This window comes from Lunatibacter salilacus, from assembly GCF_009797935.1.
GTDB classification, from domain to species: Bacteria; Bacteroidota; Bacteroidia; order Cytophagales; family Cyclobacteriaceae; genus Lunatibacter; species Lunatibacter salilacus.
The window spans coordinates 1-57,671 of the sequence record NZ_VOLC01000024.1; the positions used below are offsets into that span (position 1 = coordinate 1).

The 57,671-nt window shown below is 42.5% G+C and carries 55 protein-coding genes (1 of these 55 running past the window's edge); 28 read left to right on the forward strand and 27 right to left on the reverse strand.

Annotated elements, in window-relative coordinates; all coding sequences use genetic code 11:
- From FQ608_RS27650 to FQ608_RS23890, 4 genes are all read left to right on the forward strand, one after another.
- Positions 1-245, forward strand: a 245-nt coding sequence (locus FQ608_RS27650) for a hypothetical protein (RefSeq protein ID WP_234364364.1), incomplete at its 5' end; no start/stop codon positions are given.
- A 190-nt stretch (positions 246-435) separates the two neighbouring features.
- The gene (locus FQ608_RS23880; RefSeq protein WP_234364374.1) at positions 436-1,275 is read left to right on the forward strand and encodes an ATP-binding protein; all 840 of its coding nucleotides are present in this window, start codon (positions 436-438) and stop codon (positions 1,273-1,275) included.
- A gap of 275 nt (positions 1,276-1,550) precedes the next feature.
- Positions 1,551-1,763, forward strand: a complete 213-nt coding sequence (locus tag FQ608_RS23885; RefSeq protein WP_158861018.1) for a DUF2683 family protein — start codon at positions 1,551-1,553, stop codon at positions 1,761-1,763.
- Complete coding sequence (locus FQ608_RS23890) at positions 1,754-2,011, forward strand: Txe/YoeB family addiction module toxin (RefSeq protein WP_158861019.1); 258 nt, start codon at positions 1,754-1,756, stop codon at positions 2,009-2,011. Before FQ608_RS23885 ends, FQ608_RS23890 begins: the two co-directional genes overlap by 10 nt.
- A 304-nt stretch (positions 2,012-2,315) precedes the next feature.
- Here FQ608_RS23890 and FQ608_RS23895 read toward each other — a convergent pair whose 3' ends face one another.
- From FQ608_RS23895 to FQ608_RS23910, 4 genes are all read right to left on the reverse strand, one after another.
- Positions 2,316-5,111: a tetratricopeptide repeat protein gene (locus FQ608_RS23895; protein ID WP_158861020.1), complete on the reverse strand. Its 2,796-nt coding sequence runs from the start codon at positions 5,109-5,111 to the stop codon at positions 2,316-2,318.
- Positions 5,112-5,122: 11 nt separating this feature from the next.
- The gene (gatC, locus tag FQ608_RS23900) at positions 5,123-5,410 is read right to left on the reverse strand and encodes an Asp-tRNA(Asn)/Glu-tRNA(Gln) amidotransferase subunit GatC (protein ID WP_158861021.1); all 288 of its coding nucleotides are present in this window, start codon (positions 5,408-5,410) and stop codon (positions 5,123-5,125) included.
- Positions 5,411-5,455: 45 nt separating this feature from the next.
- Positions 5,456-6,097: a lysophospholipid acyltransferase family protein gene (locus FQ608_RS23905; RefSeq protein WP_317168956.1), complete on the reverse strand. Its 642-nt coding sequence runs from the start codon at positions 6,095-6,097 to the stop codon at positions 5,456-5,458.
- A gap of 225 nt (positions 6,098-6,322) precedes the next feature.
- A complete protein-coding gene (locus FQ608_RS23910) occupies positions 6,323-7,684 on the reverse strand; it encodes an NfeD family protein (RefSeq protein ID WP_158861023.1) in 1,362 nt (453 codons plus the stop codon).
- A gap of 136 nt (positions 7,685-7,820) precedes the next feature.
- On the opposite strand from FQ608_RS23910, the gene FQ608_RS23915 reads away from it, so the two are divergent.
- From FQ608_RS23915 to FQ608_RS23925, 3 genes are all read left to right on the forward strand, one after another.
- Positions 7,821-9,035, forward strand: a complete 1,215-nt coding sequence (locus FQ608_RS23915) for a LysM peptidoglycan-binding domain-containing protein (protein ID WP_158861024.1) — start codon at positions 7,821-7,823, stop codon at positions 9,033-9,035.
- Positions 9,036-9,148: 113 nt separating this feature from the next.
- Positions 9,149-9,709, forward strand: a complete 561-nt coding sequence (locus tag FQ608_RS23920; protein WP_158861025.1) for a hypothetical protein — start codon at positions 9,149-9,151, stop codon at positions 9,707-9,709.
- Positions 9,709-10,479, forward strand: coding sequence for a TIGR02757 family protein (locus FQ608_RS23925; protein WP_158861026.1), 771 nt, complete (start codon positions 9,709-9,711; stop codon positions 10,477-10,479). Before FQ608_RS23920 ends, FQ608_RS23925 begins: the two co-directional genes overlap by 1 nt.
- 28 nt (positions 10,480-10,507) lie before the next feature.
- Here the strand turns inward: FQ608_RS23925 and pyrE are convergent, their stop codons facing one another.
- A complete protein-coding gene (gene pyrE / locus FQ608_RS23930; protein WP_158861027.1) occupies positions 10,508-11,152 on the reverse strand; it encodes an orotate phosphoribosyltransferase in 645 nt (214 codons plus the stop codon).
- A gap of 81 nt (positions 11,153-11,233) precedes the next feature.
- Here pyrE and FQ608_RS23935 point away from each other — a divergent pair, with 81 nt between their 5' ends.
- Positions 11,234-11,923: an NUDIX hydrolase gene (locus FQ608_RS23935; RefSeq protein ID WP_158861028.1), complete on the forward strand. Its 690-nt coding sequence runs from the start codon at positions 11,234-11,236 to the stop codon at positions 11,921-11,923.
- Here the strand turns inward: FQ608_RS23935 and coaD are convergent.
- The 4 genes from coaD to FQ608_RS23955 form a co-directional block, all read right to left on the reverse strand.
- Positions 11,911-12,366: a pantetheine-phosphate adenylyltransferase gene (gene coaD, locus FQ608_RS23940; protein WP_158861029.1), complete on the reverse strand. Its 456-nt coding sequence runs from the start codon at positions 12,364-12,366 to the stop codon at positions 11,911-11,913. The two genes, FQ608_RS23935 and coaD, sit on opposite strands and share 13 nt — an antisense overlap.
- 6 nt (positions 12,367-12,372) lie before the next feature.
- On the reverse strand, positions 12,373-13,212 hold the full coding sequence (locus FQ608_RS23945; RefSeq protein WP_158861030.1) for a DUF3822 family protein: 840 nt from the start codon (positions 13,210-13,212) through the stop codon (positions 12,373-12,375).
- Positions 13,213-13,214: 2 nt separating this feature from the next.
- On the reverse strand, positions 13,215-13,796 hold the full coding sequence (locus FQ608_RS23950) for a hypothetical protein (RefSeq protein ID WP_158861031.1): 582 nt from the start codon (positions 13,794-13,796) through the stop codon (positions 13,215-13,217).
- A 61-nt stretch (positions 13,797-13,857) separates the two neighbouring features.
- A complete protein-coding gene (locus FQ608_RS23955) occupies positions 13,858-14,361 on the reverse strand; it encodes an NUDIX domain-containing protein (protein ID WP_158861032.1) in 504 nt (167 codons plus the stop codon).
- 34 nt (positions 14,362-14,395) lie between these two features.
- On the opposite strand from FQ608_RS23955, the gene FQ608_RS23960 reads away from it, so the two are divergent.
- A complete protein-coding gene (locus tag FQ608_RS23960; RefSeq protein WP_199856461.1) occupies positions 14,396-15,811 on the forward strand; it encodes an ATP-dependent DNA helicase in 1,416 nt (471 codons plus the stop codon).
- A 26-nt stretch (positions 15,812-15,837) separates the two neighbouring features.
- A complete protein-coding gene (locus FQ608_RS23965; protein WP_158861033.1) occupies positions 15,838-16,239 on the forward strand; it encodes a DUF1573 domain-containing protein in 402 nt (133 codons plus the stop codon).
- Positions 16,240-16,276: 37 nt separating this feature from the next.
- Here FQ608_RS23965 and FQ608_RS23970 read toward each other — a convergent pair whose 3' ends face one another.
- The 5 genes from FQ608_RS23970 to FQ608_RS23990 form a co-directional block, all read right to left on the reverse strand.
- Positions 16,277-16,948: an SGNH/GDSL hydrolase family protein gene (locus tag FQ608_RS23970; protein ID WP_234364365.1), complete on the reverse strand. Its 672-nt coding sequence runs from the start codon at positions 16,946-16,948 to the stop codon at positions 16,277-16,279.
- Positions 16,949-17,151: 203 nt separating this feature from the next.
- Positions 17,152-18,192 carry a S66 peptidase family protein gene (locus FQ608_RS23975; protein ID WP_158861035.1) on the reverse strand — a complete coding sequence of 347 codons (1,041 nt, stop codon included), beginning with the start codon at positions 18,190-18,192 and terminating at the stop codon, positions 17,152-17,154.
- Positions 18,193-18,258: 66 nt separating this feature from the next.
- Complete coding sequence (locus tag FQ608_RS23980) at positions 18,259-19,548, reverse strand: D-alanyl-D-alanine carboxypeptidase/D-alanyl-D-alanine-endopeptidase (RefSeq protein WP_158861036.1); 1,290 nt, start codon at positions 19,546-19,548, stop codon at positions 18,259-18,261.
- Between the two features lie 22 nt (positions 19,549-19,570).
- A complete protein-coding gene (locus FQ608_RS23985; RefSeq protein WP_158861037.1) occupies positions 19,571-19,960 on the reverse strand; it encodes a DUF423 domain-containing protein in 390 nt (129 codons plus the stop codon).
- 3 nt (positions 19,961-19,963) lie between these two features.
- Positions 19,964-20,638 (reverse strand): YggS family pyridoxal phosphate-dependent enzyme, encoded by a 675-nt coding sequence (locus tag FQ608_RS23990; protein ID WP_158861038.1) that lies wholly within the window; start codon positions 20,636-20,638, stop codon positions 19,964-19,966.
- Between the two features lie 70 nt (positions 20,639-20,708).
- Between FQ608_RS23990 and FQ608_RS23995 the strand changes: the two genes are divergently transcribed.
- From FQ608_RS23995 to FQ608_RS24015, 5 genes are all read left to right on the forward strand, one after another.
- Positions 20,709-22,259 (forward strand): GH3 family domain-containing protein, encoded by a 1,551-nt coding sequence (locus tag FQ608_RS23995; protein ID WP_158861039.1) that lies wholly within the window; start codon positions 20,709-20,711, stop codon positions 22,257-22,259.
- 2 nt (positions 22,260-22,261) lie between these two features.
- The gene (locus FQ608_RS24000; protein ID WP_158861040.1) at positions 22,262-22,888 is read left to right on the forward strand and encodes a LysE family translocator; all 627 of its coding nucleotides are present in this window, start codon (positions 22,262-22,264) and stop codon (positions 22,886-22,888) included.
- Positions 22,885-23,496: a DUF6992 family protein gene (locus FQ608_RS24005; protein WP_234364366.1), complete on the forward strand. Its 612-nt coding sequence runs from the start codon at positions 22,885-22,887 to the stop codon at positions 23,494-23,496. The genes FQ608_RS24000 and FQ608_RS24005 overlap by 4 nt, the downstream gene beginning before the upstream one ends.
- A 563-nt stretch (positions 23,497-24,059) precedes the next feature.
- Entirely contained in the window at positions 24,060-27,284 is a 3,225-nt protein-coding gene (locus tag FQ608_RS24010) for a SusC/RagA family TonB-linked outer membrane protein (protein WP_158861041.1), read from the forward strand.
- A gap of 18 nt (positions 27,285-27,302) precedes the next feature.
- Positions 27,303-28,907 (forward strand): SusD/RagB family nutrient-binding outer membrane lipoprotein, encoded by a 1,605-nt coding sequence (locus FQ608_RS24015; protein ID WP_158861042.1) that lies wholly within the window; start codon positions 27,303-27,305, stop codon positions 28,905-28,907.
- Between the two features lie 61 nt (positions 28,908-28,968).
- On the opposite strand, the gene FQ608_RS24020 is transcribed toward FQ608_RS24015, so the two are convergent.
- Positions 28,969-30,492, reverse strand: a complete 1,524-nt coding sequence (locus FQ608_RS24020) for an FG-GAP repeat domain-containing protein (protein WP_234364367.1) — start codon at positions 30,490-30,492, stop codon at positions 28,969-28,971.
- A gap of 330 nt (positions 30,493-30,822) precedes the next feature.
- Here FQ608_RS24020 and FQ608_RS24025 point away from each other — a divergent pair, with 330 nt between their 5' ends.
- From FQ608_RS24025 to FQ608_RS24040, 4 genes are all read left to right on the forward strand, one after another.
- The gene (locus FQ608_RS24025; protein ID WP_158861043.1) at positions 30,823-34,161 is read left to right on the forward strand and encodes a VCBS repeat-containing protein; all 3,339 of its coding nucleotides are present in this window, start codon (positions 30,823-30,825) and stop codon (positions 34,159-34,161) included.
- Positions 34,162-34,176: 15 nt separating this feature from the next.
- The gene (locus FQ608_RS24030) at positions 34,177-35,544 is read left to right on the forward strand and encodes a TrpB-like pyridoxal phosphate-dependent enzyme (protein ID WP_158861044.1); all 1,368 of its coding nucleotides are present in this window, start codon (positions 34,177-34,179) and stop codon (positions 35,542-35,544) included.
- Positions 35,545-35,596: 52 nt separating this feature from the next.
- The gene (locus tag FQ608_RS24035; protein ID WP_158861045.1) at positions 35,597-36,523 is read left to right on the forward strand and encodes an amidohydrolase family protein; all 927 of its coding nucleotides are present in this window, start codon (positions 35,597-35,599) and stop codon (positions 36,521-36,523) included.
- Positions 36,524-36,615: 92 nt separating this feature from the next.
- Positions 36,616-38,034, forward strand: a complete 1,419-nt coding sequence (locus tag FQ608_RS24040; RefSeq protein ID WP_158861046.1) for a Gfo/Idh/MocA family protein — start codon at positions 36,616-36,618, stop codon at positions 38,032-38,034.
- Between the two features lie 423 nt (positions 38,035-38,457).
- Here the strand turns inward: FQ608_RS24040 and FQ608_RS24045 are convergent, their stop codons facing one another.
- Complete coding sequence (locus FQ608_RS24045; RefSeq protein WP_158861047.1) at positions 38,458-38,865, reverse strand: response regulator; 408 nt, start codon at positions 38,863-38,865, stop codon at positions 38,458-38,460.
- Between the two features lie 542 nt (positions 38,866-39,407).
- On the opposite strand from FQ608_RS24045, the gene FQ608_RS24050 reads away from it, so the two are divergent.
- Positions 39,408-39,848 carry a bactofilin family protein gene (locus FQ608_RS24050; RefSeq protein ID WP_158861048.1) on the forward strand — a complete coding sequence of 147 codons (441 nt, stop codon included), beginning with the start codon at positions 39,408-39,410 and terminating at the stop codon, positions 39,846-39,848.
- Positions 39,849-40,079: 231 nt separating this feature from the next.
- Here FQ608_RS24050 and FQ608_RS24055 read toward each other — a convergent pair whose 3' ends face one another.
- From FQ608_RS24055 to FQ608_RS24065, 3 genes are read right to left on the reverse strand one after another with little or no spacing between them, the layout of a single operon-like run.
- Positions 40,080-41,120, reverse strand: coding sequence for a vWA domain-containing protein (locus FQ608_RS24055; protein WP_158861049.1), 1,041 nt, complete (start codon positions 41,118-41,120; stop codon positions 40,080-40,082).
- Positions 41,113-42,012, reverse strand: a complete 900-nt coding sequence (locus FQ608_RS24060) for a hypothetical protein (RefSeq protein ID WP_234364368.1) — start codon at positions 42,010-42,012, stop codon at positions 41,113-41,115. Before FQ608_RS24060 ends, FQ608_RS24055 begins: the two co-directional genes overlap by 8 nt.
- Positions 42,005-42,883: a DUF58 domain-containing protein gene (locus tag FQ608_RS24065; protein ID WP_158861050.1), complete on the reverse strand. Its 879-nt coding sequence runs from the start codon at positions 42,881-42,883 to the stop codon at positions 42,005-42,007. Before FQ608_RS24065 ends, FQ608_RS24060 begins: the two co-directional genes overlap by 8 nt.
- Before the next feature lie 106 nt (positions 42,884-42,989).
- Here FQ608_RS24065 and FQ608_RS24070 point away from each other — a divergent pair, with 106 nt between their 5' ends.
- Complete coding sequence (locus FQ608_RS24070; RefSeq protein WP_158861051.1) at positions 42,990-43,328, forward strand: DUF4296 domain-containing protein; 339 nt, start codon at positions 42,990-42,992, stop codon at positions 43,326-43,328.
- Complete coding sequence (locus FQ608_RS24075) at positions 43,329-45,725, forward strand: endonuclease MutS2 (RefSeq protein WP_158861052.1); 2,397 nt, start codon at positions 43,329-43,331, stop codon at positions 45,723-45,725.
- 9 nt (positions 45,726-45,734) lie between these two features.
- On the opposite strand, the gene FQ608_RS24080 is transcribed toward FQ608_RS24075, so the two are convergent.
- The 7 genes from FQ608_RS24080 to FQ608_RS24110 are packed head-to-tail and all read right to left on the reverse strand — an operon-like array spanning position 45,735 to position 51,851.
- Complete coding sequence (locus FQ608_RS24080; protein ID WP_158861053.1) at positions 45,735-46,169, reverse strand: nuclear transport factor 2 family protein; 435 nt, start codon at positions 46,167-46,169, stop codon at positions 45,735-45,737.
- A gap of 8 nt (positions 46,170-46,177) precedes the next feature.
- Positions 46,178-46,681, reverse strand: a complete 504-nt coding sequence (locus tag FQ608_RS24085; protein WP_158861054.1) for a hypothetical protein — start codon at positions 46,679-46,681, stop codon at positions 46,178-46,180.
- Positions 46,682-46,728: 47 nt separating this feature from the next.
- Entirely contained in the window at positions 46,729-47,364 is a 636-nt protein-coding gene (locus FQ608_RS24090; protein ID WP_158861055.1) for an ABC transporter ATP-binding protein, read from the reverse strand.
- A 2-nt stretch (positions 47,365-47,366) separates the two neighbouring features.
- On the reverse strand, positions 47,367-48,146 hold the full coding sequence (gene lpxA, locus FQ608_RS24095; RefSeq protein ID WP_158861056.1) for an acyl-ACP--UDP-N-acetylglucosamine O-acyltransferase: 780 nt from the start codon (positions 48,144-48,146) through the stop codon (positions 47,367-47,369).
- Positions 48,143-49,537: a bifunctional UDP-3-O-[3-hydroxymyristoyl] N-acetylglucosamine deacetylase/3-hydroxyacyl-ACP dehydratase gene (locus FQ608_RS24100; RefSeq protein WP_158861057.1), complete on the reverse strand. Its 1,395-nt coding sequence runs from the start codon at positions 49,535-49,537 to the stop codon at positions 48,143-48,145. Before FQ608_RS24100 ends, lpxA begins: the two co-directional genes overlap by 4 nt.
- A gap of 45 nt (positions 49,538-49,582) precedes the next feature.
- Positions 49,583-50,605, reverse strand: coding sequence for a UDP-3-O-(3-hydroxymyristoyl)glucosamine N-acyltransferase (gene lpxD, locus FQ608_RS24105; RefSeq protein WP_158861058.1), 1,023 nt, complete (start codon positions 50,603-50,605; stop codon positions 49,583-49,585).
- 16 nt (positions 50,606-50,621) lie between these two features.
- On the reverse strand, positions 50,622-51,851 hold the full coding sequence (locus FQ608_RS24110; protein WP_158861059.1) for an HD domain-containing protein: 1,230 nt from the start codon (positions 51,849-51,851) through the stop codon (positions 50,622-50,624).
- Between the two features lie 68 nt (positions 51,852-51,919).
- Here FQ608_RS24110 and porX point away from each other — a divergent pair, with 68 nt between their 5' ends.
- The 3 genes from porX to FQ608_RS24125 are packed head-to-tail and all read left to right on the forward strand — an operon-like array spanning position 51,920 to position 55,125.
- Complete coding sequence (gene porX, locus FQ608_RS24115; protein WP_158861060.1) at positions 51,920-53,476, forward strand: T9SS response regulator signal transducer PorX; 1,557 nt, start codon at positions 51,920-51,922, stop codon at positions 53,474-53,476.
- 4 nt (positions 53,477-53,480) lie between these two features.
- Positions 53,481-53,921, forward strand: coding sequence for a tRNA (adenosine(37)-N6)-threonylcarbamoyltransferase complex ATPase subunit type 1 TsaE (gene tsaE, locus FQ608_RS24120; RefSeq protein WP_158861061.1), 441 nt, complete (start codon positions 53,481-53,483; stop codon positions 53,919-53,921).
- The gene (locus FQ608_RS24125) at positions 53,905-55,125 is read left to right on the forward strand and encodes an alanine dehydrogenase (protein WP_158861062.1); all 1,221 of its coding nucleotides are present in this window, start codon (positions 53,905-53,907) and stop codon (positions 55,123-55,125) included. Before tsaE ends, FQ608_RS24125 begins: the two co-directional genes overlap by 17 nt.
- 18 nt (positions 55,126-55,143) lie before the next feature.
- On the opposite strand, the gene FQ608_RS24130 is transcribed toward FQ608_RS24125, so the two are convergent.
- Complete coding sequence (locus tag FQ608_RS24130) at positions 55,144-55,608, reverse strand: response regulator (RefSeq protein ID WP_158861063.1); 465 nt, start codon at positions 55,606-55,608, stop codon at positions 55,144-55,146.
- 254 nt (positions 55,609-55,862) lie between these two features.
- Here FQ608_RS24130 and FQ608_RS24135 point away from each other — a divergent pair, with 254 nt between their 5' ends.
- The 3 genes in view from FQ608_RS24135 to FQ608_RS24145 are tightly spaced (each overlapping or abutting the next) and all read left to right on the forward strand, a layout consistent with a single transcriptional unit that may run on beyond the window.
- Positions 55,863-56,972 carry a ThiF family adenylyltransferase gene (locus FQ608_RS24135; protein WP_158861064.1) on the forward strand — a complete coding sequence of 370 codons (1,110 nt, stop codon included), beginning with the start codon at positions 55,863-55,865 and terminating at the stop codon, positions 56,970-56,972.
- Positions 56,962-57,663, forward strand: a complete 702-nt coding sequence (locus tag FQ608_RS24140) for a hypothetical protein (protein ID WP_158861065.1) — start codon at positions 56,962-56,964, stop codon at positions 57,661-57,663. The genes FQ608_RS24135 and FQ608_RS24140 overlap by 11 nt, the downstream gene beginning before the upstream one ends.
- A protein-coding gene (locus FQ608_RS24145) for a 7TM diverse intracellular signaling domain-containing protein (RefSeq protein WP_158861066.1) crosses the window boundary here: on the forward strand, positions 57,660-57,671 show its 5' end (the start). 2,121 nt of this gene lie beyond the right edge of the window; only the first 12 of its 2,133 coding nucleotides appear in the window; its start codon is at positions 57,660-57,662; its stop codon lies off the right edge, out of view. Before FQ608_RS24140 ends, FQ608_RS24145 begins: the two co-directional genes overlap by 4 nt.

Below are 57,671 nucleotides of genomic sequence, written 5' to 3' on the forward strand. Positions count from 1 at the left end.
GCGGCGGGCGCAACGGTTTTCACGCGGCGGGCGCAGCGATTTGTTTCACGCGGCGATCGCAACGGTTTGTTTCACGCAGCGGGCGCAACGGTTTTCACGCGGCGGGCGCAGCGATTTGTTTCACGCGGCGGGCGCAACGGTTTTCACGCGGCGGGCGCAACGATTTGTTTCACGCGGCGATCGCAACGGTTTTCACGCGGCGGGCGCAAAGGTTTTTAGGCAGCGACCGCAGTGTTTATTTTTGAAACGGTAGGTCATTCATGTCAAATTTATTAAACTTTTAATTATGCTTTCTTTAAAAACTATTCTACAACAAAGCTTTTTATAAAAACCATTTTATGAAATGGCTGATTCGGAAATCTGAGCGTAAAGCACAGTCCGTCAAAGAAAAGAAGGTACCTCTATGAGCGAATTAATTGGGAGCAAAAGCTAATAATTGTTCTCGGCTACAGGGGTTCAGGCAAAACTACCCTACTTTTACAGCATCTTTCCGCTATCCAGCGAATGGGAATTTATGTAAGCCTTGACGATTTTTATTTCGAAACCCACCGATTAGTAGAATCTGTGGAATCCCTCTATGAGCTGGGCTATCGTGTTTTTCTATTGGATGAAGTTCACCGATATGGGTGGTGGTCAAAAGATCTCAAGCAGCTTTATGATGATTATGAAGATATTCAAATAATTGCGACAGGATCTTCCATTCTTGATATTTCCAAGGGAAATGCGGACCTATCCAGAAGAGCATCGGTCTATCATCTACACGGCTTGTCTTTCAGGGAATACCTTAATTTTCAGAAGAATATTAACCTGCCAAAACTGAGTTTGGAAGAGATTTTAAACAAGCATCAAATATTGGCCTCTGAAATTTTGGACACCTTCAATTTTGATTCAGATTTCCAGAATTATATGAGATTTGGCTATTTCCCTTACTTTTTGGAATCAAAAAATGCTTACCATCAAGGGATAAGTTACCTTCAGAAGCCTGAGAAGATTTATCTTCAAAACCCCAACTTTATTTATGTCTTTTCGCCGGAAATGGCCAATATTGGCAGTGTCCGTGAAACTTTTTTCCTCAATCAACTGAGTGCTGTTCATTCGGTGACGGCTCCTAAGTTTGGTGACTTTATGGTCGATGATACCTATGTATTTGAGGTAGGCGGAGCTTCCAAAACCACCGATCAGCTCCGGGGAATCCCCCATTCATACCTGGCACTTGATATAGAAGGGGGGAGTAATCGGAGAGTACCTCTTTGGTTATTTGGTATGTTGTATTAGGAGAAAACCACAAAATCCTGGATCTCCTTTTTCAGATTTTAGGGAAGGGAAATTTTGTTAAATTATATTGAATCGTTCACAGCTGCAATTTGACAAATTTATTGAAAAGTCGGTGCAGTTTATTTTGTTTTACTGGTAATTGATTAATATACCAAACTTCTTTTTTTATGCCCCTTTTTACTGTATTTTTGAGTTTATTGGTGTGTCTTTGATGGTCCTTACTCTTTCCTTTGTAAGGAATGCTTAAAGACCTAAGTTTGTTAATTTGATTAGGTATGAGCAGTACCATAATTATCCATACTGAAAACAGGGAACAGGAAAACGCACTTAAAGCATTCGCCAAAGCACTTAATATCAAATTTGAAGTAGCTAGAGAAAATCCTTACGCTCCGGAGTTTGTAGACAAAGTTCTAAAAGGGGATAAAGATTTTGCTGACGGAAAAGGTGTTAAAATATCTTTGGAAGAGTTTAAGGATTTATGCAAATAGAGCTTACCCCGGAGGCCAAATCAGATTTAGAATATTGGAAAAATTTAGGCAAAACGGAAATATTACAAAAGATAGAAAAGCTGCTTGATTCGATATTGGAAAGTCCGTACAAAGGGATTGGTAAGCCTGAACCACTGAAACACCAATTGGCAGGTAAATGGTCACGTAGAATAAATAAGGAACATAGGTTTGTTTATGCCATTAAGGACAATACACTTTATATTTATTCACTTAAGGGATATCACTGAACAACTTTTTCTGAATGTTCCACTTGAATGTTTCAGCGTATAGAAAGAAGGCAAAATAATTACTGTTCCCCAGATGAATAAGATTCACGCAGTGTCCGCAAAGAATTGTATGCGGAGACCGTTTCGACTTATTTGAAAATCGTTTGTACCTTCCACTGCATTAACCCGCTTCCCCTGCGGCAAGAAACCAATCTAACACTACGAATTCAACGATTTTATTTTCTTCGTGAGATTAATGGATAAATTATTCCTTAGGATTTCAAACCTTCGAGGTCTGGAAGACCTCAAAGGTTTTTGGGGACATCTAAAAATGCTTCAACTGCAACTCGATCAAATCCTCCCCGGAAATCCACTCGGACATGGTTTGCAGGTTTTCGGTTGCGTAGCGGTCTAAACCCAAAATCCTAGAAAAACGGACTAGCTCAAGCCAAAGCAAAGGGTCTTTGTTGAACTGGGCGGCATCCTGCAATAAGTTGTATTTATCCAAACCTTCCTCCAAGGAAGCCATCCGCTGCAGTAGGATTGGTGTCCAATAAGCATTGCTAGCAGACTGCTGTCCATAAAATCGATTCAACGGAGTTATTACCTCTGATTCTTCGGGGATGTTTTTAGATCGGAGGGCCTGAATCAGTATATCTATCTCCTCCTGGTTACCAAGTGGTGGATTTACGGTAATCGCTTCAGCAAGGGCATCCATCTCAGCTTGATCCAGCCAATGGGACTTTCGCAGCAACACCTGATAGGCAAAGAAGCCCTTAAGCGCTGGATCTGATATCCGTTCAAAATCCCCCCAAAAATCTTTTTTCAGGCTCGGAAGCAATCTAGCCAGTCCCCTGACCAAGTGCAGGGTGTCATTAGGGATTAAATTTCGGTTGTAATCCCAAGTCATCCAGTCCGGATAGGAGAGGGAGTATTTTAACGCAATGATTTCGGCCTCTTCAGGCATTCCCCCAAAGTAGAGGATGGGCAGGTGGTCATCGGTAAACTTCGAAAAGCCCTTTTCCTCAGCACGCACCCAAGACTGGGCGGATTTCTCAAAATCCATCTGTCCCAGAAAAACCAGTGCCTCAAAGGAATGATAAAACCCCGCACTGTTGGGGAAATTATAGGCTAACCCGTTTAATGTTTTCAGAAGTTCGTTGATCCGGTCGCTCTGATAGTTGCGGACACTTCCTGTCTCCCGAAGTTCCGCTTCCTCGGAGGGGAGGAAGTTTTGGGCTATAAGACTGTCCAAAAGCACCAAATCTGCATCAATGTCTCCCGTGGCGCGGTTGCTCCATTGGTTGCGCAGCAACGCTTTGTTTATTAGACTACCCTGACTGATACTGTCTGTCTCCAGAGTAATCGGCGCCTGTTCCCCGGCGAGGTTGTAGCGGGCTAAGGTATTGATGGTACCTGCAACGTTTTTAACGGTTGCTTCCGTTCGTTGAGGTAATCGATGTTTGATTTCCAAGCCAATCAGGTTGGCATCACGTATACCGGCATATTTTTCCATCTGGGAAAGCAGGAGGTGTCCTTCTGTGGCTTGATTAACCCGGCTACTCACTAAGGCCAGGTTGTTTAATAAATATTCGTTGTCAGGGTAATGGGTCAATCCTTGTTTTAGGTAAAATAACGCTTCGGTCACTTTTCCTACCTTCATCAAATTTGCACTCAGAAGCAAAATATCCGGTACCTGGGGGCGGGTATCAAAGCTTCTCATTAGGGTGTTGATCGCCAGGGTAGGTTGCTTTTGATCCAAGGCGATATGGGCTACGGCATTTAGCGCTTTGGGGTTGTTCCGGTATCGCTCAAAGCTGTTTTCATAAAGGATGCTTGCTTCCCGTGTTCTGTCTGTAGCATAATAATAGTCCGCGGAGAGATGTGTGGATGCCGTTCCGAACTGAACGCCGACTACTCCATCAGCATAGATGGTTAGAATTAGCATACTCAATAATCCGCCGATCCGCATGTGGAGTAAGGAGAAAAACGGAGGTCGATATAGGATTTTTTCCACAGCATTGCCGGTATTCATAATACCCAGAAAATTGGTAATCAGGTAAATGAAAAACAATGCGCCAAAACCAAGTTGGCTGTAGATAAACAGGTGCTGAAGAAAATCAGAAAGTGGGGTGTTGGCTACCAGGTCTGCCCTAAACCAGACCCAAGCCGTGATGGCAAATCCAATTAAAAAAATACCTTCTCCCACCCACGGGTCTCCGTAAGGTTGGGTGACAGTTCGGATCTTAACCCTTGCTTCCAGATAGGCTAAAACTCCCACTAAGACAAAGAGTATAAAGGTTGGCGGAAGCGGTAATCCCAAGTCGACCTCGCCCATAAGCCGAAAGAATATAAGAACTATTAAGGCTAAGTATAGCAGGGTGAAAATGGTTAGGTGCCAGGAAATCCGTAAACCTACTCCCCGGTTCAGTTTGGCCAACATAAGGTAGATGGCCGATATCGCAGTATGGCCGATATATATCAGGAAAATCCCGGCTATAGCGGCCGCCATTAAACTTATGTTTTCCGCAAGCAATAGGGTAGGCGCCATCGCACCTGAAAGCCGGATAAGTAGGAAATAGGACAGACCTGAAAAAGCCAGGATTACAATGGACCTAAATGTCCAACCCCTAGAATCAAAGAATGTCTGAATTACGACTGCCGGTAATACCAAGCCTACCAATGCGAGGATCATCGCATTGTTGGAGCCGATGCCGCCGATATTCAATCCGTTTATTCCACTCAGTGTCAGTAGAAAAATCACCACCCCTGTGGCAGCGACAAAGTAGTAACGTTTGAAATCAGTAAATAGAATCACCGCCAGACTGAAAAGCATCCAAAGGATACCCCCTGTGAGTTGGGTGAGAAAAGGAAAGAGCCTAGGAGGAAGGGATTCAAAAACTTGAAAAAGCAGGTAATTCTGCGTTTCAAGTGTAAACGAAGCGAAACCCACGTGGATAGAATCCAACGGGATGTTTACCTTTTCTGCCGTGATTCCTGCCAAGACGGGCAATCCTGGACTTTCACCTAAAAAGAGCAGGACAATTCCTCCCAAGGCCGCCAAGACTATAAGCAAGCCGGGAAGAAGAATAAAACCAATTAGAAGGATTTTTTTGTCCAATCGGCCAGCCATTATTCCAGTACCTTCGGTACCCTAAAGTAATCAGAATCACGCTGGGGAGCGTTTTTCAGTCCTTTTTCATGATCCAAGTGGGTACCCACAACGTCCTCCCGCATTACGTTCACTTCGGAGGACATGGTAGTCAGGGGTTCTACTCCATCCGTATTCAATTCGTTCAACTTCTCCACCCAATTCAAAATCTGGGTCATGTCCTGGGTCATCTTTCCTGCACTTTCTTCATCAAATTCCAAACGGGCCAGGTGTGCGATTTTCTTGAGGGTATTGGTATCTAATTTCATAGTTTTTTTTATCAGTAACCGGGTATGAATTCTATCCGGTTTATGCTATTCGTTTATACTCGAGGCAGACAGGGCGGTAACCTCAGGGTTGTCAATCAACAATTGCTCCTGAATAACTTGCCGGCAGCTTTCCTTTACTTCTTCTACCGACTGCGGGTTTATGGAGTTCCAAAAGATAGGCGGATGGATGACCATCTTTGCTGTCATATGCTTCAACAAAAACCTGCCGTCGTCGGGCAAAATTAAGTGATTATAGGATAAGGTGATAGGAATTACGGGAATTTGTTTGTCTTGGGAGATTTTGAAAGCTCCTTCTTTGAACCTACCCAGGAGGGGAGGCTCCGGACTGTTGATGCCTCCCTCGGGAAAGATCACAACACTCGTTCCCTCATCCAGAATTTCCTTCGCCCTAAGCATGGATTCACCCCTGCTTTTCAGGCTGTTCCTGTTTACGGCAATATGCAGATTCCGAAACATGTACCCAAAAAGAGGGACTTTTCCCAAGGAAGCCTTTCCCACAAAGACCAAATCGGCAGGAATCAGTCCCAAGGCGGGGATATCCAAATAGGAGAAATGGTTGGATACAATTACAAATGGACCTTCCTGGTTTACCAGTTGTTCCAAGTTTTCAATTTTGACACGGATAAGCAGCAGTCCAAAAAACAGCTTGGACCATATTCGGTTCATTTTCCTTCCATACCGTTTTAAGCCGGGGATTTCTATCGTCAGGGAAAATATCGGAAGTAGTAAAAGGAACACAGCGAAAAAAATCACCGTACCGTACAAGGAATATATCCTCTTCCATACATTCATTAATAGGCAGTTTTAACAGTTTACCCTATCCCAATCTCTGGTGCACTTGTACACGAAATTGATTATCGGAAATGAAATTAATAAAAGAACCACTAAATCTTATACTTTTTTTACTTTTAAAGAGGTTCCCTCGGCACTGATGATCTTCACTTTCTCTCCCCGGTCGATAAATTCCCCCCTGGAGTAGGCGTCGTACATCTCATCATCAACCAATATTTTTCCGCTTGGCATCAGTCGGGTATGGGCTACGCCTTCCTTGCCTATCATGTCGTCGCTATAGGAAGTGGAGGTATATCCCTCATTGCTTTGTTGGGTAGTAGCCAACGATATACTGCTAAAGGCTTTCCACTCATTGACTTTCGGCGTCAGCGTAAATATCAAGACCGTGGCCAAAATGGCTGAAAGGATTACGGTAAGCAAGGCAGAAAACAATTTCCCTGAGGCTACAAAGGTGAAGTCAAAGGCATCGTTTGGAACCATACCGAGGGTGAGCCCGGCAAGGATACCCACTATTCCCAGTATGCCAAAAACTCCAAATCCCGGAAGTACGAAAATCTCCACCAGTAAAAATACCACCCCAACAATAAACACAGCAACCTCCCAGTTGGTGGCTAAACCTGTCAGGTAATAGGGGATAAAATACAAGATGATGGCGATAACACTTGCCAGCAGCGGAAAGCCAATCCCGGGGGTTTGCAGTTCAAAATAAATACCCGCAAAAATAATCAAAATCAAAAACCCACTAACTACCGGGTTTAGAAACAAGGCAATAACATCCTCAATGGCAGAGGGTTCGTAATAGACGATTGTATAGTCAGACTTGTCTTGTAGCGCAAGCAGGTCATCTATAGAGGATGCCTGACCTTCGCAAAAGTTATTTGCGATGGCCTCTGAGACCGTAAAGGTTATCACTTCCCCAGCTTTACTAACGCCTTCTACCTCCAGCCTTTCATCCACCATGGCTTCGGCGATTTTGGGATCCCGTCCCCTAGCTTCTGCGGTGGAACGCATCATAGAGCGCATATAGGATTGATACTTGTCCGGGGCGGCCTCTCCCGAATCCCCCATTACCACCGTTGCCGCACCTATGCTGGCTCCGGGAGCCATATATATGCTGTCACAGGCGATGGAGATCAATGCTCCGGCAGAGGCGGCATCTTTGTCAATGAAGGAATAGATGGGAATCTTGGATTCCAATATCATGGTCCGTATATCATCGGCATCATTGACCGCACCTCCGTAAGTGTCCATATGGATGATGATAAGATCTGCCTCGATTCGTTTCGCCTCTTCGAGGGCAAGGCGAACTTTTCGGTTCATCCTTGGGTCGATGTCACTTTTCACTTCAAAGACAAAAACAGTTTTTTCTTTTTCTTGCTCTACCACTTCATCGTCAGTTTGACCGAAAGCACTGGCTAGGAAGAGAATGAAAAATAAACAAATAAGCGGAAGTCTTCTCATTGATGAATCATTTAGGGCTGAATATACTGATTAAATGTTTTAATCCCTTAAATGGTTTACCTTGAAGTTGGATTTGATAAAATAAATTTGAAATTTGCATGAGCATCGGACGTTTAGATGTAAAAGAAATAGTAAAATGAAGGGTAACTTATTGATCATCGGTTTTTGTTTTTTTTCAGCTTCAGTGCTTGCCTCGCCGCTGACGACCTTGGATTCTGTGGGTGTGGAGAGAGAGGGCGACAGGACATTTATAGTCCATGAAGTATCTCCGCAGGAAACCTTGTTCGGAATTTCCCGAAGGTACTCAACTCCGGTAAATGAAATTGTTCAAAGCAATGAAACCTTGAAGGACGGGCTTAAAATCGGTCAACGGATTCGGGTTCCCTATATCGAAAAAAAGGCACTTCCTGAGGGGGCCCTGCTGCACCAGGTGGCACAGGGGGAGACGCTTTTTGCCATTTCCCAAAAATACAAAGTATCAGTCGCTGACTTGAAGGCTTGGAATGATTTACAGGGCAATGACCTAAGCATGGGGCAGGGGTTGATTATTCAGCGTCTTGTTTCAACAGATTCTCCGGTACCGACTGAAAAACTAGAGGAAACTGTAGCCGTGGCGGATCAGAAGGTAGCCATAACTAATCGACCTGTGGAAGGAACGAATCCCGCTGCAAGGATGCCGAAAAATGCCGGATCCACTGCTTCAGGGAAGGCTGCCGCCAATAATCCGAAAGCGAATGAAAAACCAAATCCATCCGGCACTCCAGTACGCGCAGAAGGACCAACTTCCAATATCTCCACCATCGGTGGGTGGAAATCACATACTGTCACACAGGGAGAAACTCTCTTTTCTATTTCCCAGCAATATGAGGCAAAGGTGGAGGATTTGATTTCCTGGAATGCTCTTTCCTCCAACAACCTCTCCCCGGGCCAAACCTTGAAAGTTGGTAGAGAGACAGGAGCATCGATTCCTGTCACTACATATCCTGGCCCTGAAAAGCCGGTTGCGGCTAATGCTGGAACTTCAAGACCTCAAGTTAGTGGGGCGGGCACTTCTACTTCCAATAGTGAAGCTTCCACTACCGCATTCAAAAATATTAAAGAAACCGGACAAGCAGAAGTCATCGAAGGAACCGGCAACCACAAGAAATACTTGGTCTTACACCGGGACGCACCCGTGGGGACAATTATGCGGGTTCGGAATGAGAGTAATGATGTTACTATTTTTGCACGGGTAGTAGGCGCGTTGCCCAATACGGGGGACAATAATAAGCTCATTATTAAAGTGTCAAAAGCGGCATTCGACCAGCTAAAGGCAGTCAACTCTAGGTTTCCGGTAGAAGTCTCCTATTAGAGTAGGGCCTCAATCAGATGATACGGGTGTAGATGGTTCTAGGGTTGATTGTAACCCCATAATTTGGTTATTCACTGATAATCACGTAATTTTGAGGTATCGAGCAACCTGCAATGAATAAGTTCCAACTACTTTTCCATCACATATTTAAATTTGTGTGGAATGCCATATTTATACTTTCCTATCCTTTTTTAGCTACCTTTGGATTGGTTTTCGTGGGAATCACCATGTTTTTTTCTTGGATATCCAGACTGTTAAAAAGCATCCGGCCTTCAACAGGTGCGGAGGAATTTAAGGAATTGGGAGGATGGGAGACCATTTCCGCTGAGGCGGACCTGATTGAAGGCAGGCTCCATAAACAAATCCTTTTTGGTCCCAATTGCTACCAGTTTAGGAGAAAAGACGGAATCCCTTCCATCCTTGATGAACATATTTTCGGAAAAAAAATAAAGGTGATTAAAGAAGGATTGATCATTGAAAAGTGGAATTCTACTGATATCAAGGAAATTCCCGATTTTGATATTTGTCTCTATAATCCAGATGAAGACCAACTCACCAAACTGACCACCATCAAATGTTTTGACTGGCACTTGTCGGAAAAGGAGGAAAACTACGTCTATTTCAAGTGGTTTGACGGCATACAGGGAGGAGAGGTCAAAGTGTCCATTGCTTGATGGACAACGGGATTAAGGATTTTTTAGACGAAAAGGTATCGCTGTATAATCGACCCGATTTTATACCCTTAGATCCCATATCTATTCCCCATCGGTTTAGGCGCTTGCAGGATATTGAAATAGCCGGGTTTTTTGCGGCTACTTTGGCTTGGGGTCAGCGGAAGACGATCGTCCAAAAGTGCCTTGTTCTGATGGAAATGATGGACAACAGCCCCTATGACTTTGTACTGAATCACAGCGATCAAGATCTAAAACCTTTGCTAAATTTCAAACACCGAACATTCAATGACCTAGACACACTGTATTTTATTCAGTTTTTTAGATCCTTCTATCAAAATCATGAGAGCCTTGAAGAGGCCTTTACCAACGATTGGACAGAGCAAGCTGATATCATGGGCACCCTTTTGACAAACTTTCACAAGACATTCTTTTCGCTCCCCGAAGCGCCGATGCGTACCCGCAAGCATGTGGCTACTCCCCTTCGGAAGTCTGCTTGCAAGCGAATCACAATGTTTCTACGCTGGATGGTCCGCAATGATGACAAGGGGGTGGATTTTGGCCTTTGGAAAACGATAAAGCCATATCAGCTTATTTGCCCCTGCGATCTGCACGTGGATAGGGTAGCCCGCAGACTCGGGCTTATACAGCGCAAACAAACAGATTGGCTTACTGCCCAGGAACTCACGCAAAACTTACGCCAGCTTGATCCGGTTGATCCTGTAAAATACGACTTCGCCCTGTTTGGACTAGGGATCATAGAGAAATATTGATCAGGTATTCACTGCTTCTGGGAATTCGTTACTTTCCCCAGCTACCGGGATCCTCCCTCCACTTTTGAAGGGTGGCCAATGCCTCATCTGGAATAAGGCCATCGGACAATGCCTGCTCCAGCATATGCTGATAGTCACTCAGGCAAACCAATTTTACCCCCGCATTCTCAAAGTTCGTTTTGGCTACATCAAAGCCATAGGTGAAGATAGCTACCATACCCAGTACTTCTACACCGTTTTTCCGGAGATCTTCCACGGCTTTCAGTGAGCTTCCTCCGGTAGACACCAAGTCTTCTACCACGACTACCTTTTGACCGGGTATTACTTTGCCCTCAATCATGTTTTCCATTCCGTGCCCTTTTGCCTTGGACCGAACATAGATAAAAGGGAGGTTTAACTTGTCGGCAATTAGTGCTCCCTGTGGAATACCCGCCGTAGCCACGCCGGCTATTGCTTCTATGGATAGAAAATTTTTATGGATGACGCCTACCAAGCATTCCTTTATAAAAGTACGAAGGTCGGGATAGGATAGGGATAGCCTATTGTCGCAGTAAATCGGAGATTTCCAACCGGAGGCCCATGTGAAGGGGCTGTTGGGAGCAAGCCGGATAGCTTCGATTTCTAATAATTTTTTAGCGACTAATTTTGCGGTTGAGGGGTTGAAAATTTCCATGTGATAAAATTATGGGATAATTTTTTAAGGAAGGTTGTGATGGGCGAAAAAAAAATGCATTTTTGATGAAACAATGCAGCTATGAAGATTTTCATCAATGACAAACCTGTAGAACTGCTAACTCCATCGGAACTTCCGCCCATTAAAAGCTTTGAATGTGTCTACGAAAATCCCAAGGACTTGCCCCACTATACCGGACTGCATGACGATGTATTGATCATCGACCCTTCCATGGACATCATTATCAAACTGCTGTATGTATTGCGGACAAGGAAGTTGAAGCACTTGGATTCTGTGACGTTGGTCTCTTCTAATAAAAAAGAGCTTCAGTCCTTTATAAAAAGCCGCTTTCTGATCATAAAGGCGGCGGGAGGAATAGTTACTAAGGGTGACAAAGTACTTTTTATTTATAGGCTTGGCAAATGGGATTTTCCCAAAGGGAAATTCGAAAAAAAGGAATCCCCCTCGGAATGTGCTTTACGGGAAGTGGAGGAGGAATGTGGTATTAAGGTGAGATTAAATGCGCCAATTTGCAAAACCTGGCATACCTATACCCAGAACAGGAAGAGCATTCTTAAGAAAACCTATTGGTATACGATGGATTGCTTAGAGGATAATGGGATGAAACCACAAATTGAGGAGGGGATTGCCGATATCAGATGGATGTCCCATCAGGAGGCGAAAACCGCATTGATTAATTCTTATCCATCCATGAGGTATTTGTATAAGTTTTTTTTGAAAATGACACCCAAGATCCCTCAGATTTCATAAGGCAGAAACTCCTTTACATCACCCCCATATCGGTGGACTTCTCTTATGATGGTCGAACTGATAGCCGCAAATTGGGGAGAGGTAATAAGAAACACGGTTTCCAACTCCTCGTTGAGATACCGGTTCATTTGACTTATGGTATTTTCGTATTCAAAATCTGTGGTGTTTCTCAGCCCTCTCAGCAAGAAATTTGCCTGATGTTTTTTTGCCAGCGACGAAGTGAGTTCATTGTAGATGACCACTTTGACATTAGGGTTGTCTTTGTATAGGTCTTCAATTTTTCCGACCATTAGATCCAAGTCAAAATACCTGTTTTTTTTGCTTGTATTATGACCAATGGAAATGATTACCTTATCAAAAATATTTAATCCCCGCTGGACGATATCCTGATGTCCTTTGGTGAATGGATCAAAGGATCCCGGGAAAAGGGCTATTTTTTTCATGTACTATTAAATGGTCCAGTAAGCTTCAAGCAACATGGTTTTTTTAAAATCATCGAGACCTTGACCGGGGGAATAGATGATTTTTTCCGGAGGCACCTCCTTGGAGACAAAAGTGAAGTAAGGTGCCAATATGCCCTCGCTGGAATGTACCTGGGAAAGATCTCCCAGTATACTCACTTTTGCGCTTTCCTGCTCAAATCCAAGTTGTTGAGTTACTGTTAGGGTGTATTTAATAAAGTCATGTTCCGTATTTATTTTGAACGAGTTGAAAAAAACAAGTGCCCCAAGCGAAAATGCGGCAATGTAAATGTGGTCTGGAATGGGGAAAATAAAGATTTCATGGTCTTCGAAAACAGTGTCAGGGTCAAATAAAAAGGAAAGTGGAAATACTACACCAGGAATAAATTCCAAATCAGGTAATGATTCTTCAATCTTTTTTAAGATATCAAGAGGTAGGGAACCTACGGCTTGAATTTCAGAACAGGGGATGTTTTCATAGAAGATTTCCATTTGATTTGGATCTACTTCCGTTGTGAAGTTCAAGTATTGTTCTTTGTGGGAAGGGTCAAAGAGGTGATTGGGGACGAGGCAAAAAGCCTCGTTGTGTACGAAAAGTTTACCAAAGGTATTGGATGATTGGATAAAGGTATCCGACTCTATAATTTCAAAAAGTTCATTGACTTCGCTATACCCATACACATGGACACCAATTACTTCACCTATCGGGTTTTTGGCCAGAACGGACAGTAACCGACTGTACAAGAAAAGCGATAAACTGGATATTTCTTCAATATCCAATTTATCGCTATCAAATTTATTTAGGAGATATTTCCCTTCCTTGCTCAATGTTATTCCCAGTTTCCGGATGTGGAGGTATCTACTCTAGATCCTACCCGAAGGGCCTTTTCATTGTTGTTTTTTCTACGATCAGGATTAATTGGAGCAGGATCCCTTATTTCGAACACTGAAACTTCTCGTCCGCTTCGTTCGATCTTGTCAGTGAAATATTCAAACTGTTTTCCTCCAGACCCTGGAACTACATTCATGGTTTCCAAGTTGAACTCAGGGTATTTTCTTTCATTGAATAAAGAGTCAATCACATTAACCGACCCTAGCGTATCAATGGTAACAGTGGTTTCCTCTTTACCATAGTCCAACAATGTGGTAGTTTCTGTTCGTTGAACGATATAAATTGAACCACTTTGGATAAATTCTCTTAAATCATTCCAGCTAGCCGCATATTCGCCTTTTGTTCCACGATAAGCAATTTGGGCATCCCGGAGCATTTGAAGCTTTTCAATAATCCTGGCTTCTGTTCTTGCTAATCTTTTTTCTTCTTCTACTACTTCATCTACGCCCAAATAAAGTCTGTAAGCGAGGCCTAGTGCACCTAGAAGAAATACGATAGATAAAATTTTGGTCAGATTCATTTTGATCGATTTTTATGTCTGTTGTATGGTAAATAAAGATTTTGTGGTTTCTTTCGAAATGCTAGTTTATGCATTTATTTCCAAAATTAAAATATCCTTTCCATATTCCTACATCATTGACGGATTTTATTCCCCAAAACATAGCATGTTTTTCCTCGTTACTGATTTTCTGTATTTCTTCCACACTTAAAAAACACAAATCAGCGATTACCTGATGCTGCTGGTCCAGTTCAGGATCTGTTCCTTTGGCCATCTTCCCGCCAATTTTTCTTACCTCAAAATACAACTCGATCGCATGAAGGGGTGGTTGAAGGAATTCATGCACAAATAGGTATTCGTCAACGCTTATATTTAGGCCTGTTTCCTCCTGGAATTCACGCTTTAGGTTTTCAGGTGCACTGCTCCCGTATTTCATCCCTCCGCCCGGAACGTTCCAGAAATATTTTCCCTCCCCCATATAATGTTTGACCATCAGGATTCGGTTGTCTTCTACAAGTATTCCGTTGACACGTGTTCGTAGCCGGCTGCCGAACTTCTCCTCGATTTCTTTTTTTATGTTAGGCATTTTCCCCTTAGATTCGCAATTGCTCTGTAAATATATGCCGAAGCCCTCAGAAATACTCAAAAGATTTTTCCCACATACCCCCACACCTGGGCAAGATGCTTTTTTTGCCAAGATGGACACCTTTCTGGGGCCGGAAATTCCAGCGATGTCTGCATTTATTTTGAGAGGATATGCGGGAACGGGCAAAACCTCTGTGCTTGCCGCCCTGGTAAAAGGACTCAATCATTTAAATCTGAGATCACTCATGCTGGCTCCTACAGGCAGAGCAGCTAAAGTAATGAGCGGTTATGCCAACCGTACAGGTTATACCATCCACAAGATTATTTATAGACCCAGGGATGAGTCAGTACCGGGCAGCCAGGGGTTTGATGTGCAAAAGAACTACTATCAGAAAACGGTCTTTATCGTCGATGAGGCATCCATGCTTGCTGATGAGGGGGCTTCGGGAAGTCGAATTCTAAAAGACCTTATAGAATATGTTTACGAGCATCCGACCAACCGTCTTTTGCTGATAGGAGACAGGGCGCAGCTCCCTCCAGTTGGAAGTGAGCGGAGTCCGGGCTTGGACAAAAACTATTTGATATCTCACTACCGCCTTAATGTAGAGGAAGTGGAATTCACCGAGGTTACCAGGCAGCAGTTGGATTCTGGAATTCTCTTTAATGCCACGCAGCTTAGGGAGGAACTGACCAAGAATAAGCCGGCCATCGGGTTCTATTCAAAACGGTTCAAAGATTTTTTCAGGATGAACGGGGACCGTCTGGAGGATGGTCTGAGGTATGCGTATGATAAATTTGGTGTGGACAATACCATAATAATCACGAGGTCGAATAAGGCGGCCGTCCAATACAACCAATATATCCGCCGTGCCATTCACTTTTACGAAGAGGAGATAACTGCGGGAGATAGGTTAATGATTGTTAAAAACAACTATACCTACATGGCGGAATCTGAAAAGATCAGTTTTTTGGCCAATGGAGATTTTGTGGAAATAGTAAAAATTCGTTCTTTTGAGGAATTATATGGATTGAGATTTGCAACAGTGGAACTGAGGCTGATAGACTATCCGGAGGAGCCTTTTTTTGAGGCAAAAATTGTTCTGGATACCCTATATACCGCACTTCCTGCCTTGGCCCCTGAAGATTGGACCAAGCTCTATCAGCAGGTCTGTGAGGATTATAAGGACTTGGCCGACAAGAAGGAACTGAGGGAGTCAATTAAAAAGGATCCCTATCTGAATGCTCTTCAGGTAAAATTTGCCTATGCATTGACTTGCCACAAGTCGCAAGGGGGGCAGTGGGATGCTGTTTTTGTGGATCAGGGATACCTGACGGAAGAGCAAGTTGATGTACAATACGTGCGTTGGCTGTACACCGCCATGACCCGGGCAAAAGAAGAATTGTATATGGTGAACTTTCACGCCAAATTTTTCCTTAAGGAAAATGAATAAGTAAGTAACCAAATTTGATTAAGGATATGAGAAAGTTGATGTTTTTAGTAGTAATGAGCTTAGCAGTGGTATTGACAGTACAGGCTCAGGAAAAATCGGCTGATGGCCCTATGATAGCCTTTGTGGAATCGTCCAAGGATTTTGGAAATATTGCTCAAGGGGATAAGGTAGAACACGTTTTTAAGTTTGAAAACAAGGGAAAGGCACCGCTTGTGATTTCCAACGTAGCCGCTACCTGTGGTTGCACGGTTCCGGCTTGGCCGAAAGAGCCTATCGCACCGGGAGAGTCGGGAGTAATTAAAGTTTCCTTCAACTCAGCCGGCAAAATGGGCAAACAAAACAGTGTGGTGAGGATTTACAGCAATGCTTCTGAACCGATTGAAAAGGTTTCCCTGATTTCAAATGTCCTTCCCAAAGGTACGAAGTAAGATTTTGCAGGTAATCCCATGTTAATAATAGATGGGATTACCTGATATTCATTTCTTCTGTAATAATCTCCGTCAGCCTTTCCGCCCAGCGGTCATAAACCTTTTCACTTGGATGTAGACCATCCAGGGCCAAATATTGATCCATATGGCCGAGGGATCGGTATTCTTCCGTTATTTCCAAATACCTGACACCTGATTTCTCAGCAAGTAATTTGTTTGTTTCGTTGAAGCTGTCGATTTCCGAAGCGATCCTTTTTTTATCCTGTGCCAGGGAGGTGGCGTATGGAGTCACACCCCAGTCGGGAATGGAGATAACGATGATTCTTTCCGCATCGTCCCCGACCAAGGCCAAAGATTTCACCATCAATTCGGAAAAATCTTTTTCGTAATCTTCAAGGGATTGCCCACGGTATTGGTTGTTCACGCCTATCAACAAAGTCAGTAAATCAAATTGTTGTTTGTCTAGTTTATCTTGGCGGATACCTTGAAGTAGATCTTGGGTGGTCCAGCCAGTTATGGCTATGATAACAGGATCTTTAATTGCTACTCCTCTATTTCTGAGTTTTAAGGTCAACAAGTTGGGGTAGTTTTGTGAGGGGTCCACGCCTTGGCCGATGGTGTAGGAATCACCCAATGCCAAATAGGATACTGGTCCTGTGCGAAAAGGAGTATCTGTGGTCGGAGTATTTTGCGTAGGTGTTTCTTCCATAATTGATATGCTGCTTTCGCATGAGGCCAGCACTAACAGAAGCGCTGCCAAAAGAGCTATTCGAAATGAGTACAGTAGTATTTCCCCGCTAAATATAGACATAAATGCATAACCGTGGGGCGGGGTTAGAAGTTTAGCATCAGGTTACTAACATTTAATTTTACAAATTATTTGTTTGGTTTGTGATTTTGCCAGTTCCTAATTCAACCAAATATTTTCTCTTCCAATTGAATGGTTCCATTGCCCGCATTCATTGTAACTGTTGCGCCCATTGGCAGGATAAACTGTTTCGGAATATGTCCAATCATCGCACCCCGATATGCGGGGATTTTTAAAGGGAGAATATAATCATCAAACACCTGATCCAGCGTCAAATTTCCGTATCCCGAAGATGGGTCGCAGTCGGTACATTGACCAAAGACGAATCCTTTTATTTTGTCCAGGGCGCCTATGAGTTTCAATGTGCTCATCATCCGGTCTACCCGGTAGGGCTCCTCGCCGATATCTTCCAAAAACAGGATTTTATCTGTAAAATCAGCTATATATGGTGACCCGGCCAATGCGGTAAGCACCGTGAGGTTTCCTCCGACGAGGTCCCCGGTCGCTTTTCCGGGAGAGATGGTTTGAATCCGGTTCTTCTTAATGACCAAGTCATCCTCTTCCACACGTTCATTCTCGAAGGTGACCTGTTCCTGTTCAAAGAAAATTTTCTCGAATTGCGCTACATTAAAGCTGTTCCAACTACCGGTCCCGTTCGGACCATGGAAGGTTATCAATCCGGTTTGGGCGTAAATGGCGTGGTGGAGCGCAGTAATGTCACTATACCCCAATATGGGTTTTGGATTATCCCGAATCAAGCCATAATTAATAAGTGGCAGGATCCGTGCGGCACCGGAACCTCCCCGGATACAGATAACGGCTTTTACCTCAGGATCGCCAAACATGGCGTTCAGGTCATTCGCCCGTTCTTCGTCAGTACCAGCAAGGTGACCTCTCCGGTTAGCCAAATTTTCGCCTTGCTTTACTCTAAAACCCAATGCTTGCAATGCCTCAACGGCAAACTGGATCTGTATGCGCTCGGAAGTGGCTGCAGAAGGGCTGATTAAACCTACCAGATCTCCTTTGTTTATAGGAAGAGGTAGCAATTTGGCAGGGGTAGCGATTTGCGCTTCCGCAGGTAAACTAAGCAGCGGTAACATGCCGGTGCTTGCGCCCAATAGTTGTAGAAATTTTCTCTTTTGCATTGAGTTGGTGGTAAGGGAGTGAATGGGTTTTTATTCAGAGAACATGTAAATGTGATTTTTCCGAAATTAAAAATTATCCCGCACATACAACAGCACTTTCTCGATTTCTCTTCGGACTACAGTGGCCTTATAAGGATAATTGTTGTTCATTAGGGCAAAGGCATACATTTTTTGTTTTTTGGTCCGAATAAAGCCTACTAGGCTGTGGTTGTTGCTAATGGTGCCCGTCTTGGCAATTACATAGGGTACAGGAGCGTAGTAGTTTGATTTAAGGGTGCCAGTTCGGCCTCCTACAGGAAATAGCTGCATGAGTTCTTCATCGGGGAGGATGCGGTATATTTTTTCCACCAGCGATACCATAGATCTGGGGGTAAGCAAATTATGTCTAGACAATCCAGAACCATCTACCCAAAGTGGTTCGTCCGGAAGGTCAAACAAGTAAGTTTTTTTGATATACTCGATGGCTTTCTCGGTGTTCAGCTCTTTGAATACCTCATCAGATACCTGTAGGAGGAGCTGTTCGGCTATGAAATTGTCACTTTCGAGCAACATTTCTTTATACAGTTCCCTGGTAGGGACTCCCCTGAGTATAAAGTGGTCAGTGGGAAGGACTTCCTTGGAGGCATGTACATTCTTTCGCCACTCCAAAGCCGCTAAGGTGACGAATGTTTTCTGGGAAGTAATAAAGGGAACCCGTGCCCGCATCCCGTTATAGGTTCTGGGGTTGAAAAAAAAGTCATTGGAATGCCATTCTCGGGTGACATTCCGGACATTTTTGTCACTTTGATAAATATTAAATAGTGGGGGCGTTAAATGGGGACGGTTGTTGACATTGATGGCAGTGACTAAATTGCCATAGATAGGTAATGGCGACTTTTCTGCTGAATAGGCAAAGTTGTAATCATCCCACTGCCATCCAAAGCCTAAAGCTTCATCTTTCCAATTATGGTCGGAAAAATAGATCTCCTCATAGGTGTTCAGGAAGCCGGTAATTTTTGGATTAGGTAACCCGGGATAATTGAGGGAAGGGTCACCAGTTCCCCAAATGACTACATCTTCTCCTTTTGGAGCATATCGGAGTAGGGTACTGCTGTCCCCCAGCACCAAAAGCGAGGCAAAGAATGTCAACAATTTTGTCGTGGAAGCAGGAATAAAATAGATGTGGCTGTTTTTGTCAAACTGAACGGTTTGGCTGTCCAAGTCATACAGGAAGAATCCGGTAAGGTGGTTGTCAAAAAAAGAACCAGCTCCAATCAACTTATCCAACCCTTCATACCTTGCCCGTATATCTTGTGAAAACGTATCAAATGAAATAACTAACAGGATGAAAAAAAGCACTGTGGTTTTTTTACACATATTTTATGAAATATATTTTCTTTTAAGAATGTGAATTGATTTTTGCCGCACCCCAAAACAGCCAAGCCCACCCCAATATAAAAGCCACACCGCCAAAAGGCGTAACAGCTCCCAGAATGGTGACTCCTGTAATTGACAATACGTAAAGTGATCCTGAAAAAACAATAATTCCCGCAATAAAAAACCAAGCTCCTTGTTTAAAAGCATTGCTTTGGGGGAAATTGGCGGATAATATCCCAAGCATCAACAGGGCCAGGCTATGATAAAAATGATAGCTGACCGCAGTTTCGTAGGTAGCCAGTCGTCCTGTTTTCTCCAAAATCGGTTCTAATCCATGAGCTCCGAACGCACCGAGAATTACCGCAAGCGCTCCAGATACAGCGGCTGTTTGAATTATATGTTTTGTTTTCATCAATTAGTTCGTGTCTCTTGCCCCGAAGATAGCACTTCCAATGCGCACCATGGTACTTCCCTCTTCCTGTGCAATCAAATAATCGGCACTCATACCCATACTGAGTTCCTTTAAATTTACCTGCTGTGGCAAGCTATCCAGCTTAAACTGGTCCATAAGCGTTCTTAGATAAGAAAATTCTTCCCTAATGGTGTCCGTGTCCTCCGTATAGGTCGCCATTCCCATAAAGCCTCCTATGTGAATATGATCCATTTTCCGGATGGCATCTCCCAACAGTATTTCTTTTAACTCCTGTTCGTCCAAGCCGAATTTTGTTTCTTCTTTGGCGATGTGTATTTGAAGCAAACAGGAAATCACCCTATCCGCCTTTTGTCCTTCCTTATTGATCTGTTCCAACAGCCGCAAGGAATCCACCCCGTGGATTAGATAGACAAATGGAGAAATGAACTTCACCTTATTACGCTGTAGGTGTCCTATCATATGCCAACGTATATCATCGGGCAGTTGGGGGGCTTTTTCAGCCATCTCCTGAACTTTATTTTCTCCGAAATCCCTAATACCGGCATCATAAGCTTCTTTGATCGCAGATACAGGTTTTGTTTTGCTTACGGCGATCAAAAGACAGTCTGGTGAAGAAAAGGTGTTTTTTATATGATTAAGATTTTCTTTTATGCTCATTCGTGTAAATTTACTGTTGGATTTAGTTATCAAATTGGTATAAATAACATTTTATCTCTAATACAAATATATGGCTATATTAGGTACATTACTAAAAAATGGCATCCGATTGCGGGAATCCTTAGAGCAGGAATATGGCGCTCCCGAGGCTCTTCAAAAAAATGAGCTAAAAAAGTTTCTGATCTTAGCCTCCAAAACACAGATTGGGCAAAAATATAGGTTTAAAGAAATTCTTGGCGAGTTCAAGAAGGATGATCAGGCGTACTATGATGTTTTTAAGAAGAACATTCCCATTTACGATTATGAAAAAATATATACCGAGTGGTGGCATAAGCTAAGGGAGGGAGAACCCAATGTGACCTGGCCGGGAAAAGTGAAATATTTCGCGTTAACCTCCGGTACATCCGGTGGGCCGTCCAAATACATTCCGGTCACGAACAGAATGGTGAACGCCATCCGGAAGACTGGGGTAAGGCAGATGCTTACCTTGTCTAAGTATGACCTTCCGGATCATATGTTTAACAAGGGTATCTTGATGTTGGGTGGAAGCACGGACCTGGATTTCAACGGAACCTACTTTTCTGGAGACCTGAGCGGAATAACAATCAAGCAACTCCCTGTTTGGTTTCAGCGATTTTATAAGCCCGGATACTCCATTGCCAAAAACCGAAACTGGGGTGAGAAGTTGGAGCAAATGGTTGAAATTGCTCCCCAATGGGATATCGGGATAATTGTCGGTGTTCCTGCTTGGCTTCAGATTTTAATGGAAAAGATCATTGAACGGTATCAGGTTAAAACAATCCACGATATTTGGCCAAATCTGGGCATTTTCGTTCACGGAGGGGTGTTTTTTGAGCCTTATAAGAAGGGATTTGAGAAACTGCTAAAACATCCGCTTATCTATATTGAGACTTATTTGGCCAGTGAAGGTTTCTTGGCCTTTCAAGCTTTCCCCAATCGTAAATCCATGCGGCTGGTTTTGAACAATGGGATTTTTTACGAATTTATTCCCTTCAACAGAAAGAATTTTGATGAAAATGGGGAAATGAAAGCAGGGTGTCAAACTCTTGCGATTCACGAGATAGAGGAAGGTTTTGATTATGCTTTATTGATCACAACCTGTGCGGGCGCATGGCGATATCTTATAGGAGATGTAATTCGTTTCGTATCCAAAGATTCAAGCGAAATCATTATTACAGGTAGAACAAAGCACTTTTTGAGTCTATGTGGGGAGCACCTTTCTGTGGATAACCTGAACAAGGCCGTTCAGGCGGTGGAGGAAAAATGGGATATTAGTGTGCAGGAATTTACCGTTTTGGGCGTTCCCCATGGCAACTTGTTTGCTCATCAATGGTATATAGGTACGGACGATCCAATTGATGAGAGTCAACTTACTACATTTTTGGACCAAAGTCTGATACAGTTGAATGATGATTATGCGACTGAGAGAAAGCATGCGCTAAAAGAGATACGGGTTAATATCTTGCCTGTCCGAGTATTCTATGATTGGATGAGATCCGAAGGTAAGGAAGGCGGGCAAAATAAGTTTCCCCGAGTGCTTAAAGGGCCTAAAGCCGACTCTTGGAGGGCATTTCTTTCCCAGAATAAAGACCTTCCTTAAGCATGTTGCTTCTTGAAGGAATAGGAATGGGTATAATACTTTCGCTGATTATTGGGCCGGTTTTTTTCGCGCTGATCCAGCACAGTATGACCTACGGTTTCAGGCATGCGGTGGTCATGGCACTGGGCATTCTGGTAAGTGATGCGATTTATGTCTTGATTTCGAACGTTGGTTTCCAGTGGCTTTCGGCAAACCCGTTTTTCAAATCGGCATTAGGTTTGGGTGGAGGATTGATTTTGATCGGATTTGGGATAATATCGTTCAGAAAAAGAAACATACAGCGGCCAAATACAGGTGGGGTCTTGGCAAAATCATTTTCAAAGAGGAAGGGTTTTTTGAAAGGGTTAAGCTTAAACGGAATCAATCCTTTTGTCTTGTTATTTTGGATTTCGGTAGCTGGATTGGTAAACGTGAGAAGAGAACTGACGACATATGATAAGTTACTGTATTACGTTGGCGTGTTGGTAACTGTTTTTTCCATCGATATATTAAAAGCGTATGTGTCCAAATACCTGAGCCGGTACATTACTCCTAGGTTGATGCAGAAGCTAAACAGATTGGTAGGGATGGTGTTAATAGTATTCGGCTTCCGACTTGTATATTTCGCACTTCAAACCATTCCAATATGAAAGTCACAAATACCACTTTTCGTTTCTTAATAATGATCCCTATGTTTTGGTTGGTGGCTATAGGTGTTTCCCAAGCCCAAAGCCATGAAGGATTTGCCCCTTTTAATAGGGAACGGATTTCATTTGAAAAGCAGGGGATGCTCTTATTGGCTACCTGGTCGCTTGGTAATTTGGCTTGGGGAGGAATCGGGGCTTCCAATTCGCAGGGTGTTGCCAAAGGGTTTCACCAAATGAACATGTACTGGAACGGTGTTAACCTGATCATTGCAGGGCTGGGCTATTATCACGCCTTCAAGGAAATTCCGAGTTCGGAATTTTGGGAAACTCTGGATGCACAGCACCGGATGGAAAAAATCCTGTTATTCAACGCAGGGTTGGATGTGGGATATATTGCGGGAGGGCTTTATTTGAATGAACGGGGAAAACGGTTAGGCAGGGAACAATGGCAGGGTTTTGGAAAATCAGTGGTGCTTCAAGGTGCTTTTTTACTGAGTTTTGACATCATCATGTATCTTGTGATGCGGGATCATGCGGGGGATTTACCTAGGATTTTTGAGCAGGTTGTTGTAAGTGGAAATGGGATTGGTATTCGAGTGCCGATTCGATAATCAAAGGGAATAAAATAATCAAACCATGGTTTGATTTTAGGAATGAGCGTTTAACCCAAGCGACGATTATTTTGAATAATGATCAGGGATGGATATTACGGTAAAATGTTTTGTGGTTTATTATTTTTTTTTGATTGCCTCAAATAAAAATTTTCATGGTTTTAATGCCAATATTCAAATAAAACTGGTCAAATTTTCAGTGAATTTGGGTTTTTTGGCTTGGAATGCCCATTCCATCTGAGAAGGATATATTTTTTCAGTTTTAATATCCGTTCATGGAAAATATTTTTTTTTCTCTTCAAAAAAAAGTATTTGGGGGCGTTGTTTTTTTATAAATTAAATTTTACCTTTCAAGTGTGATACAATCAAATAGTGTATATTTAATCTCTAACCGGAATATAATTCTTAAAAATACGGTAAGCGTTGGTTACTTAGAGAAGGGTTTCAAGTATCATCTAATTTAATTTTTATTTTATTGTTCCACCCACATAAAAAGACCTTGTTTATCTGCTCGTGCGGATTTCACATATGGTAAGTTCAATTTTCATCCAAAATAATTAATTATGAAAAACCTGTTACTATTACTTGGTTTGACACTACTGACTGCACTCGGTCCGGTAGTAAAAGCTCAAACCGTCACGGGCCGGGTAACCGACCAAGCCGACAGCAGTCCCCTTCCGGGGGTATCGGTATTGATTAAAGGTACATCCACGGGGACAGCAACCGATGTGGATGGCCGGTACAGTATAAATGTACCGGGAGCCGAGACAGTGTTAGTATTCTCGTACCTAGGGTTTCAAACGCAGGAACAAACTGTGGGAAACCGGACGAATATTAGCCTGTCCATGCAGGAGGACGCCTCAGAGTTGTCTGAGGTAGTCGTTACCGCTTTGGGTATAGAAAGAAATGTAAAGGCCCTACAGTATTCCGTCACCCAAGTAGGGGGGGAAGAGTTTACTCAGGCCCGGGAAAATAACCTAGCCAACCAACTAGCAGGAAGGGTTGCAGGGGTTAACGTAACAAATGTTGCCTCGGGTCCTGCGGGTTCTTCACGAGTAATCATTCGGGGCAATACATCCCTTCAGGGAAATAACCAACCCTTGTACGTAGTGGATGGTTTGCCAATAGACAATACGCAGTTCGGACAAGCCGGAGTATGGGGTGGTTCTGATGGCGGGGACGGTATGACCAGTGTGAATCCGGACGACATTGAGTCCATGACTGTTTTGAAAGGAGCAAGCGCAGCTGCCTTGTACGGTTCCCGTGCATCCAACGGGGTTATATTGATTACCACCAAAAAGGGTACTTCGCGAAAAGGTATAGGCGTGGAGTTTAATTCAAATGCGGTATTTGAGCAGATAAACAACCAAACTGACTTACAAAGCATATATGGCTCGGGAAGATTTCAGGGAGAACAAGCGACAGGAGCGTCGGTGAGACCTACTACAGTGCGTCAGGCATATGACTGGGGAACTCAGGCTTGGGGGGAACGTTTGGGTTCAGGTACGGCCATGTATTTTGACGGAGTCGAACGGCCTTACGTGAACGCTGGGGATAACTGGAGCCGATTTTACGAGACGGGTCAGGCTTTTACAAATAGTCTTTCGCTATCAGGCGGAAGTGATACTCAGTCTTTTCGATTTAATTTGACCGATCTGCGGAGTAACTCAGTGGTTCCAAACGCAGGCTTTAATCGTATAAATATGTCGCTTTCGACCAACGGTAAATTCGGAAAACGGCTTACGTTTGATGCCAAAGTCCTTTACTCTAATGAAAACACTAAAAATAGACCACGCCTTTCCGACTCTCCAGGTAATGCGTTTCAGTCTATTTTTGCCCTGCCGCCAAATGTTAATGTGGAATGGGGCATGGGCGATCCGAACAGATTAGGTACTATTCCTGCAGGAACTAGTCCAGACTTATTAAATGTCTGGGGTTTTGCCGAGCAGGAAGAATACCTTATGACAAACAATCCATGGGGTCAAAATCCATATTTTGCAACCCATCAATTGTCGGTAAACGATATACGTGATAGGATCATAACTTCAGGCTCTTTAAGATACGACATCACTGACCATTTATATATTTCCGGCCGTGCAGGTATGGACTGGTTTGTGAGGAGGTTCTCCAGCCTTACACCTCAGGGTACAGGATATGATAGGGGAGGAAATATTTCTGAAGGTAACCGTACCGTAAGTGAAATTAACTTGGAAGGAATGCTAGCCTATAACCAAACTTTCGGAAAATTCGGTGTCAATGCATTTGTGGGGTCAAACTGGATGAGGAGAAAAGATGAAACAATCTCGGCAAATGGTCAGCGTTTTAATGTACCGTTCTTTCATGCCATCAATAATTCGGTTGTAAGAAATTATGGATATGGGTTTTCTGAATGGGGAATTAACTCAGTATTCGGTTCTGCGGAGTTTAGTTATAATAACTTCCTGTTTATCACTGCAACAGCCCGCCAAGATTGGTTTTCTACGTTGAACCCGGCATCAAACAATGTATTATACCCTTCAATTGGAGGCTCGTTTGTATTTTCCGACGCAGTGTCTACCTTACCTCGCTGGTTGAGCTTCGGAAAAGTTAGAGCTTCTTGGGCAAGGGTAGGTAACTCTACCGTAGGGCCTTATCAAACGCTTAATGTATATTCCCTATTAGGAGCTCCTGCGGTAAATTTTGCCGGCCAAAATGTGCCTATGGCTTCTTTCGCAACAGCAGGGGGAAATGCAGGTACAATTCCAAACCCTTTTCTTATCCCGCTTATTTCTACAGAAACCGAAGTTGGATTGGATGTGAGGTTTTTGCAGAATAGAATAGGTTTGGACTTCACCTATTATGCTCAGCTTAGTACCGAGGACCAGTTAAATGCCCAGATTTCACGAACATCGGGTTTTGGGTCCACTTTGGTCAATTTAGGAGAAATGCGTAACCGGGGAATTGAGGTGCTGCTCACAGGTACGCCGATTCAAAACTCTAATTTAACATGGGATGTATCCTTTAACATTGCCCGAAACAGAAACCGGGTTCTCTCTTTGATTGAAGGCACCGAAATACTGAACGTTGAAGAACCCCGAACCCGAACGGTATTTGTTCAGCACCGGGTAGATCAGCCGTTTGGCGTGATGGCGGGATGGGTTCAAAAGAGAGCTCCTGATGGACAACCCATTTTCGAACCTAATGGAGCTCCTGTGCAATCCGATGAGATGGAAGTCATCGGAAACGGAATAGCGGATTTTACAGGTGGTATTAATAATAGTATCACATTTAAAGGTTTCAATATTTCCGCTTTGGTGGATTTTAGAGTTGGAGGAGACATCTATTCAGGGACGAATGTACGACTGACCCAGTGGGGTCTGCATAAGCAATCTCTTCAAGGACGTGCGGGGGAGGAGCCACTTACAGTTACAGGAGTGATACAGGCAGGCACTGATGGAAGCGGAAATCCCGTCTATGAAGATTTTACCAGAACATTGTCTCCAGGTGAAGCAGTCAATTATTGGGGTAGAATGGGCGATAGAGTGCAGGATTATTTTATGTATGACGGATCGTTTGCCAAGTTAAGGCAGGTAACGTTTGGATATAACTTTCCCAGAAGGATAACTGAAAAGACGCCATTTAACAGTCTGGGGCTTTCCTTTGTTGGCCGAAACCTTTCCATCTTATGGAAAAACATCGAAAACGTAGATCCAGAGTCGGCGTATTCTTCTGGAAATGGTCAAGGATTGGATTACTTTGGTATGCCCCAGACCAGAACCTACGGATTTAACTTGAGAGCTACCTTTTAAATATAAAAAAGAAGCATTATGAAACTGATAAATAAAGCATTATTGCTACTGCTTGCTGCAACCATACCGATGGTGGGTTGCGATACGGAAAATCTTCATGACTTGAATATAAACCCTCAAGCGGTAACCCAAATTGACCTGAATTTTATATTTACAGCTGCAGAGTTGGGATCAGCCTCAGGTGGGTCTGCGGGTGATAACCGTTATATTGATTGGCGTACTAACATAGGAATGGGAGCCTATCTTATTCAGCATCTGGCCAATGCAGGAGGCGGAATTGCCCCTGGGGATAAGTATACTGAAAACTTTGAATCAAGTAACGCTCCATTTGAATTCTTCTATGGTGACGCCTTGAAGAATATTTCCGAGGTGTTGCGTCAAACCGGACCAGGAGGATACGATGAAGGAAATAAGGTAAACATGAGGAATGCTGCCCGCATACTAAGGGTGCTGAACTTCCATCGATTAACTGATTTTTATGGAAATATACCTTATTTCGAAGCACTTAAAGGAATGGATGGGGTTTTCTTCCCAACCTACGATAAACAGTCTGACATCTACCCGGCATTGTTAAAGGAGCTGGAGGAGGCGACGGCCGCCATGAATACAGCCAATCCAAACGAAGGCTTTTCCAACGCGGATATCATCTTTAACGGAGATATTGCAAAATGGAAGCGTTTTGGGTATTCCCTTATGCTCCGATTGGCCATGCGGGCGTCAAATGTAGCACCTCAACTAGCCTCTGAATACGTAACTAAGGCTGTAGCCGGAGGTGTTATGCTCACGAATGCTGACAATGCTTGGGTACCAATGTCTGAGGGCCCAAGTGTTTGGATCAATCAAAACGGAATTTCCAGAGCCTTTTACCCCGGTGATGGAGGCCAGCCAAGCTACCTAAGTAAAACACTTGTGGACTGGTTAAAAGGAAACGCGACAACTGCCGCCGAAGTTGATCCACGCCTAATGATTCTGAGTGGAGGAATCGCCCAATGGACGGCCAATTCTTGGACTCCTACAAACACCAATCCGATGGAGCAAAAGGGAATGCCAAATGGTTTTGACGCAGTAGGTTTGGATGCGTTGGAGGGACGCACTGTCGATCAGCCGGCTACTTATTCGAGAATAAATTTTCTGATGCTGCAAAGGGAAGATCCCTACATGCTTATGCACACGGCTGAATCACATTTGCTGATGGCCGAAGCGTTAGAAAGAGGTATTGGTTCTGGAATCCCCGGTACAGCTAGAGGACATTATGAAATGGGTGTTAAAGCAGCCATGCAAATGTATACACCGTTTGATGAATCATTGGTCGTGACAGACGAACAGGTAACTGCATATCTTCAGAGACATCCATATGGTCAGGGAAAACCTGCATTACAAATGATAGGAGAGCAGCTGTGGGTAAGCAAGTTTTTTAACTGGTGGGAAGCGTGGTCTGACTGGAGGAGAACTGGTTACCCGGCACTCACACCGACCAATCACCCTGCAGGTGTCACTAACGGTGTAATTATGAGAAAGCTTCGTTATCCCGCTTATGAAGTTGCGGCGAATGCTAATTTCCAATCCGGTGCTACTCTGCCCGATTTATTCACTACCAGAGTTTGGTGGGATGGAGGAAATTGATAATCTATTACTCTAATTTGCTATTCCATTTAAAAAGGCCCCGAATAAATCCGGGCCTTTTTTATTTGATGCGATAAACTCCATCCCCTTCCGAACCCATATGCGAACCCCAAATCGGTTTTTGCTTCTTCCTTATTGGCAAATCAATCCTCTTCACCCGCATCCCCAAAAATGACAACAAATCCGAGTGACTAAAATATTGGCAATGAACCAAATCCAAAAAACCATCTCCATCAATGTCGCCAATCCACGGTGTACTAAAAATGTTTTTCATGCCCTTCGTTTGATCAATGGTATAATGCTCCCCTGATTTGAAATCAATAGCCATCAGCTTGTTTTCAATCTCAAAAGCGGATTGGTCTCCGATATATCGCGTACAGTCAAATTCGTTGATACTGATAATTACTTCATCCCGGCCGTCATGATTTAAATCATAGGCTACCGGCGATGAAAAACCAGTACATCCCAAGTTGTTGGTATACCTGATTTCACCGTTTTCTCCATCTATCATTACCTGAATAGATCCGGTATTCTCCGGCCATACACCTTTGCTGACAAATGTGAAAAAGTCTGGTATATCGTCCTGGGTAAATTGTCCAACGGCAAAACTGTTGCTGCATTCGGTTCCCGGGATGCGTTGGCTCCAAATTGGTTGCAAAGATTTGCCATCAATAGCAAAGATACCGCTGGCATGGGATATGGCAACAATATCCAAATATCCATCCTGATTGATGTCCGCTATTACAGGGGATGCAATAAAACCGTGTCCTGATTCCTCGGCAATTTTGATAGACTGGGAAAGATCATTTTTCATCAAATCGCTCAACTGCGCAATGTACAATGCCCCGCTTATAGTTTCTCCGCCTGTACCAAAGATGATTTGGATGTTATCTTTTCCGGGTTGGATCAATGCCAAAGGCGACATATACGTTTCTTTGCCGTCAGGAACCGTGTCATGCGCTAAAATCTCTCCAGTTTTTGAATCCAGTACTAACATAACCGCAGGAAAGCGTTTTTCGGTCATATAGGGCAGCGCTTCGTAATTTCCCCCATTGGCAAGAAGGAGTTCGGGATATCCGTTGCCGTTTTGATCTGGAAGCGGTACACTGTGGTTGAAATTAAACCGCGCATATTGCAAAATGGGATGGTCTTGGTACTTATAATCAAAGTTCCAAAGCAGTTTCCCCGTCTTCCCGTCAATGGCCCGGAACTGGGGCGATCTTCCGCCAATAAATACATCTGGGACGCCGTCTCCGGTTACATCGTGGAATGTTGCCGATCCATACATTTGGTCTGCAGCTTCATGGGTCCAGATCAGTGAGCCATCTAACCCGTTAATTGCTAGTACTCCTTGCTCGGATTCCTGAAATTCATTTCTACCCGCACCCATTACAAAATCCAGAATTCCATCGCCGTTTAGATCAACTGATCTTGGAGAAGACTGGGAACCGATGATGGGGAAATTAGCTTCCCAAACCAATGCACTTTTCTTTTTTTGCTTACAACTAACTGCCAACGTTACAAGTAAAAAGATGGATAGCATAAACATTTCAGAATGGGAAAAAACAGTATTTTTATTTCTCATACATGTGGGAGAGAATCTTAAAGATATTACAAACTGAGATTCCTGAAAATTAAACTAACTGGCATTTAAGTACATGAAAGAATATTGGATGTATAGGTAAATATCGGATTTTTTTTACAGACATTCTTTTAAATTAGTAGTATTTTTTTGTTGTGATATAGGTACAATTCCTTAGTTTTACCTTAAACGATGCCCCATTTGGTATCTAGAATAGATTCAAGTGTAAAATGAAATTTTCGTAGAATTTCTTAGTCACCGATCGTTGTTGTCTAGTAGGGTATACAGAAAATGAATCTTTTTGAGATTTGTCATCTATTAAAATGTGTGAGTATGAAATGTGTTACCGCATTCCTTTTAATTATTACTTGTTTCAGTAGCGGGACTGCCCAGGAGTTGTTTGAATCCCAGGCCCCCAGAAAGGCGGGCATACGATTTCAAAATGCACTCAAAGAAGACAATATCAACAACATTCTGCGCTACGAGTATTTCTACAATGGAGGGGGAGTCGCCGTGGGTGACATCAACAATGATGGGTTGGACGATATTTTTTTTACGGGTAACATGGTATCGAATAAGCTATACCTGAATCAGGGAGATTTTAAGTTTAAAGATATTACGAAGGAGGCTGGCGTTTCTGGGAAAAATACATGGACCACGGGAGTGACTATGGTGGATGTGAATGGAGATGGACTTTTGGATATTTATGTATGTTATTCGGGAAAGGGAGATCCGGCAGAAAGAAAAAACCAGCTTTTTATCAATCAAGGAGATGAAACCTTTATTGATGAGGCAGCGGAGTTTGGATTAGATGACCCATCAAATAGTATTCAGGCTTTATTTTTCGACTATGACAGGGACGGGGACTTGGACATGTATTTGGTAAACCATAATACGGCTGTTATCAATGAAATGGATTTTGATGCCAAACGCACAGATCGAAACAAGAATGCGGGAGACAAGCTGTACAGAAATGATAATGGTATCTTCGTAGATGTGAGTCAGGAGGCTGGTATTAAAGGAAGTTCCATGGGGTTTGGCTTGGGGGTTGCGGTTTCGGATATAAATGGAAATGGCTTTCCGGATCTTTATATTTCCAATGACTATATTGAGCCGGATTACCTTTATATTAACAACGGGGACGGAACATTTACGGAAAGTTTGGCAGACCATCTGTTGCATATATCCTATTTTTCGATGGGGTCAGATATCAGCGATATCAACAATGACGGTCTTCCCGACATATTTACGTTAGATATGTTGCCGGAGGATAATAAACGGCAGAAACTGCTCTATGGACCTGAGAATTATGAACAGTATGCCCTTATGGTCATGAAGGATTTCTACCATCAGCAGATGAGAAACATGCTTCATATCAATCAGGGTAATGGACTTTTTGCCGAAACCGGCCAACTGGCAGGAATATCCAATACCGATTGGAGTTGGGCGGCATTATTTGCCGATGTGGATAATGATGGGTGGAAGGATTTATTCGTCACCAATGGTTACTTCCGTGATTACACAAACCGTGATTTTCTAAAATATAAAGGGGATTATTATTTCGAGAAAGCACGTGCCAAGGAAGTCGCTGATACGCTTCACTTGGTGACCAGTATGAGTTCCACACCCGTCCACAATTATCTATATAAAAACAACGGAGACCTTACTTTTTCGGATATGAGTAAAGAATGGGGGATGGGGTCGCCCGGATTTTCGAGTGGGGCTGCATTTGCCGATTTGGATAATGATGGCACGCTGGACCTTATAGTCAACCACCTCAATGCCCCAGCCGGAATCTATAAAAACAACCTAAAGGACATCCGCGGTATTACAAAATTCCTTCAGATTCAGTTGGAAGGAGAAGGGAAAAACAGGTTTGGGATTGGAGCAAAAATCATATGCTACACTTCCTCAGGGATTCAGTTTTTGGAACAACAGCCCACAAGGGGATTTCAATCATCTTCTAGTCATAGGCTTCATGTGGGATTAGGAGGTATAGATTTGTTGGATTCATTGACGATATGGTGGCCTTCCGGGAAGCAGCAGACGATTTATGAAGTCAAGGCAAATAGCCAACTGACTTTGAATGAATCTCATGCCCAGCATACGGACAGCCCATTTTTTATGGGTCCGGATCCCGAGCCATTGTTTACACAAATCGTGCCTCCAGTACAACACGAGCACGAAGAAACGGGATATAATGATTTCAAACGGCAGCCTCTTTTGAACTATATGTATTCCCCTACTGGACCTGTATTGGCTAGTGGAGATGTAAACAAAAGTGGATTTCCCGCACTCTTTGTTGGTGGAACGCAAGGTAAACCTGGAGAATTGTTTTTTCAGGCTTCCACCGGACAATTTTTTAAAGCACAGGGATTGGACCTCTCTGCTGACAGTGATTTTACAGATGCTGATGCTGTTTTTTTTGATGCAACCGGCAACGGCTGGCAGGACTTGTATATCGTAAGCGGCGGATATCATGACTATGAAAAAGACGACGAACGACTGCAGGACAGGTTGTATTTAAATCAGGGTGGGGGCAACTTCAAAAAAGCACCTGATAAGCTGCCATCTTTGAAAACAAGCGGGAGTTGCGTGAGGCCGATGGATATCAACGGGGATGGATTTATGGATCTGTTTGTTGGTGGACGGGTGATTCCGGGTGAATTTCCGGAGCCTCCCAGAAGCTACATCCTGATGAATGACGGTACTGGGAAATTCACAGATATGACAACGTCTTTTAGTTCTGAATTGGAAAATTTAGGCATGGTAACGGATGCACAATGGGTGGACCTAAATGCAGACGGGTTTTCAGATTTAGTGGTTGTAGGTGAGTTTATGCCGATTGAAGTTTTTATCAATGAAGGTGGGAAAGGCCTACGAAAAGCTACGGATGAGTTTTTCGAAAAGCCTCTCTATGGCATGTGGTCCAAATTAGCCGTGGGAGATTTTGACAAAGATGGGGATTTGGATTTTATTGTAGGAAACTTCGGGTTAAATACCCAACTTAAGGCAAGCGATGCGGAGCCCCTTACCTTAGTATATGATGACTTTGACAAGAACAGTTCAATAGACCCCATTTTGAGTCTTTATATTCAAGGAGAACCGTACCCATTCTTGAGCAGGGATGAACTCTTGGATCAAATGTATGGCATGAGGAGTAAATTCACTACCTACGAGTCTTTTGCAAATGCAAAACTTACGGATATGTTTACCAAGCAGCAACTCCAAGATGCCCAACAGTTACAGGTAACCACCTTGAACACTATTTATTTAGAAAATAAAGAAGGTAAGTTAATTCCTCACAATTTGCCCATGGAAGCGCAGTTCGCTCCCGTATATGCAATTTCTGTAATGGATTATACCAAAGACGGCAACTTGGATTTTATCCTTGGAGGAAACCAAAATGCAACAAGGCTGAGATTGGGGTTGATCGATGCCAATTTTGGACAGGTCTATGCCGGGGACGGTAAGGGAAAATTCATATATGTGCCACAGAAGGAATCCGGTTTGAGATTTTTGGGAGATGTCAAGTCGATGTTGCCCATCAAAATGGGTCATTTGGATATTTTGATGGTAGGAATAAACAATCAGGGGGTGGAATCGTATTTGCTAAACACCTCAAAAGTTGCAAAGAAATTTAATAATTTGTCAAATAGCAATAATCCTTAAAATTCAAATCAGTTCATGAAAATCAGAAAAATCAACCTGGAGGAAAGTGAAATACCGGAAAGCTGGTATAATATCATCGCAGACATGCCGAATAAGCCCTTGCCTCCATTACATCCTGGTACGCTGCAACCCATAGGCCCGGATGCCTTGGCTCCACTTTTTCCCGAGGCTTTGATCAAGCAGGAGGTAACTACCGACAAATGGGTAAGCATCCCGGATGAAGTCCGAAACATGTACAGCATTTGGAGGCCTACACCACTTTACAGGGCTTATGGATTGGAAAAGGCATTGGATACACCTGCCAAAATCTATTATAAATACGAGGGGGTTAGCCCTTCCGGATCCCATAAACCGAACACAGCAATCCCACAAGCCTATTATAATAAGCAGGAAGGGGTGAAGCGAATTACCACTGAAACAGGGGCCGGGCAATGGGGATCTGCATTAAGTTTTGCCTGTCAGCATTTCGGTATCGAGTGTGATGTGTACATGGTGAGATTGTCCTACAACGATAAGCCGTACCGAAAAATGATGATGAACACTTGGGGAGCCAATGTGTATGCATCGCCTTCCGACCGTACTCAGGCAGGAAGAAACATTCTGGCTATGGACCCCAATTCTCCAGGGTCTCTTGGAATTGCTATTTCAGAGGCCATAGAAATGGCGGCAACACGGGATGACACCAAATATGCACTGGGTTCGGTGCTGAACCACGTGAAGCTTCACCAAACTATAATCGGGTTGGAAGCAATCAAACAGATGGAAAAAGCAGGAGATATGCCTGACATTGTTATAGCTCCATTTGGGGGAGGCTCCAATTTTGCAGGATTGTCTTTCCCCTTTCTTCGGTTGAATATGGATGAGGGGAAAAGTATACGCTGCATAGCTAGTGAGCCAGCCTCCTGTCCAAAGCTTACACGTGGGGTATTTCGGTACGATTTTGGAGATACTGCGGGCATGACCCCCTTGCTTCCCATGTACACGCTTGGTCATGATTTTATCCCTGCACCCATTCATGCCGGAGGACTCAGGTATCATGGTGCAGGAGTTATTGTCAGTCAATTGCTGAAGGATAATCTGATTGAGGCGCGGTCACACGATAACATTGAAATATTTGAAGCGGGCGTACTCTTTGCCAGGACGGAGGGAATCATCCCCGCTCCGGAAGCAAACCATGGAATCGCCACCGCAATTGCGGAAGCAAAAAAATGCAAGGAGGAAGGGACTAGCAAAACCATCCTGTTTAACCTTTGTGGACACGGCAACTTTGACATGAAAGCCTACGACGATTATTTCTCCGGAAAAATCAAACAACATGAACTCACCCAGGCCGAAATCAACGAATCAATAAGCAAACTTACCACACCTTTGATTCCCCAATAAGATAACCAAACGAATTTCCCGGCTCTATAATAAGCCGGGTATTCTTTAAATTATGGATAAACGTAGGTTTATAAAATCATCTCTAATTGGAGGATTGGCTGTCTCTGCATTTCCCAGATCATTGGTGGGAGGTGTTACGAAAAGTGATTCCTCCATTCCCGTAGTAGATACCCACCTTCATTTATGGGACAGGGCGTTGATGGAGTATCCTTGGCTGAGCCCTCCCTTGGATAGAGATTTCCTAACTTCGGACTATATAGAGGCAACGGATGGATTAGCTATTTCTAAAATGGTATTTGTAGAATGTGGACGTATACCGGAACAGTACCTCGTAGAAATTGATTGGGTGGTACAGCAGTCTCAAATAGATCCAAGGATTAAGGGTATGGTCGCATATTTTCCTCTGGAAAAAGGCAATAAAGGCCAGGCGGATTTGGAGCAGCTGTTGGAACGGGAGATTGTCAGATCGATCCGTAGAGGAGTGAATGCGGAATTAATGCAGGATAGGTCATTTTTGGAAGGAGTGGCACTGATGGATCGGTTTGGGTTGAACTATGACCTGAATATCTCCCCGCCACAGATGGAAGATGCATTGGTGTTTGTCCGGAGATTTCCCAATATTCAATTTATCCTAAACCATATTTGCAACCCTTCTATAAAAGACGGAGAATGGGAGTCTTGGGAAAAGGGTATGACCTTATTTGCTGAGTTGGACCATGTGACCTGTAAGATTTCTGGGATGATCACCAAGACAGACTCCGCCCATTGGGAAATTAGTGACTTGAAACCCTACGCGGATCACGTATTGGATGTGTTTTCACCGGATAAGATGGTTTTTGGAGGCGATTGGCCAGTGGTAACCCGAGCTGGTACTTATAAGCAATGGATGTCGGCATTTCTTGAATTGACCACCGATTTGACATTTGCTGAGAAGAAAAAAATATATTATAAAAATGCGGAAAGAATTTACCGTATTTGAAAATTCGTGGCAATCTTAAACCGAGTATGTAATATTCGCTTATTTTTTCGTCATGAATGGATAAGTTTAATTTCAAAATAAACAATCACACCATGCCAACTGAAAAGAATTTGAGTGTCTCCAACAGAAGGAAATTTATCAAACAGTCTGCAGTGACTGCTGCTGGTTTTTTTATTGTGCCCAGGTTTGTATTGGGAGGCCAGGGTTATGTTGCTCCCAGTGACAAAGTAAATATTGGAATCATCGGAGCCGGAGGAAAGGGAAGGCAGAATGCCGTGGATCTGATGAAGCTCGATGATGTTCAATTGACGGCCATTGCTGATCCGGGGAATTATTGGGACTTGGCAAATTTTTATTACAGATCAATAGCGGGAAGAGGTCCGGTAAAACGGTTAATCGAGGAACATTATCAGAATAAAACAGACACCTTTAAAGTTGCGGAATACTTGGATTTTCGCCGAATGTTGGAGAAGGAATCTGGACTGGATGCTATTTGTTGCTCTACACCGGACAATACGCATGCTTACATCACCTATATGGCGATGAAAGCAGGCAAGCATGTGTACTGTGAAAAACCACTGACACATAATATATGGGAGGCGAGAATGATCAAGAAGCTGACTGAGGAAACAGGACTGGCAACTCAAATGGGAAACGTGGGTCACAGTACAGACGGCATCAGGGAAACGGTAGAATATCTTAGGGGGGGTGTAATTGGGGAAGTAAAAGAGACCCACTCTTGGGTTCCCGCAACGCGATGGTTGCCGGAGGTCAAAGCCATGCCTACCCATAACAGCCGAAAGCCGGATGGATTTGATTGGGATCTTTGGTTGGGCCCAACCCCGCACCGGGAGTTTCACGATTGGTATTCTCCCGTGACATGGAGGGACTTTTGGGAGTTTGGATGCGGAGCGTTAGGTGATTTTGGCTGTCACGACATGGATGCTGCCACCTGGGCATTTGAATTGGGATATCCTGAGACAGTGGAGGTTTTTCCTGCCGGATTTAGCAACGAAAACATCACTCCATATGGCGAGATAGGCTATTATCATTTTGGAGCTAAAGGTAATCTGCCACCAATAAAGTTGACTTGGTATTCAGGTGGAGTCAAACCTCCCCTTCATGAGGCATTGCCGTCAGGATATCAATGGACAGGTAGAGGGACGCTTTTTGTTGGAGACAAAGGCATTATCGTAAACGAAGGGGGAAATCGCGCTCCGAAGGTCTTTCCGGAAAGGGTTGCAAGCAATCTAAAAGTTCCTAAGCCCATTATCCCAAGATCCAAGGGGCATTTTAGGGATTGGGTAGACGCAATCAAAGGCGGTCCAAAATCGAGTGCCAACTTCGAATACGGAGCACACCTGACGGAAATTACCCTATTAGGTGTACTTTCACTGCGGATGAAAGGCCAGAAAATCCATTGGGATGCGGGAAACATGAAGGCCACCGGTCTACCGGAAGCGGATCAATATATCAAAGAATCTGTTAGAAGTGGATGGGAAATGGTTTAACCCGGACTATATTAGAGTTCGTTACAGCCCTTCCCGACCAAGTCGGGAAGGGCTTAAAACGCAAGAAAATCAGGCACTTTGGAGAGTGAGGCGTAGCCACCCCTACGGTGAACCCGAAAAGTGAAGAGAAGCGCCTGATTTTAAAGCGTTTTAAGTCCGCAGTAGAAGTCCTAGTGCATATTCCGGATTTAACGTTGTAGGGGCATGGCATATAATTGCCTGCCCTTTTTGCGCAGAATTGAAGCCTTTTGAGATAAGCATACCAATTTTGGTCAACAATTTAATTGTTGTCCCTTTTAAAGGGAGAAAGAAATCAAAAGGACAAAAGCTAAAACGAAATAGTAAACAAGAAGAACCTGTGACGTTACATGTAATGTTAGATTTCTTTCGGAATCAATTTTTGAAAAAACGATTTATAGAAATTTATCTAATTATATAGTTTTCGTCGAATAAGGTAACTACTTCAAGTAGAGTTTGGCTTGATATCGGTTTTTCCAAAAACCCAATCACATTCTTGTAATCCTTAGATTTTATTTTGTCAGCTTCAGCTGTTGATGAGGTTACAATAATGACTTGAGTGTTTTCATCATAGTCTTTTCCTTTTAGATTGTCCAAAAATCCCCAACCATTTAAAACGGGCATATTTATATCTAGTAAAACCAAAATTTTATTAGTAGAGTCCGCTATTTTATCCAAGGTTTCTATGCCCTCTTTGCCATTTTGAGACATATGAACAGTACCTTGTAAATTACTTTGAGCCACAATTTTTTCGAGATAGAGCAAAGTAATTTTGTCATCATCAACTATCACTGTTTCTAAATTTGATTTCATGCTGGGTGTGTTTGTGTTAAAAGGGTAAATTTATAGAAATCGTGTGTAAATTGCTACAGTATAGAAATAAAAATCATAATTCAGAAATCATTATATACATATATTTTAACTCTGCTCTTTTTGAAAAGAGTAATTCTCTTTATGCAATTTTGTTTATTCAATAATAAATATAATAATTTATTTAATTTACTTGCCTTTTGAACCCTCCGGTTTTTTGATATTCAGTTAATTGCATCTTGCATTATATATATTGCAAGCCTACCTAAAAAAATCTATTTCATACCAAAAAAAAAGCATGTTATACTATTACTATTTAATATAACGTTATATTTTTGATAACCAAGACCGCTCTGTCGGGTATTATATGCGTTCAAATTTTTTTCAAGACATGAAATACATACAACTGAACAAAATAGCAAAAAAAATGCTTTGTAAAATAAAAGTTTGCTATAGTCGATATATAGCATTTTCTTAGTAAAATATTTCACCCAAATATTTTTGAAAAGTTAGTTTTATCAATACCCAAAAGACAAATAAAGGCTATGTGGAACAAGGAAAAAAGAGAATCGACAATGGAAGCAAAAAGTACATCATTCTTTGCTGAAGGATTTAAAGTTCACGGGAACGTTGTATGTAGCAACGACGTGAGAGTTGAAGGAGTTATATATGGAAACGTGACAACTACAAAGAAGGTTATTGTAGGACCTACAGGACAGATTTTTGGAAACATCAAAGCAACAAACCTCAGTGTCATGGGGGAAGTTACTGGAGAAATTGTGATTTCTGAATTGGCCAAAATTGATTCAACTGGATCAATCAATGGCAACCTATTTTCCAAAAATTTCCATATAGAACCTGGAGCAATTATTGAGGCTAATCTAAGGGGATTAAAGGAAGGTAGTACTAAAATCGAAGTTGAAAATGATAATCACAGTCACAGAATAGATAAATATGAAGAGCTTCGTCAAGTCGCTGATTTGTAGACGTATATATGATGATGGTATTATTTCCCCTAAAACTTATAATCGCTTTTGGAGTTAAAAATAGTAAGCGATTGTTATAAATGACCTATTTTCCCTGCTTCAGGTTTTAATAGGTCATTTATATTTTGGTGGGGTATCTTAATAATTTGATTGAATTATACAAGACATGTGGTTTGGTAAATATACTCCTAAACGATCGAAACGATTTCCATATTGCTATTTTCTTGAAAGCTAATCAAGAAGGAAATTGTTGAAGAAAGTGTTTTTCAGTGCCAGCCAGGCAAAGAAAAAAGCAATGCCCCATACCAAATAGATGCGGTAGAAGTCCATTGTTTCTTTATATCGAGACTCGACAATTTCCGCTTTTTCCAGTTCATCAATTTCATCAAAAATCCTTTCTAGGGCATTTCCGTCGGATGCACGATAAAATTTGCCATTTGCTATACGCGCAATTTCCCTCAGTGTGCCTTCATTCAGGTAACTTTCAATCATCTGGGGTCTTCCGAAAAAATCAGTGCCATACGGGACCATGCCATCTTTGCCCACAGCCACTGAATAGATTTTAATTTCCATCGCCGCAGCTAACTGAGCAGCAAAAATTGGGTCAACATTGCCTGCGTTGTTATCTCCATCACTGAGTAAGACCATGACCTTCGAACTCGCCTCGGAATCTCTCATTCGGTTTGTGGCTACGGAAAGCGCACTTCCTATTGCAGTTCCTTTGGCATCCATCATATTGAATGAGATGTCACCAATAAGGTCTTTTAACAAATCGTAGTCAGTAGTAAGCGGAGCAAGGGAAAAGGCCTCTCCAGAGAAGATCACTACTCCGATACGGTCTCCAAATCGCCCTTCAATGAATTCTATGGCTGTTCCCTTTGCGGATTCCAATCGGTTGGGGGTGAAGTCTTGCAAATCCATAGATTCTGAAATGTCCATAACTAACATGATGTCAATACCCTCAGTAAACTGTTCTACCTTTTCATTGGTCCGCTGGGGACGCGCCAATGCAATGATGATCATCCAAAGAAAGAAGATAAAAAAGAACATAGGAATCAACCGAAGGTAAGTCCAGGGATTTTTTTGAGGCACCATTTTGGGAATGGACAATTCCAACACCGGGTTCTTTAGGATTTTCGCAAATTTCCGGATTAAAAGAATAAGTGGAACTACCCAGAGCAGGTGCAGTGCCCAGAGGTTTTCCCACTCGAATGATCGGAGGGTTTCAGGATTAAACCAAGTCCATGAAAAATAGGGCAAGATCTCATTCATGTGCGTGGTAGGATTTTATTTTTTCTTCGAATGAATTTTCTGATATGGCTGTCAGGTTTTTACAGGCATGGTCCAAGTTTTCAGAAACCCGGTCCGCATATATAATGACTTCAATGTCCCTGATATCTTTCACCAAGTTAGGTTGCGCTAGGTGGTCAGCAATTTCTGTTGTCGTCCATTCTCTATAAGGTTGCCCGGTGAGCGATTCCATATAACTTTTCCACAAACCAAGAAGTTCGTCCGCGGATGACAAATCTGGCTGCTGGACAAGCCTCTGTTTTGCCAGTTGCCATTGTATTAGGAATTTCTTCCGTTTCTTTTTTTCCAAGTAAACGAACCAAGAATCTCTGATTTGCTGTCCAAATAGAAAATAGGAAGCAATAGCCAACACAGTAATCAAGCCCAAAACCAATATTAACATTGGGTAGTTGAATCCCTGCTTAATTTTCTGATACGCATTGCTTTCCTGAAATGTAAGGACATCCGGAAGTTCGCCGATAGTTAGTACCAGCTGCAGGTTAGCTTCTAGAGGTAGATGGCTGATGCTATCGTACCGCAGTACCTCAAATACAGGCAGGCGGTAGGATTTAACTGGCTCTAGGGAGAAATTGGAAAGGTAATAAACTGCGGAGTCCAAAGTAAGACTGTCCTTTGTATAGGAAGTAAAAGTCTGCTTGGACAAATAATCCATACTTCCAAAGTTGAAAGCGGAATCGGGGAATAGTATATTCATCGAAGGAGGATAGGTAGCTTTTAGCACATAGCCTACCCGCTCACCCAGCTTGGCTGAGTCTTTTAGGAAATATCCCTCCACAGAGACTTCTTGCGCAGTGCTGGAAGATATCCACCCAGTCAATGTCAAAAAGAGAATGAAATAAATAAGCTTACCCACGTTTCATGGTTCGGTTTCTGATTTTGAATAATTCCATCAAAGGTAAAACAATGTCTTGCCTTGTGTCAACTTGGAGATAGTTGATTTGATTTTTTTTACAGAGGGTCTGTAAAGAGGCTCTGTCGGTATGGAATGACTGGAATATTTTCTTGGAAAATCCTCCGAATGCCGTATTCACCCAAGTGGTTTTTCCTTCTTCTTTGTCATAGACAGGTATTATTCCCAAAGAAGGAAGAGCGGATTCTAACGGATCGGTGATTTGAATAGCCACCAAATCATGTTTATTGGCAAGAGATTTCAGCGGTAGTTGGTAGTTGTCGTCTATGAAATCACTAATGACGATGATGATACTGCGCTTTTTGATCAGATTGAGACAAAAAGTGAACATCCCATTAAGGTCTGTTTTTTTTGATTTGTTTTCATGTGAAAAAAGTCCCTTTATAATTTTCACCGCTTGTCTCGGACCTTTTCCCGGCAGTATGATCTTTTCTTTTTGGTCTGAATAGCTTACCAAGGCTACCTGACTGCCTTCATGGACCGCCGCCAGGGTAAGTACCCCAGCGATTTCTTTACCGGTATCTATTTTTTTTCTTTCCTTACTGCCAATATCCTGTGATCCGCTGATATCCAACAAAAAGTAGACAGACTGATCTTTATCTTCCTTGAATGTTTTGACGAATGTGCCGTGGCCTTTTGCGGAAACTTTCCACTCTATGGTTCGGATGTCATCGCCATATTGGTACGGACGGAGGTCGTCAAATTCCAAACCAGCTCCTTTAAAGATAGACTGATAATCACCTTGAAGGTGGTTGTTGGCTATTTTTCGGAGCATTATCTCGTACCGCCGTAATTTTTTAATGAGTTGGTTCATGCATCCTTTCTTATCAGGGGCCTAATTTAAGGTACTCCGTTGAATAATAAAACGACTTCCCCCTTACTTATTGTCAATTTAAAAAGTATTTGGGTAATTTTGTGGAGTGAAATACATTTGTCTACTCTTCATTTGCGCGGGATTTTCCGGGGGATGTTCCTCCAACACCAAACCTCAAGGGCTTCTCTCTGAGGATAAAATGGTAGAAATACTCATCGATATCCACCTCACCGAGGGCTTCATTCAATCCCTTCCCATACCCTACGACTCTTCGAAAAGATTATATCCGGTACTGGAAAAAGAAATTTTCGAAAAACATGCGGTGCCTGACAGTGTTTACATCAACAGCCTACAATATTACCTGAGAGATGCCATATTTATGGAGCGTATATATGCCCGCACCATCGATTCCCTCTCAGTCATGGAAAAAAGAGCCGACCAATAGATGAAAATTTATCCTGCCAATCTGGAGCAAAAGATTAATTTTGATAAAATCAAAGACCTTATCAAGGAATCATGTACAAGTACCTTGGGGACCGATTTTGTCCAGAAAATCACCTTTTCCAAAGATATCCGGCTCATTCAGAGGTTATTGGATCAGACTGAGGAATTCCGCCAGTTGTTGGCATCGGGTGAAATGTTCCCCTCTTCCAACTTCATAAACATACATCCATACCTGGACAAGGCTCGAGTCGAAGGGACGTTTCTGTACGAAGATGAATTCCATGAAGTGAGGCTAGGATTGACCACCTTGGCGGGTTGTGTGGATTTCTTCAAATCCCATGAAGAGGAGTATCCGCATCTATTTGAATTGCTGGGTATGGTCAATGATGACCGCACGCTAATCCGTGCCATAGAGCGGGTCATGGACGAGAAAGGCAAAATAAAAAACAATGCCACCCCTGAGCTTAATATGATCAGGAACCAATTGATATATGAGGAGAATCGGTTGCGGAAAGTCCTGGAAGGTATATTCCGAACTGCCAAAGCACAGGGACTCACTCCGGATGACGCAGCTATTACTATTCGGGGTGGTCGTATGGTGATGCCTGTACTTGCGGAATATAAGCGACGTATCAAGGGGTTTATCCATGATGAATCAGCTACCGGGCAGACTGTCTTTATGGAACCTGCGGAGGTCCTGGACATCAATAATGAAATTAAGGACTTGATTTATATGGAGCGTAGGGAAATTCAGAAAATTCTCACCCTACTCACCGATACTTTACGAGGATTTATTCCTGATCTCAAAAGGGCCTTTCATTTTTTGGGATTGATAGACTTCATACGGGCAAAGGCCAAATTTGCGCTAAAAATAGGAGGAAATAAACCGATTATAGAAAAGCAAAAAATATTGAACTGGGAAAACGCCCGGCATCCCCTCTTGGAACTTTCGCTCAAACTACAGAAAAAACCTCTTGTCCCCATCAATGTTTCGCTGGATCACAACCGAAGGATATTGGTCATCTCCGGCCCAAATGCAGGTGGCAAATCTGTCACGCTGAAAACAGTGGCACTTTTGCAGTATATGTTTCAATGTGGGTTGCTCATACCTGTAGAGCCTTCATCCACCTGTTGTGTTTTTGACCAGTTTTTCATCGATATCGGGGATGAGCAAAACTTGGAAAATGACCTGAGTACATATAGTTCACATTTGATGAACATGAAATATTTCACCCTGCTTGCGAATAAACGGACCATTTTTTTTATTGATGAATTTGGGACGGGAACGGAACCGCAGTTTGGTGGGGCAATAGCGGAGGGTATCTTGATAGAGTTAAACAAGAGCGGAGCTTTCGGTATCGTGACCACCCACTATGGCAATCTCAAGCAATTGGCGTCCAAAAGCCATGGGTTGGTGAATGGTGCCATGCGCTATGATGTGGAGCATCTGGAGCCACTCTATCAGTTGGAAATCGGTAAGCCTGGCAGTTCATTTGCCTTTGAAATAGCCCGGAAAATCGGTATTTCAGACGAAATCATCCTTCATGCCAAAGCTCAAGTGGGGGAGACCCGCGTGAATTATGACAAACTGTTACTTAAGCTGGAAAGCGAAAAAAACAAATATCAGCAACTACTGGTAGAAAACGAGAAAAAGGAACATATTCTCTCCCGCCGCATGGAAGAATATAAGGATCTCAAGGCAATCTTAGATACTAAAAAGAAGGAAATAATAAATGAGGCGAAAATTCAGGCAAACGCCTTATTAGAAGAAACTAACAAGAAAATCGAAAACACCATACGGGAAATAAAGGAACACAAAGCCGACAAGGAGGCAACAAAACAACTCCGGAAATCTTTGGAATCACATAAGACTTCGATTCAGCCTGAAAAGAGAAAGGAAAAAAAAGTACAGGAAGTCAAGGTGATCGAGGGAGAGATTATGCCCGGAGATCACGTGAGGCTGAAAGATAACGGCACCATAGCTGAGGTAATTGCGATTCAACAAAAAACCGCCGAAATCAGTATCGGTGACCTGAAATCAAAAGTGAAAATTGAACGATTGGAGAAAATTTCAGCAACTGCCTTAAAGAAGGAAAAGAAAGCTATCCCAAGGTCCACCGGATACGACACCACCGGGAAAATGATGGATTTTTCCACCAATCTTGACCTTCGGGGGAAAAGAGGCGAGGAGATTCTTCCACTATTACAAAATTTCATAGACGAAGGTTATATGCTTGGCATGAAGGACCTTCGGGTTATCCATGGCAAAGGAGACGGCATCCTTCGTGACCTGACCCGCAACATGCTTCGCCATATGACTATGGTAAGGGGATTTGCCGATGAACATGTCGAAAGGGGAGGGGCAGGGGTAACCTTGGTGGCCCTAAAAGATAATTGATTAAACCAATTATCTTTTAAACGCTTGCCGGGCAAGGAGTTTCCAATTCTTCCCTTCTTTTTGCCATACCATCAGAACTCCTAGATTGACAGTAGCCGGTTCCGCTCCTTTGTTGTGGGTGTTTCCAGTGAGGTTGTGACGGACCAATGCGATCTTGCCCAGTACTTCCACAGTTTGGTCGGCTAAGTCAATGCTGGTAAAGTTATTATTGCCACTTGCCAGTGCGTATACAAAAGCATCTTGGTCTTCGACTACCCCGTTTGAGTGTCCATATGTTAGGTTCTTTGAGGAAATGGCAATTAGACTGGCCTCCTCTCCGCTAAGCATGGCCTCCTTAAGTTGTAATACAGCTTGTTCCACGGCTTCTTTACCCTTATTTTGGGCAGTTGCCATATGTATAGACGCAAAGGCGAGAAATCCGATTAATATGAGGTGTTTTGGCATGGGTTTGGTTAATTTTTTAATTTTAAATCGAAAACGTAATAGCCAACTAGTCCGCTGACCCTTCCGCTAACAGGAGCTGAAATGGTGAAGTCAAGTCTCAAATCGTTCATCGAATTGGGGCTTGGAGTGTTTGGGGAGAAGCTTATCGGCACATCGGAAGCGGCTTGTATCCCCACTAAGCGAAGAATGTCATTGTTTTCTCCCTCAATTGACCAAGTTCCTGACGGGTCAAAGAGCCCTGTACTTCCCGAAGTGCTGTAAGTCCTTCCCGCGGAAGAACTGGAACGGAAGGTAATCTCAAATTGAGAAAAGGTGGCTGTTTGGGAGGTGCCGTCTCTAGAAACAGAACCTCCGTTACTGACAGTCCACGTAAGTCCGCTACCTTCTCCGGCCAGTTTTTCTATGGCCAATTCGGTAGCTGTTTTTTGCGGACCATCATCATCGTCGTTGCCGCAAGAAAAAATTGATCCAGTAGCAATGGCTATAAAAAACAAAAGGAAGATTTTTTTCATAATTGCATAGGTAACAAGGCTGTAAAATTAATGTTTTTATCCAAATATCAAAGTATGCCTTTGGGCTTAAAATCTTCTACATTTAATTTTTGATCACAAAACGAATACTCCCTTTGATCATTGGATCCGATAATCAAGCTTTTTTTATTGCTGTATGTTTCGATAAGGTGGAGGTACCAAGCCACACCCTCTTCGTCAAGATTGGAAGTGGGTTCATCCAATAAAATTAATGGGGAATTGGATAAAAAACATATTCCAAGTTTAAGACGTTGTTTCATGCCGGAAGAAAAGTTAGAAATGCACTTTTCAGCCGATTTGTCCAGATACATGATGGATATAATTTCCGGGATGGAAAGGCCATTTGATACGGGTTTGAATTTAAAATGAAAGAAAAGGAATTCTTTCAGGGTAAATTCTTCAGGAAGCTCCAGATATGGTGCTGAAAAGGATATCAGTCTGAATTGTTCAGATTCAGGGATAGCTTTGTTGTCATATAAATAATTTACTTCTCCTTCAGACAAGGGTTGCTGTCCCGCGAGGCATTTTAGAAAAGTGGATTTACCCGAACCATTACTACCTGTGATGGCAATCTTTTCCCCCAAACCGAAAGATAAATTGAGATTTCTAAAAATCCACTCGTATTGAAAGCGCTTGCCGGCATTGTTAAGTTGTATCCGGAGCATGTTTATTGAATATATCCTTTCATAACTCCACGTTCTGAGGAGCGGATAAAATTCACAATTTCGTCTCTCTCCCTAGTGGCGGGTAGATTAACTTCAATTTCTTCTAGGGCACGGCTGTTATTCAGGCTGTGAAGGAACAGGTAGCGGTATACTTCTTGTATCTGATTGATGACTTCTCCTGAGAATCCCCTTCTGCGTAAACCAAGCGAGTTGACACCAGCATAGCTGAGAGGCTCCCTTGCCGCTTTGGTATAGGGGGGTACATCTTTTCTCACCAGAGAACCGCCTGAAATCATACTATGCATTCCGATTTTGACAAATTGATGGATGGCACTGCTTCCGCCGATGAAAGCCCATTCGTCTACCGTCACATGACCTGCTATCTGTACGGTGTTGGCTATGATGACATGGTTACCGATAATACAATCGTGGGCGATGTGCACATAGGCCATGACAAGGCATGAATTCCCTATTTTGGTCGTTTTTTTATCGACCGTACCCCTATTTACGGTAACACATTCCCTGATAGTCGTATGGTCTCCAATTTCCACAATTGAATCTTCTCCCTGGAATTTGAGGTCCTGAGGTATAGCAGAAATTACCGCACCGGGAAATATCTTACACCCCTTACCAATTCTTGCACCAGGATATATGGTGACATTCGAGCCGATCCACGTATCATCACCGATTTCCACATTTTCATGTAAGGTGGTGAAGGGTTCAATGGTAACATTATTTCCAAGGGTTGCTTCCGGGTGTATTTGGGATAATTTACTTATCATGCGTCTTTTCTTACTATACTGGCAGTCATCACTGCTTCACATACGAGGGTATTGCCTACGAAGGCCTCACCCTTCATTTTCGCAATACCTCTTCTAATTGGATTTAAAAGTTCACACTTAAAAATCAAAGTATCTCCGGGGAGTACCATTTTCCTGAATTTGCAATTCTCTATGCTCAGGAAATACGTCCAATAATTTTCAGGGTCTTCTACAGTGCTAAGCACCAAGATGCCTCCTGTTTGAGCCATTGCCTCTACTTGTAATACTCCAGGCATCACTGGATTGTTAGGGAAGTGCCCCAAAAAGAATGGCTCATTAATGGTAACATTCTTCACGCCAGCTACTACCGTATCATCCAGATAGATGATTTTGTCCAATAGTTGGAAAGGATATCTATGAGGTAAAATATTGCTTATTTGGTTAATATCAAGAACCGGAGGTAGCTTGGGATCGTAATAGGGAATATGCATTGGTCCTGCCTTTTCCATGATCCGTTTTATCTTTTTTGCAAACGCCACATTCGCTGCGTGTCCGGGTCGTGCGGCAAGAATCTGTGCCTTTAGTGGCCTTCCAACCAATGCTAAATCACCTATGACGTCCAAAAGTTTATGGCGGGCGGGTTCATTTTTGTAGCGTAGCTCCACGTTGTTCAGAATTCCTTCCTTTCTGACCTCCACTTTTGGCTTGTTGAACATTTTGGCCAAATGTACCAGCTCTTCATCTTTTACAGCCCTATCGACTACAACAATGGCATTATTGAGATCTCCTCCTCTGATGAGGTTTTGATTATAAAGCATTTCGAGTTCATGCAAAAAGCAGAAGGTGCGGCATGATGCGATTTCTGTTTTGAAATGACTGATGTCTGTAATTGAAGCATGTTGGCTTCCCAATACCGGAGAATTGTAGTCCACCATAACGGTGACCCGGAAGTCATCCAAGGGTAGGGCCGCCATTTCTACTTCCCTCTCAGTATCCCTGTAATGAATACTTTCTGGAATTTCAAAGAAACGGCGTAACGCATTCTGTTCTTCCAGCCCCGCTTCTTCCAAAATCTGTATGAATTGTATACTGCTGCCGTCCATGATCGGGGGCTCGGGCCCATTGAGTTGAATCAAGACATTGTCAATCTCCATTCCCACTAGGGCCGCTAATACATGCTCTACTGTAAAAACTCTTGCGCCTCCTTGTTCCAACGTCGTCCCGCGGGATACATCGACCACATTATCCACATCTGCATCCACTATCGGGTAACCCTCCAAATCCATGCGCTGGAATTTGTAACCATGGTTAGGTTTGGCAGGAACGAAGGTCATGGTGGCTTCCACACCGGTATGTAGGCCTACACCCGAAAGCGTTACCTGTTTTCCAATGGTATGTTGCTTTACTTTCATTAATAATTTTTACAAGACCTTAAAATTTTTTTTAACGGTACAAATTTATTGTTTTTTTTCCAGATCTTTTAATTTGTTTTGAAGTTGGGGTAATTTTTTAAATATTGCGTAAGATTTTAGAAAATCTTTAATGTCCATGCCAATGTAACCCAGGATGGTTTGACCAGATTTTTCGACTGATTTCATTATACCCGTACTTCCGGCCACAGTAGTGTGGTCGGCGATTGTGATATGCCCAACAATAGCGGTTCTACCTCCGAAAAGACAGTTTTTCCCAATTACCGCTGAGCCAGCTATGCCTGATTGGGAAGCTATTACAGTGTTTTCACCGATTACCACGTTATGGGCAATCTGCACCTGATTGTCAATTTTGACACCTCTTCCGATTCGTGTACTTCCCATGGTAGCGCAGTCAATAGTGCTGTTTGCGCCTATACTGACATAATCTTCAATAATTACATTACCCAACTGGGGAATGTTTTTGTAGGTTCCATTTTCCTGTGGTGCAAAACCAAACCCATCCCCCCCAATTACTGCTCCGGGGTGAAACTCGCAATGATTTCCGATTTTGGATTTTCTCATAATTTTGACTCCTGAATATAATATGCTGTTATCCCCGACGACTACATCGTCTCCAATATATACATGCGGGTAGATCTTTACATTTTTACCGATTATACAGTTTTTCCCAATATAGGAAAAAGCTCCCCGATATCCATCTTTTCCCATGGTGCTACTTTCGGCCATATACGAAGGCTCTTCGGTGCCAAGTAATAACTGTTTGTCGAAATTATCCACAAGTTCCAACAATTGCGTAAATCCGGTGTAGGCGTCTTTAACCCTGATTAAGGTTGGTGTAAAAGTCTTCGTGGGAGTAAAATTTTCCGAAACAATAACCGCCGTGGATGCTGTCTGGTATAAATAGGGTTCGTATTTCAAATTGGATAAAAAACTAATGCCGCCGGGCTGACCTTCCTGGATTTTGTCCAACCTGCTTACTTTTTGAAAACCATCCCCTTCTACCTCTCCATTTAAAAGTTGGGCTATTTGGCTAATGGTAAATTCCATGTATGATAAAGTTAATTTAATGTAAAGTTAAATTTTTAGCCCGACAAGCGTAGTGTTTTTTTACAATTTTACTCATGGCTTTGATATTGGGTAAATCTGCCGCTAGGGCGACATCGATCACTTCTCCCTTTTTTGTCAAGACGAATATATTTTTTTTTGCAGCATATGCATGGTTGCTTATGATTCCTGATGAAAAAAAATACGGCACATCCAATTCCGGAATACCGAACCTTTCTTGGATTTTTTGTTTCATTTTCATTATCTCCATTTCACCAAACGGTTCATTGGAAAGGGTGATTTTAAATAAATTTCGGGTAAGAAACATATCCGAAATGTTTCTAAGGACGTAGTCGCCTTTCTTTTTCCAAAGCTTCAATCCTCCCCAAATATCGAAATCATCCAATTCGGCAAAGTGATGAAGTACCTCCGGATTAGTTTCAAAGTCATCGAACAGAATATCATTTGACAGAAAGTATAGCAAGGATTCTGTTCCGGGTAAATCGGAGCCTGATTTTTGAAGGAATTTAGCCCTAAGAATCAAATTTATAAGCATTTTCTCGGCACTGACCGTAGTTTTATGCAAATATACCTGCCAGTACATCAACCTTCTAGCACTTAGGAAATTCTCAATGCTGTAGATCCCCTTTTCTTCTATCACCAACTGGTCATCTTTAACGTGCATCATCTTAATGATTCGGTCGGCACCGATAGTTCCTTCTGATACTCCCGTAAAAAAACAATCCCGCTGTAAATAATCCAACCGGTCGATATCAAGTTGACTGCTTACCAGCTGATGGAAAAATTTTCTTTCATAATTTCCGTTAAAAATCCTTAACGCAAGATCAAGTTGGCTGCCAAATTGCTTGTTTAGCTCGATGATAAATAACCTGGAAATGGATTCGTGGGAAATATTCTTCAGTAAACTGAATTCTAGGGCGTGGGAAAAGGGGCCGTGGCCGATGTCATGAAGTAAGATGGCTATTAGGGCGGATTCATACTCTCTGTCATCTATTTCTATACCTTTGTTTCTCAAGTGATCTAACGTCACACTCATCAGGTGCATGGCACCTATAGCATGATGAAAACGGGTGTGTAAAGCACCAGGATAGACATAATCCGTTAAACCTAATTGTTTGATTCTTCGTAATCGTTGGAAATAAGGGTGGTCAATGATCGCAAAAATCAATTCGCTAGGTATATTTATAAATCCATATACTGGATCATTTATTATTTTATGGCTTTTCACTGGCCTAGTAGGTTAGAGGTAAGCGATCAAAAGTAATTATTAATTTTAAAAGTATTAACTTTCAAGACATGCAAAAATTCAATATACTCTGGGCGGACGACGAAATAGATTTGTTAAAACCCCATATTTTATTTCTTCAGCAAAGAGGTTATGACGTTGTGACTGTCAACAGTGGGCTAGATGCAGTAGAAAAAGTCGAAGAACAAAACTTCGACATCGTTTTTTTGGACGAAATGATGCCCGGTATGACAGGTTTGGAAGCCCTGCAGCAAATCAAAATCCTCAAACCTCAGGTCCCTGTAGTGATGATCACCAAAAGTGAGGAAGAACATATCATGAATGATGCGATAGGTGCCAAGATAGCAGATTATCTCATTAAACCCATCAATCCCAATCAGATTTTATTATCCGTAAAGAAGATTCTACAGAATAAGCAGCTGATCAGTGAAAAGACTAATTTGTCCTATCAGCAGGACTTTAGGAATATCAGTATGGCGTACAATGATGCCATAGACCATGAGGAATGGACTGACATCTACAAAAAGCTTACATATTGGGAACTGGAAATCGACGAGACAGAAAATAAGAGTATGCAGGAAGTGCTGGAAACCCAAAAGGTAGAAGCTAATGCCAATTTTGCTAAATTTATCAAGGAAAACTACTTGGATTGGTTGAATGAGCCCAACATAAAGCGGCCTACTCTTTCACATCAGGTCATGAAGGAAATGGTTTTTCCTAAATTGACACCCGGTAAGCCTTTGTTTTTTGTGGTTATTGATAATTTAAGACTAGATCAGTGGGAAATAATTGAGCCTTTGCTGAGTGAGTATTTTGTTGTGGAGAAGGATGATACTTATTTCAGCATACTTCCCACCACAACGGCGTTCTCCAGAAATGCACTCTTCAGCGGAATGATGCCATCAGATATGGCTCGACTTCACCCGGATCTTTGGGAAGGAGAAGATACAGATGAGGGAAAAAACAACAAAGAAGAAGAATTTCTTCAGATCAACCTGAAAAAAAACAGGTTGAATATCAAGGCGAGTTATAATAAGATTCTTCAAGTAAATCAGGGAAAGGCAGTTTTGGAACAATTCTCGAACCTCTTAAAGAACGACCTTAATGTGTTAGTATATAATTTTGTGGACATGATGTCCCATGCACGTACCGACATGAAAATGATCCGTGAACTGGCTCCAAACGAATCGGCGTACAGATCTCTAACACATAGTTGGTTTTTGCATTCATCTCTTTTTGAGTTGTTTAAAAAAATAAGTGAGGCTGGTGCAGAAGTAATCGTAACTACAGATCACGGCACTAAAAGAGTAAACAAACCTTATAAGATCATTGGAGACAGAAATGTTACTACAAATTTAAGGTACAAACAAGGAAAAAACCTTAATTTTGAATCTGGAAAGGTTTTCGAGATCAGCAAGCCTGAGTTGGCAAAGTTGCCAAAATTCAATATTTCCACCAGTTATGTCTTTGCTGTTGAGGATTATTTCTTTGCTTACCCGAATAATTACAATTATTATGTCAACTATTATAAGGACACCTTTCAACATGGCGGGGTTTCTCTGGAGGAGATAATCGTTCCCATCATGCATATGATCCCTAAGAAGTAAAGCGTTGAAAAAAATCCGTTGCAATCATCTTGACCAAATTTCTGAATGTGCCAAGTTTGTCATAGATTTAAGCAGGCATTCTCCGGTTTGGGTTTTTCAAGGAGCTATGGGAGCTGGAAAAACGACACTAATAAAGGCAATAGCTTCCGAAATGGGGGTAGTGGATATAGTCCACAGTCCTACCTATGGGTTGGTAAACGAGTATGAAGATTTAAAAGGAAATTCATATTACCATTTTGATTTTTATCGGATTGAAGATCTTATGGAAGCGGTCGATATGGGGGTGGAGGAATATTTTGATAGCGGCAAGTATTGTTGGATCGAATGGCCCGAAAAAATTGAGGGTCTGTTGCCGGAAGAGTTTATGAAAATATCCATTCGCGAAGTGGACCGTGATATAAGAGAAATATGTATAATGAAACAAACCAATGGCGGTTCAAAGTGAATTTACGGAAATAGCCACGAAATCAACACCAATAACCAAGGAATCGCTGGCCAGGGTAAAGAAATCCAAGAATGCCATTTTGATAGGTATTCCCAAGGAGAATGGCGATCAGGAAAAAAGGGTTGTGCTCACTCCCGAGGCAGCTGGGTTGTTGGTCAACAATGGTCAGCGCGTCATCGTAGAATCTGAAGCCGGATCGGCATCAAAATTTACTGACCAACAGTACCTGGATGCCGGAGCTCAGGTGGTGTATTCCTCCAAGGAAGCCTTTGATGTAGAGGTGGTTTTAAAAGTGGAACCACCGACTATTGAAGAAATCACCTACATGCGCCAAGGTTCCTGCTTACTGTCCGCATTGCAGTTGGGGGATCAGAAGGCAGAATTTATCCATGGGTTGAACCAAAAAAAAATCACAGGAGTAGCGTTTGAGCATCTGGAAGACAAGGTTGGCGGCATGCCTGTTGTAAGGGCCATGAGCGAAATTGCCGGCAGTACCGTGATGCTCATTGCGGCTGAATACCTGAGCAGTGTCAGCAATGGGAAGGGGTTAGTTCTTGGCGGGGTAACGGGTGTTCCTCCCACGCAGGTGGTGATTATTGGGGCAGGAACAGTTGCGGAATATGCGGCGAGAACAGCTTTGGGACTAGGGGCGAATATCAAAATATTTGACAATCAATTGTATAAATTGCGCCGGACCAAACAGCTTCTGGGGCAACAGGTATTTACTTCTACAATAGATAATTTTACGCTTTCCCAAGCCCTAAAAGAAGCAGATGTAGTCATTGGAGCCCTTCGTGCAGAACGTGGACAGGCTAAGATGGTTGTTTCGGAAGAGATGGTTGCCCAAATGATGGAGGGGAGTATAATAATTGATGTAAGTATAGATCAAGGTGGCTGTGTGGAAACTATCGAACGGACTACGCATGACGATCCTATTTTCACCAAACACGGAGTTATTCACTACGGAGTGCCAAATATAGCCTCAAGGGTGTCACGGACAGCGTCTTTTTCATTCAGTAATATCTTCACTCCGATCATTCTTCAGATGGCGGATTTGGGAGGTGCTGAGGAAATGATTTTTAATTATAAATGGTTTATGAAAGGAGTGTATACCTATCGGGGAAGTTTGACCAATGCTAATTTGGCCAGAAAATTCATGATGCCACACAAGGAACTCCAGCTGCTTTTAGCCGCCAGATACTGATATGTTTTTAAAAAACGATTAGGACAATAAGTTCTGTCGAAGTAAAAATTCGAGCTGATCATTGGCTTTTATCAGGCTGTCTGTCAGTTGTTTGTTCTCCCTTCGAAGGGAATATACTTCGTAAGCATTTTTAACCACGGTGCGAAGATAGTCCTCTTCCCAAGGTTTTGTCAAGTAATGGTAAACTTTGCCCTTGTTGATGGCATCGATCACGGCTTGAACATCGGTATAACCTGTAAGTAAAATCCGCATAGGATCTGGATGTAGGGGAATGATTGATTTCAAAAAATCAACCCCATTCTCTTCAGGCATGCGCTGATCTGTAATGATGATATCAATTTCCTCATTCAATAATATTTCCCTCCCGTCTTTAGCCGATTCCGCTAAAAAAATCTTATAGTCCCTCCTAAATGTTGCCTTGAAGCCCTGAAGGTTATTTACCTCATCATCTACATACAAGACCCTGATCTTTTCTCTCTCCATGTGATAAATATCGTTATAAGCATTCAAATTATAAAGGACAAGATTCTAAAAATTGCTTGCTACCCACCGTTTTCATTAGATAATAATTTGGTAATGAAGATTATACTCAGCTTGAAGTTCCGAAGTTTATTTTAAAAATCATGAAAAAAATTGAATTTGTAAAAAAAAAAGGATAAATTTTTTCAAATCTCCCGATTTTCTGGATACAAAAATATAACTTTACTACTGTTATCACCCGTATTATTAGCACTAGCATGAACAACTCTGGAAGTGAGGATGAGTTATCACAAGAATATGTACCTATCATTTTGTCTCCTAGAAATCCTGCGGATATAAAGACCATCAAACAACTAAAGAAAAATGTGGCAGTGCTTGTATTCGATACAATTACAAGCCAGGTCGACGAACTTTCGAAAATAGACAACCCAACCATACAGATGGCCCCGGGACAATTGCTGGAAATGCGACAAAAATATTATTCTGAAAGACAATTGACTCCGGAAGAAGTTGGGAATTGGATATACTACCCTTGGAGAAAAACCCTGATTCGAATACTTGAGGAGGATGAATTTATCCGGTTAAGGACTTCTAGAAATAAATATAAGATAACTCATGAAGAGCAGGCTTTGCTTTCAAAGAAGAAAATTGGAGTGATAGGATTGTCAGTAGGACAAAGTGTCGCCGTTAGTTTAGCCATGGAGCGGTGTTTTGGAGAGCTTCGGATCGCTGATTTTGATACCCTAGATCTCAGTAATGTCAATAGAATACGTACAGGGTTATTTAATCTAGGGTTGAAAAAGACTACTATTGTTGCGAGGGAAATCTCCGAAATAGATCCTTATTTAAAAGTTACATTATTTAATGAGGGGATAAATGAGCAAAATATACATGATTTTTTTACCTTAGGAGGAGAAATTGACGTGTTGGTTGAGGAATGTGACAGTTTGGCCATAAAAATAGCAAGCAGAGTTAAAGCAAAAGCACTGCAGATCCCTGTGTTGATGGATACTAGTGACAGAGGAATGATGGATATTGAACGATTTGATTTGCAAAAAGACAGACCTATTTTTCATGGACTTTTGGAAGCGTTTGGAGATGAAAACCAGCTATTGTACCATCTACCCGAAAAGGCAAGAGAAATGATGATGAGCTTGTTGCAGTTTGAAAATCTATCCGACAGGGTAAAATACAGTTTTTCTGAAATTGGAAAATCCATTACTACTTGGCCGCAATTGGCATCATCGGTAATTATGGGTGGTGCGGCCTGCTGCCATTATTGCAGAATGATACTGTTAAAGCAACCGGTAGAATCAGGAAGGTTCTATATCGATTTGGAGTTATTAATCAATTCCCATGAAGGTTAGAGTAAGGATAGTCAGGGCCATTGATGATGTAGAGGCAACCGAAAAATATATCTATGGACATCATAAGGTATTGGAATCCTATGGCATTACCAAGGTAACTTCGGCTGACAGATCCTGGGCCCTCAACCCTCAAGTGTATTTGATTTTATTTGAATCCATGGATGATTTCCGGATACTTGGAGGTGGTAGGATCCAAATGAGAACAGAAAATTTCCCGTTGCCTTTTGAAACAGCTATCAAAGATATCGACCCCAAGATTATCTCCTATATGGCGGAATATAAAGATTTGGAGGTTGCTGAGTATTGCGGACTTTGGAACAGCAGGGAAGTGGCCGGTTATGGCATTGGCAGCATATACCTCGTTCGGGTCGGTATAGCCATTTTACCCCAATTGAAATTAAAAAAATTATTTGGACTTAGTTCACCAGTAACCCTCAGCATTTCTAAAAGTGTAGGATACGAGGTTATAACTTCTTTGGGAGATAACGGTTCTTTTTACTATCCGAAGGAAGGGCTTATTGCTACAGCACTTGAGATAGTGGACATCGAAAATCTTCCATTTGCAAATGAGACGGAGAGGGAGTATATTTTTGATCTTAGAAAAAAGATGAACTTTAATACTGTGGAAAGTGGACCCAGAGGAAAGATGGAATTGCAGTTTGAGTTAAAGATACCAAAGCCAAGCGAATGAAAAAAGAT

Bases quoted from the DNA above. Each gene is read 5' to 3' on its own strand.
- FQ608_RS24040 (WP_158861046.1), top strand. From the start codon at position 36,616: ATGCCAACTGAAAAGAATTTGAGTGTCTCCAACAGAAGGAAATTTATC.
- FQ608_RS24045 (WP_158861047.1), bottom strand. From the start codon at position 38,865: ATGAAATCAAATTTAGAAACAGTGATAGTTGATGATGACAAAATTACT.
- lpxD (WP_158861058.1), bottom strand. From the start codon at position 50,605: ATGGAATTTACCATTAGCCAAATAGCCCAACTTTTAAATGGAGAGGTA.
- FQ608_RS23985 (WP_158861037.1), bottom strand. From the start codon at position 19,960: ATGAAAACAAAACATATAATTCAAACAGCCGCTGTATCTGGAGCGCTT.
- FQ608_RS24005 (WP_234364366.1), top strand. From the start codon at position 22,885: ATGAAAGTCACAAATACCACTTTTCGTTTCTTAATAATGATCCCTATG.
- FQ608_RS24055 (WP_158861049.1), bottom strand. From the start codon at position 41,120: ATGAATGAGATCTTGCCCTATTTTTCATGGACTTGGTTTAATCCTGAA.
- FQ608_RS24075 (WP_158861052.1), top strand. From the start codon at position 43,329: ATGAAAATTTATCCTGCCAATCTGGAGCAAAAGATTAATTTTGATAAA.
- porX (WP_158861060.1), top strand. From the start codon at position 51,920: ATGCAAAAATTCAATATACTCTGGGCGGACGACGAAATAGATTTGTTA.
- FQ608_RS24085 (WP_158861054.1), bottom strand. From the start codon at position 46,681: ATGAAAAAAATCTTCCTTTTGTTTTTTATAGCCATTGCTACTGGATCA.
- FQ608_RS24135 (WP_158861064.1), top strand. From the start codon at position 55,863: ATGAACAACTCTGGAAGTGAGGATGAGTTATCACAAGAATATGTACCT.
- FQ608_RS23910 (WP_158861023.1), bottom strand. From the start codon at position 7,684: ATGAGAAGACTTCCGCTTATTTGTTTATTTTTCATTCTCTTCCTAGCC.
- lpxA (WP_158861056.1), bottom strand. From the start codon at position 48,146: ATGATAAGTAAATTATCCCAAATACACCCGGAAGCAACCCTTGGAAAT.
- FQ608_RS23935 (WP_158861028.1), top strand. From the start codon at position 11,234: ATGAAGATTTTCATCAATGACAAACCTGTAGAACTGCTAACTCCATCG.
- FQ608_RS24020 (WP_234364367.1), bottom strand. From the start codon at position 30,492: ATGAGAAATAAAAATACTGTTTTTTCCCATTCTGAAATGTTTATGCTA.
- FQ608_RS24010 (WP_158861041.1), top strand. From the start codon at position 24,060: ATGAAAAACCTGTTACTATTACTTGGTTTGACACTACTGACTGCACTC.
- FQ608_RS23915 (WP_158861024.1), top strand. From the start codon at position 7,821: ATGAAGGGTAACTTATTGATCATCGGTTTTTGTTTTTTTTCAGCTTCA.
- FQ608_RS24030 (WP_158861044.1), top strand. From the start codon at position 34,177: ATGAAAATCAGAAAAATCAACCTGGAGGAAAGTGAAATACCGGAAAGC.
- FQ608_RS24090 (WP_158861055.1), bottom strand. From the start codon at position 47,364: ATGCTCCGGATACAACTTAACAATGCCGGCAAGCGCTTTCAATACGAG.
- FQ608_RS23890 (WP_158861019.1), top strand. From the start codon at position 1,754: ATGCAAATAGAGCTTACCCCGGAGGCCAAATCAGATTTAGAATATTGG.
- FQ608_RS24080 (WP_158861053.1), bottom strand. From the start codon at position 46,169: ATGCCAAAACACCTCATATTAATCGGATTTCTCGCCTTTGCGTCTATA.
- FQ608_RS23950 (WP_158861031.1), bottom strand. From the start codon at position 13,796: ATGAATCTGACCAAAATTTTATCTATCGTATTTCTTCTAGGTGCACTA.
- FQ608_RS23975 (WP_158861035.1), bottom strand. From the start codon at position 18,192: ATGCAAAAGAGAAAATTTCTACAACTATTGGGCGCAAGCACCGGCATG.
- FQ608_RS24050 (WP_158861048.1), top strand. From the start codon at position 39,408: ATGTGGAACAAGGAAAAAAGAGAATCGACAATGGAAGCAAAAAGTACA.
- FQ608_RS24130 (WP_158861063.1), bottom strand. From the start codon at position 55,608: ATGGAGAGAGAAAAGATCAGGGTCTTGTATGTAGATGATGAGGTAAAT.
- FQ608_RS23925 (WP_158861026.1), top strand. From the start codon at position 9,709: ATGGACAACGGGATTAAGGATTTTTTAGACGAAAAGGTATCGCTGTAT.
- FQ608_RS24000 (WP_158861040.1), top strand. From the start codon at position 22,262: ATGTTGCTTCTTGAAGGAATAGGAATGGGTATAATACTTTCGCTGATT.
- FQ608_RS23965 (WP_158861033.1), top strand. From the start codon at position 15,838: ATGAGAAAGTTGATGTTTTTAGTAGTAATGAGCTTAGCAGTGGTATTG.
- FQ608_RS24015 (WP_158861042.1), top strand. From the start codon at position 27,303: ATGAAACTGATAAATAAAGCATTATTGCTACTGCTTGCTGCAACCATA.
- FQ608_RS23970 (WP_234364365.1), bottom strand. From the start codon at position 16,948: ATGGAAGAAACACCTACGCAAAATACTCCGACCACAGATACTCCTTTT.
- FQ608_RS24025 (WP_158861043.1), top strand. From the start codon at position 30,823: ATGAAATGTGTTACCGCATTCCTTTTAATTATTACTTGTTTCAGTAGC.
- FQ608_RS23980 (WP_158861036.1), bottom strand. From the start codon at position 19,548: ATGTGTAAAAAAACCACAGTGCTTTTTTTCATCCTGTTAGTTATTTCA.
- FQ608_RS24125 (WP_158861062.1), top strand. From the start codon at position 53,905: ATGGCGGTTCAAAGTGAATTTACGGAAATAGCCACGAAATCAACACCA.
- pyrE (WP_158861027.1), bottom strand. From the start codon at position 11,152: ATGGAAATTTTCAACCCCTCAACCGCAAAATTAGTCGCTAAAAAATTA.
- FQ608_RS23995 (WP_158861039.1), top strand. From the start codon at position 20,709: ATGGCTATATTAGGTACATTACTAAAAAATGGCATCCGATTGCGGGAA.
- coaD (WP_158861029.1), bottom strand. From the start codon at position 12,366: ATGAAAAAAATAGCCCTTTTCCCGGGATCCTTTGATCCATTCACCAAA.
- gatC (WP_158861021.1), bottom strand. From the start codon at position 5,410: ATGAAATTAGATACCAATACCCTCAAGAAAATCGCACACCTGGCCCGT.
- FQ608_RS24065 (WP_158861050.1), bottom strand. From the start codon at position 42,883: ATGAACCAACTCATTAAAAAATTACGGCGGTACGAGATAATGCTCCGA.
- FQ608_RS23960 (WP_199856461.1), top strand. From the start codon at position 14,396: ATGCCGAAGCCCTCAGAAATACTCAAAAGATTTTTCCCACATACCCCC.
- FQ608_RS23905 (WP_317168956.1), bottom strand. From the start codon at position 6,097: ATGAACCGAATATGGTCCAAGCTGTTTTTTGGACTGCTGCTTATCCGT.
- FQ608_RS23885 (WP_158861018.1), top strand. From the start codon at position 1,551: ATGAGCAGTACCATAATTATCCATACTGAAAACAGGGAACAGGAAAAC.
- FQ608_RS24140 (WP_158861065.1), top strand. From the start codon at position 56,962: ATGAAGGTTAGAGTAAGGATAGTCAGGGCCATTGATGATGTAGAGGCA.
- FQ608_RS24100 (WP_158861057.1), bottom strand. From the start codon at position 49,537: ATGAAAGTAAAGCAACATACCATTGGAAAACAGGTAACGCTTTCGGGT.
- FQ608_RS24035 (WP_158861045.1), top strand. From the start codon at position 35,597: ATGGATAAACGTAGGTTTATAAAATCATCTCTAATTGGAGGATTGGCT.
- FQ608_RS23990 (WP_158861038.1), bottom strand. From the start codon at position 20,638: ATGAGCATAAAAGAAAATCTTAATCATATAAAAAACACCTTTTCTTCA.
- FQ608_RS23955 (WP_158861032.1), bottom strand. From the start codon at position 14,361: ATGCCTAACATAAAAAAAGAAATCGAGGAGAAGTTCGGCAGCCGGCTA.
- FQ608_RS23920 (WP_158861025.1), top strand. From the start codon at position 9,149: ATGAATAAGTTCCAACTACTTTTCCATCACATATTTAAATTTGTGTGG.